This is a genomic window from Rhodococcus sp. 14C212, from assembly GCF_011058195.1.
GTDB classification, from domain to species: domain Bacteria; phylum Actinomycetota; class Actinomycetes; order Mycobacteriales; family Mycobacteriaceae; genus Rhodococcus; species Rhodococcus aetherivorans.
On the sequence record NZ_JAALEH010000040.1, the window covers coordinates 1 to 49,011 of the forward strand.

The 49,011-nt window shown below is 70.3% G+C and carries 48 protein-coding genes, 4 pseudogenes and 1 riboswitch; of the genes and pseudogenes, 22 read left to right on the plus strand and 30 right to left on the minus strand.

Features of this window, described 5'->3' with window-relative positions; genetic code table 11:
• Positions 1–684, minus strand: a pseudogene (locus G6038_RS17770) (DNA-binding protein); the annotation flags it as partial.
• A gap of 59 nt (positions 685–743) precedes the next feature.
• Here G6038_RS17770 and G6038_RS17775 point away from each other — a divergent pair.
• On the plus strand, positions 744–932 hold the full coding sequence (locus G6038_RS17775; RefSeq protein WP_165039134.1) for a hypothetical protein: 189 nt from the start codon (positions 744–746) through the stop codon (positions 930–932).
• A 65-nt stretch (positions 933–997) separates the two neighbouring features.
• On the opposite strand, the gene G6038_RS17780 is transcribed toward G6038_RS17775, so the two are convergent.
• From G6038_RS17780 to G6038_RS17790, 3 genes are all read right to left on the minus strand, one after another.
• The gene (locus G6038_RS17780) at positions 998–1,582 is read right to left on the minus strand and encodes a transglycosylase family protein (RefSeq protein WP_165039135.1); all 585 of its coding nucleotides are present in this window, start codon (positions 1,580–1,582) and stop codon (positions 998–1,000) included.
• 9 nt (positions 1,583–1,591) lie between these two features.
• Positions 1,592–1,816, minus strand: a riboswitch (cyclic di-AMP (ydaO/yuaA leader).
• 211 nt (positions 1,817–2,027) lie between these two features.
• On the minus strand, positions 2,028–2,420 hold the full coding sequence (locus G6038_RS17785; RefSeq protein WP_165039136.1) for a YccF domain-containing protein: 393 nt from the start codon (positions 2,418–2,420) through the stop codon (positions 2,028–2,030).
• On the minus strand, positions 2,417–2,659 hold the full coding sequence (locus tag G6038_RS17790) for a hypothetical protein (RefSeq protein WP_165039137.1): 243 nt from the start codon (positions 2,657–2,659) through the stop codon (positions 2,417–2,419). The genes G6038_RS17785 and G6038_RS17790 overlap by 4 nt, the downstream gene beginning before the upstream one ends.
• A gap of 192 nt (positions 2,660–2,851) precedes the next feature.
• Here G6038_RS17790 and G6038_RS17795 point away from each other — a divergent pair, with 192 nt between their 5' ends.
• Entirely contained in the window at positions 2,852–3,262 is a 411-nt protein-coding gene (locus tag G6038_RS17795; RefSeq protein WP_346772847.1) for a cold-shock protein, read from the plus strand.
• Between the two features lie 82 nt (positions 3,263–3,344).
• On the opposite strand, the gene G6038_RS17800 is transcribed toward G6038_RS17795, so the two are convergent.
• The 3 genes from G6038_RS17800 to G6038_RS17810 form a co-directional block, all read right to left on the minus strand.
• Complete coding sequence (locus G6038_RS17800) at positions 3,345–3,812, minus strand: DUF2771 family protein (protein ID WP_165039139.1); 468 nt, start codon at positions 3,810–3,812, stop codon at positions 3,345–3,347.
• Positions 3,812–5,512, minus strand: coding sequence for an MFS transporter (locus tag G6038_RS17805; RefSeq protein WP_165039140.1), 1,701 nt, complete (start codon positions 5,510–5,512; stop codon positions 3,812–3,814). The genes G6038_RS17800 and G6038_RS17805 overlap by 1 nt, the downstream gene beginning before the upstream one ends.
• A gap of 61 nt (positions 5,513–5,573) precedes the next feature.
• Complete coding sequence (locus G6038_RS17810) at positions 5,574–6,368, minus strand: glutaminyl-peptide cyclotransferase (protein ID WP_165039141.1); 795 nt, start codon at positions 6,366–6,368, stop codon at positions 5,574–5,576.
• A gap of 49 nt (positions 6,369–6,417) precedes the next feature.
• Here G6038_RS17810 and G6038_RS17815 point away from each other — a divergent pair, with 49 nt between their 5' ends.
• Genes G6038_RS17815 through G6038_RS17825 form a run of 3 tightly spaced genes read left to right on the plus strand, consistent with a single transcriptional unit; the run spans position 6,418 to position 10,690 of the window.
• A complete protein-coding gene (locus tag G6038_RS17815; protein WP_206025001.1) occupies positions 6,418–7,383 on the plus strand; it encodes a DUF3027 domain-containing protein in 966 nt (321 codons plus the stop codon).
• A 2-nt stretch (positions 7,384–7,385) separates the two neighbouring features.
• Positions 7,386–10,154 carry an ATP-binding protein gene (locus G6038_RS17820; protein ID WP_165039143.1) on the plus strand — a complete coding sequence of 923 codons (2,769 nt, stop codon included), beginning with the start codon at positions 7,386–7,388 and terminating at the stop codon, positions 10,152–10,154.
• Entirely contained in the window at positions 10,151–10,690 is a 540-nt protein-coding gene (locus G6038_RS17825) for a phosphatase PAP2 family protein (RefSeq protein WP_206025003.1), read from the plus strand. The genes G6038_RS17820 and G6038_RS17825 overlap by 4 nt, the downstream gene beginning before the upstream one ends.
• Positions 10,691–10,727: 37 nt before the next feature.
• On the opposite strand, the gene G6038_RS17830 is transcribed toward G6038_RS17825, so the two are convergent.
• Positions 10,728–10,976, minus strand: coding sequence for a DUF2530 domain-containing protein (locus tag G6038_RS17830; protein ID WP_165039145.1), 249 nt, complete (start codon positions 10,974–10,976; stop codon positions 10,728–10,730).
• 75 nt (positions 10,977–11,051) lie between these two features.
• Between G6038_RS17830 and G6038_RS17835 the strand changes: the two genes are divergently transcribed.
• The 4 genes from G6038_RS17835 (at position 11,052) to G6038_RS17850 (ending at position 14,201) form a co-directional block, all read left to right on the plus strand.
• Positions 11,052–12,536 carry an NCS2 family permease gene (locus tag G6038_RS17835; RefSeq protein ID WP_165039146.1) on the plus strand — a complete coding sequence of 495 codons (1,485 nt, stop codon included), beginning with the start codon at positions 11,052–11,054 and terminating at the stop codon, positions 12,534–12,536.
• A 43-nt stretch (positions 12,537–12,579) separates the two neighbouring features.
• On the plus strand, positions 12,580–13,011 hold the full coding sequence (locus G6038_RS17840) for a MarR family transcriptional regulator (protein ID WP_029541818.1): 432 nt from the start codon (positions 12,580–12,582) through the stop codon (positions 13,009–13,011).
• A gap of 105 nt (positions 13,012–13,116) precedes the next feature.
• Positions 13,117–13,923 carry an RNA methyltransferase gene (locus G6038_RS17845; RefSeq protein ID WP_165039147.1) on the plus strand — a complete coding sequence of 269 codons (807 nt, stop codon included), beginning with the start codon at positions 13,117–13,119 and terminating at the stop codon, positions 13,921–13,923.
• Positions 13,920–14,201: a DUF2537 domain-containing protein gene (locus tag G6038_RS17850; protein ID WP_165039148.1), complete on the plus strand. Its 282-nt coding sequence runs from the start codon at positions 13,920–13,922 to the stop codon at positions 14,199–14,201. Before G6038_RS17845 ends, G6038_RS17850 begins: the two co-directional genes overlap by 4 nt.
• A 40-nt stretch (positions 14,202–14,241) precedes the next feature.
• Here the strand turns inward: G6038_RS17850 and G6038_RS17855 are convergent, their stop codons facing one another.
• The 4 genes from G6038_RS17855 to G6038_RS17870 all read right to left on the minus strand — a co-directional run bounded on the left by G6038_RS17855 (position 14,242) and on the right by G6038_RS17870 (position 18,507).
• On the minus strand, positions 14,242–14,976 hold the full coding sequence (locus tag G6038_RS17855) for a hypothetical protein (RefSeq protein WP_346772846.1): 735 nt from the start codon (positions 14,974–14,976) through the stop codon (positions 14,242–14,244).
• A 30-nt stretch (positions 14,977–15,006) separates the two neighbouring features.
• The gene (sepH, locus tag G6038_RS17860; protein WP_346772848.1) at positions 15,007–15,894 is read right to left on the minus strand and encodes a septation protein SepH; all 888 of its coding nucleotides are present in this window, start codon (positions 15,892–15,894) and stop codon (positions 15,007–15,009) included.
• A 246-nt stretch (positions 15,895–16,140) separates the two neighbouring features.
• Positions 16,141–17,262: a phosphoserine transaminase gene (gene serC / locus G6038_RS17865; protein WP_165039150.1), complete on the minus strand. Its 1,122-nt coding sequence runs from the start codon at positions 17,260–17,262 to the stop codon at positions 16,141–16,143.
• A gap of 117 nt (positions 17,263–17,379) precedes the next feature.
• The gene (locus G6038_RS17870; RefSeq protein WP_165039151.1) at positions 17,380–18,507 is read right to left on the minus strand and encodes a citrate synthase 2; all 1,128 of its coding nucleotides are present in this window, start codon (positions 18,505–18,507) and stop codon (positions 17,380–17,382) included.
• Positions 18,508–18,753: 246 nt separating this feature from the next.
• Between G6038_RS17870 and pdxH the strand changes: the two genes are divergently transcribed.
• On the plus strand, positions 18,754–19,407 hold the full coding sequence (pdxH, locus tag G6038_RS17875; RefSeq protein WP_165039173.1) for a pyridoxamine 5'-phosphate oxidase: 654 nt from the start codon (positions 18,754–18,756) through the stop codon (positions 19,405–19,407).
• Complete coding sequence (locus G6038_RS17880; protein ID WP_006936119.1) at positions 19,404–20,672, plus strand: MFS transporter; 1,269 nt, start codon at positions 19,404–19,406, stop codon at positions 20,670–20,672. Before pdxH ends, G6038_RS17880 begins: the two co-directional genes overlap by 4 nt.
• Positions 20,673–20,676: 4 nt before the next feature.
• On the opposite strand, the gene G6038_RS17885 is transcribed toward G6038_RS17880, so the two are convergent.
• Positions 20,677–21,594, minus strand: a complete 918-nt coding sequence (locus tag G6038_RS17885) for an MBL fold metallo-hydrolase (protein ID WP_165039152.1) — start codon at positions 21,592–21,594, stop codon at positions 20,677–20,679.
• Positions 21,595–21,726: 132 nt separating this feature from the next.
• On the opposite strand from G6038_RS17885, the gene G6038_RS17890 reads away from it, so the two are divergent.
• From G6038_RS17890 to G6038_RS31420, 4 genes and pseudogenes are all read left to right on the plus strand, one after another.
• On the plus strand, positions 21,727–22,665 hold the full coding sequence (locus tag G6038_RS17890; protein WP_165039153.1) for an aldose 1-epimerase family protein: 939 nt from the start codon (positions 21,727–21,729) through the stop codon (positions 22,663–22,665).
• A 262-nt stretch (positions 22,666–22,927) separates the two neighbouring features.
• Positions 22,928–24,226, plus strand: coding sequence for a citrate synthase (locus tag G6038_RS17895; protein WP_165039154.1), 1,299 nt, complete (start codon positions 22,928–22,930; stop codon positions 24,224–24,226).
• A 26-nt stretch (positions 24,227–24,252) separates the two neighbouring features.
• Positions 24,253–24,603: pseudogene (locus G6038_RS31415) on the plus strand (FKBP-type peptidyl-prolyl cis-trans isomerase); the annotation flags it as partial.
• A gap of 3 nt (positions 24,604–24,606) precedes the next feature.
• Positions 24,607–24,978, plus strand: coding sequence for an FKBP-type peptidyl-prolyl cis-trans isomerase (locus tag G6038_RS31420; protein ID WP_230304611.1), 372 nt, complete (start codon positions 24,607–24,609; stop codon positions 24,976–24,978).
• Between the two features lie 77 nt (positions 24,979–25,055).
• On the opposite strand, the gene G6038_RS17905 is transcribed toward G6038_RS31420, so the two are convergent.
• The 4 genes from G6038_RS17905 to G6038_RS17920 form a co-directional block, all read right to left on the minus strand.
• Positions 25,056–25,343: a hypothetical protein gene (locus G6038_RS17905; RefSeq protein ID WP_165039156.1), complete on the minus strand. Its 288-nt coding sequence runs from the start codon at positions 25,341–25,343 to the stop codon at positions 25,056–25,058.
• Between the two features lie 88 nt (positions 25,344–25,431).
• Positions 25,432–26,760 (minus strand): HAMP domain-containing sensor histidine kinase, encoded by a 1,329-nt coding sequence (locus G6038_RS17910; RefSeq protein WP_165039157.1) that lies wholly within the window; start codon positions 26,758–26,760, stop codon positions 25,432–25,434.
• Positions 26,757–27,452, minus strand: a complete 696-nt coding sequence (locus G6038_RS17915; protein WP_165039158.1) for a response regulator transcription factor — start codon at positions 27,450–27,452, stop codon at positions 26,757–26,759. Before G6038_RS17915 ends, G6038_RS17910 begins: the two co-directional genes overlap by 4 nt.
• A complete protein-coding gene (locus G6038_RS17920; protein ID WP_206025009.1) occupies positions 27,449–28,084 on the minus strand; it encodes a TetR/AcrR family transcriptional regulator in 636 nt (211 codons plus the stop codon). The genes G6038_RS17915 and G6038_RS17920 overlap by 4 nt, the downstream gene beginning before the upstream one ends.
• A gap of 104 nt (positions 28,085–28,188) precedes the next feature.
• Here G6038_RS17920 and G6038_RS17925 point away from each other — a divergent pair, with 104 nt between their 5' ends.
• Together G6038_RS17925 and G6038_RS17930 are read left to right on the plus strand one after the other, a co-directional pair.
• Entirely contained in the window at positions 28,189–29,988 is a 1,800-nt protein-coding gene (locus tag G6038_RS17925) for an acyl-CoA dehydrogenase (protein WP_165039160.1), read from the plus strand.
• Between the two features lie 607 nt (positions 29,989–30,595).
• The gene (locus G6038_RS17930; protein WP_206025011.1) at positions 30,596–30,754 is read left to right on the plus strand and encodes a DoxX family protein; all 159 of its coding nucleotides are present in this window, start codon (positions 30,596–30,598) and stop codon (positions 30,752–30,754) included.
• 236 nt (positions 30,755–30,990) lie between these two features.
• On the opposite strand, the gene G6038_RS31425 is transcribed toward G6038_RS17930, so the two are convergent.
• From G6038_RS31425 to G6038_RS17940, 3 genes are all read right to left on the minus strand, one after another.
• Positions 30,991–31,344 (minus strand): hypothetical protein, encoded by a 354-nt coding sequence (locus G6038_RS31425; protein WP_240918560.1) that lies wholly within the window; start codon positions 31,342–31,344, stop codon positions 30,991–30,993.
• Positions 31,345–31,481: 137 nt separating this feature from the next.
• On the minus strand, positions 31,482–32,021 hold the full coding sequence (locus tag G6038_RS31430; RefSeq protein WP_240918561.1) for a hypothetical protein: 540 nt from the start codon (positions 32,019–32,021) through the stop codon (positions 31,482–31,484).
• A 3-nt stretch (positions 32,022–32,024) separates the two neighbouring features.
• A complete protein-coding gene (locus tag G6038_RS17940) occupies positions 32,025–32,369 on the minus strand; it encodes a hypothetical protein (RefSeq protein ID WP_165039161.1) in 345 nt (114 codons plus the stop codon).
• Positions 32,370–32,971: 602 nt separating this feature from the next.
• Here G6038_RS17940 and G6038_RS17945 point away from each other — a divergent pair.
• The gene (locus G6038_RS17945) at positions 32,972–33,871 is read left to right on the plus strand and encodes an alpha/beta hydrolase (RefSeq protein WP_165039174.1); all 900 of its coding nucleotides are present in this window, start codon (positions 32,972–32,974) and stop codon (positions 33,869–33,871) included.
• 568 nt (positions 33,872–34,439) lie between these two features.
• Here the strand turns inward: G6038_RS17945 and G6038_RS31435 are convergent.
• The 8 genes from G6038_RS31435 to G6038_RS17985 all read right to left on the minus strand — a co-directional run bounded on the left by G6038_RS31435 (position 34,440) and on the right by G6038_RS17985 (position 43,991).
• Entirely contained in the window at positions 34,440–34,583 is a 144-nt protein-coding gene (locus G6038_RS31435) for a hypothetical protein (RefSeq protein ID WP_240918562.1), read from the minus strand.
• A 750-nt stretch (positions 34,584–35,333) separates the two neighbouring features.
• Positions 35,334–37,529 carry an MMPL family transporter gene (locus tag G6038_RS17955; RefSeq protein WP_165039162.1) on the minus strand — a complete coding sequence of 732 codons (2,196 nt, stop codon included), beginning with the start codon at positions 37,527–37,529 and terminating at the stop codon, positions 35,334–35,336.
• Positions 37,523–37,765: a hypothetical protein gene (locus G6038_RS17960; RefSeq protein WP_165039163.1), complete on the minus strand. Its 243-nt coding sequence runs from the start codon at positions 37,763–37,765 to the stop codon at positions 37,523–37,525. Before G6038_RS17960 ends, G6038_RS17955 begins: the two co-directional genes overlap by 7 nt.
• Positions 37,766–38,151: 386 nt before the next feature.
• Positions 38,152–39,543 (minus strand): cytochrome P450, encoded by a 1,392-nt coding sequence (locus G6038_RS17965; RefSeq protein ID WP_240918563.1) that lies wholly within the window; start codon positions 39,541–39,543, stop codon positions 38,152–38,154.
• 18 nt (positions 39,544–39,561) lie between these two features.
• On the minus strand, positions 39,562–40,593 hold the full coding sequence (locus tag G6038_RS17970) for an aminotransferase class I/II-fold pyridoxal phosphate-dependent enzyme (RefSeq protein WP_165039165.1): 1,032 nt from the start codon (positions 40,591–40,593) through the stop codon (positions 39,562–39,564).
• On the minus strand, positions 40,590–41,645 hold the full coding sequence (locus G6038_RS17975) for a ketoacyl-ACP synthase III family protein (RefSeq protein ID WP_206025013.1): 1,056 nt from the start codon (positions 41,643–41,645) through the stop codon (positions 40,590–40,592). Before G6038_RS17975 ends, G6038_RS17970 begins: the two co-directional genes overlap by 4 nt.
• Positions 41,646–41,647: 2 nt before the next feature.
• Positions 41,648–42,304, minus strand: coding sequence for an SRPBCC family protein (locus G6038_RS17980; RefSeq protein ID WP_165039166.1), 657 nt, complete (start codon positions 42,302–42,304; stop codon positions 41,648–41,650).
• 16 nt (positions 42,305–42,320) lie between these two features.
• A complete protein-coding gene (locus G6038_RS17985) occupies positions 42,321–43,991 on the minus strand; it encodes a thiamine pyrophosphate-binding protein (protein ID WP_165039167.1) in 1,671 nt (556 codons plus the stop codon).
• A 1,345-nt stretch (positions 43,992–45,336) separates the two neighbouring features.
• Between G6038_RS17985 and G6038_RS17990 the strand changes: the two are divergent.
• Positions 45,337–45,480 (plus strand): annotated as a pseudogene (locus tag G6038_RS17990) (DUF1214 domain-containing protein); the annotation flags it as partial.
• Positions 45,481–46,073: 593 nt separating this feature from the next.
• Here the strand turns inward: G6038_RS17990 and G6038_RS17995 are convergent.
• Positions 46,074–46,676 carry a TetR/AcrR family transcriptional regulator gene (locus G6038_RS17995; RefSeq protein WP_165039168.1) on the minus strand — a complete coding sequence of 201 codons (603 nt, stop codon included), beginning with the start codon at positions 46,674–46,676 and terminating at the stop codon, positions 46,074–46,076.
• Between the two features lie 89 nt (positions 46,677–46,765).
• Here G6038_RS17995 and G6038_RS18000 point away from each other — a divergent pair, with 89 nt between their 5' ends.
• From G6038_RS18000 to G6038_RS18010, 3 genes are all read left to right on the plus strand, one after another.
• Positions 46,766–47,221 carry a nuclear transport factor 2 family protein gene (locus tag G6038_RS18000; RefSeq protein ID WP_165039169.1) on the plus strand — a complete coding sequence of 152 codons (456 nt, stop codon included), beginning with the start codon at positions 46,766–46,768 and terminating at the stop codon, positions 47,219–47,221.
• Positions 47,218–47,433: a heavy-metal-associated domain-containing protein gene (locus G6038_RS18005; RefSeq protein ID WP_165039170.1), complete on the plus strand. Its 216-nt coding sequence runs from the start codon at positions 47,218–47,220 to the stop codon at positions 47,431–47,433. The genes G6038_RS18000 and G6038_RS18005 overlap by 4 nt, the downstream gene beginning before the upstream one ends.
• A 157-nt stretch (positions 47,434–47,590) precedes the next feature.
• A complete protein-coding gene (locus G6038_RS18010) occupies positions 47,591–47,956 on the plus strand; it encodes a hypothetical protein (protein ID WP_165039171.1) in 366 nt (121 codons plus the stop codon).
• Positions 47,957–48,560: 604 nt separating this feature from the next.
• Here the strand turns inward: G6038_RS18010 and G6038_RS18015 are convergent.
• Positions 48,561–49,011: pseudogene (locus tag G6038_RS18015) on the minus strand (protein kinase); the annotation flags it as partial.

Here is a 49,011-nt window from a genome sequence, read left to right on the forward strand (position 1 = left end):
GTCGAAGGGGGCCTCGCCGCGCAGCGCCTGACCGACCCGGTGCGGCAGCTCGACGGTCTCGTCGTCGAGCCGGATCAGCAGCCCGGCGGTGAGCAGGCGCTGCACGGGCCGGTCGGCGGGTGTGCCCGCCGCGGCGTCGCGGGTACGCCCGACGGGAGAGGTGCGCGCGAGGGTGTCGAGCAGGCTGCGCTGCGCCGGATCGAGGTCGGCGAGCAGGGCGCCGAGCTCGGACGGGGCCGGCAGCTGCTCGGGGTCGGGGCTGCGGCCGATTCGCCACGGCACCGCCTCGGACGCGGCCTTGACCAGCCGCAGCCCGTCGGCGGGACCCCACACGAGCGACAGCCGGCGCAGGCGGTCGAGGGACCGGTCGACGTTCTTGGCGGTGACGCGGCCGGACACGGAGTCGAGCAGCGCCCGGCGGGTCACCGGCTCCCGGTCGGCACCCAGCCGGGTCAGCGCGTCGATCACGCCGAAGTCGAGGACGGTGAGCTCGTCGGCGGCGCGGAACACCGAGGCACGCTGCTGCGCGCGGCCGGCCAGGACGGCCATCGTCGCGGGTGGCGGGACCACCAGGTCGGGGCGGGCGCGCAACAGCTCGGCGAGGTCGGCGTCGCGGCGGTCGCTCAGCCAGCGCGCGAGCGGCTCCGGGCCGGCCTCCGGCGCGGCGGGGTCGGTGGCGGTCATCGAGACCAGATTAGAGACCTGAAGTGGCTGTCCGTGAACCTGCCTGCCAAAATGAGCGCATGGCTGACAATTCGAAGAAGCAGTATGTCGATCCGGGGTGGCCCGAGGTGGCGGACGGGGACCACGCCGTCACCGAGTTGTCCTCGACTCGTTCCGGCCCGTTGTCCCCGTACGGCGAGGAGATGGAGTTCCCGTTGCCGGTCGACGCCCTGCCGTACACCCACCCCCGCACCGTCATCAACCGCTGATCGAAGCACGAAAGAGCCCCGCACCGGAAACGGTGCGGGGCTCTTTCGTGCGTCTGTGCCGGGTGTCAGTTCGGCAGAGCGGCGTTGACCGCGTCGACGAGGTTCTGGTCGACGGCGATCCCGGCCTGGCGCAGGGCGTCGAGACCCTGCTCGAAGCCGGCCCGCAGGCCCTGGGCCTCCGCGGGCAGAGCGGGAAGCTCGGGCACCTCGGGGGCGGCCTCGACGACCGGGGTGTTCTGGACGGTGCCGGCGCTCGTGGACGGGGCGCTGCGCTCCGTCGGGCTGCTGCTCAGGCCGAGGCTCGAGGAGCAGGACGGCCACGCGCCCCAGCCCTGGCCGGCGAGCACGCGCTCGGCGACGGTGATCTGCTGCTCGCGGGTGGCCTGGTTGGCGGTCGCCGCGTACTCGCCGCCGCCGTAGGCGTTCCACGTGCTGGGGGAGAACTGCAGGCCACCCTGGTAGCCGTTGCCGGTGTTGATGCCCCAGTTGCCGCCGGACTCGCACTGCGCGAGGCGGTCCCAGTCGGAGTCGGGAGCGGCGTTGGCGGTGCCGCTGAAGGCGACGCCCGTGACGCCGAGAACCGCGCTGGTCAGCGCGAACTTGGCGACGGTGCGGCCGGTGTTGGTGGGTTTGCGATGGCGTCCGCTCATGTCGGTTCCGGTTCCTCTCCGTACGCGCCTACGAGGTCAGCTGTCGGGTTCGGGCTGAAGAGGTAGCCCGGCCTCCTCGCCGGTGGGCGATTCGGCTTCACCCCTAGGACCGTCGCCGTGGCGGCGATCCGGGTGCCTCCTGGGAATCGGTGTTCCCTGGGAGACCGTTGGGTCCCCCGCTTCCTGCTCCCGTGGATCGTTTGTCGGGACACCCGGAATCCGCGGAGCAGGATTTGGCGCGACGGACCCGGGGTGGCCGAACCAACCGGCCGGACACGACGGTAACGGCTCGGGGCGGGGATTGTCACCAATTGATAACGCCGAGCGTGGCGAGGGCAGCGTGCGAGTGGCGCGTGGGGCGGGATGAAGTCGCAGGTAGGGACCAAAGTCCATTGCCGGGGCCGGTTCGCGACCTCGCCGTTATGCCGGTGTTATGTGAGGAACGTCACATGTAACTCGGGCGGTTGTCCACCGGGACGATGTCCTTCCCGAGCGGCAGCAGCGAGATCGGGACCATCTTCAGGTTCGCGAGCGCCAGGGGGATGCCGATGATCGTGATCGCCATCGCGATCGCCGTCACGACATGACCGAGGGCCAGCCAGATGCCGGCGACGACGATCCAGATCACGTTGCCGATCAGCGACCCGGCCCCCGCCGTGGGCTTGTCCACTACCGTCTTGCCGAACGGCCACAGCGCGTACATGCCGATGCGGAACGCGGCGATGCCGAACGGGATCGTGATGATCAGCACGAAGCAGATCAGGCCGGCCAGGAAGTACCCCAGCGCCAGCCACAGGCCGCCGAAGACCAGCCAGATGATGTTGAGCAGAATCCTCACGTGCGGTCCCTTCCGCGGGCGCGCCGGCCGGAGCGCAGCGCGAAGGTCATTGCCAGCACGAAACCGAGCGGCCAGGCGAGAGTCAGCAGATACAGCACCAGGCCCGGCCGGCCGTCGGTGACGACGGGGGTCAGGAAGATCGCCACCACGGCGACGATCCCGACCAGGAAACATGCCAGCGCGGCCTTGAGCAGGCCGTTGCCCGGTGCGGAAGAACTGGAGGTGCCCACGCGTTCCACCGTAGTGCTTCCCCGGCCGCCCGCGCCGCCGCCGGACTTTCGAAGGTGGACCCCGCCGGACTTTCGAAGGCGGACCCCGCCGCAGGTACACTGACGCATGTCTGCGCGTCCCGCACTCGAAGCGGGGCGCGTTGTTTTGCATATCCACTCGTGCCCCACCGGGGCACGGCTGTCGAGGAGCGGGTGAACGCAGTGCCTACCGGCAAGGTGAAGTGGTACGACATGGAGAAGGGCTTCGGCTTCCTGTCCCAGGAGGAGGGCGAGGACGTCTATGTGCGTGCCTCCGCGCTCCCGGCCGGGATCGAGGGCCTCAAGCCGGGTCAGCGGGTCGAGTTCGGCATGGCCGCGGGCCGTCGCGGACCGCAGGCGCTCAGCCTGAAACTGCTCGATCCGCTGCCGTCGGTGCGCCAGGGCGGGCGGCGTGAGGCGGCTCCCCAGAAGCGGCACTCGCCCGACGAACTGCACGGCATGGTCGAGGACATGATCAAGCTGCTCGAGGCCACCGTGCAGCCGGAGCTCCGCAAGGGCCGCCATCCCGAGCGCAAGACCGCCCAGCGCATCTCCGACGTGATGCGGGCCGTCGCGCGCGAGCTCGACTCCTGACGCCCGGCGTCGGTCCGATACGACGCGAGAGGGGCCTTCCGGGACAGCACCCGGAAGGCCCCTCTCGCATGCCGGACGGGGATCAGAACGTCTGGATCGCCCACACCGGTGCCTGCTCCCCGGTGGCGGGAAGCTGCAGCACCACATTCAGCAACTGTGCGCCGGGATCGGACGGCACCGTCACGGCCCGGGCCTGACCGGGCGTGTAGTCGCGGAACCCCTCGAAGATCTCGCCGGTGCGCGGATCTCCGTAGGTGACGTTCAGCCGCCAGTCCGAGTCGGTGATCTCCGACGGCAACGACAGCTGCAGCGGCCGGCCCGCCGGGACCTCGAGCATCACGGCCTCGAGGCCGGCGCACGTGCCGTCGGCGCTGCACAGGCCGGGCTCGACCGTGACCGTACGGCCCTGCGCGTACGCCGTCACCGTGGGCAGGCTCGGCGGTGCGGAACGGACGAGGGAGACCACGACCGCGGTGAGCCCGCCGATCGCGACCAGCGCCACGATCACCAGGATCGCGATCGTCTTCTTCGTCCGGGGCTGCAGTCTCATCACGTTCCGTTTCTCGTCGTACGTCCGCCTGGCCGCGGGATGCGACCGGTGGTCTCCTGGGTGGCGTGTTCCGGGCGTTTGCCACCGAAGCCCGGAACGACGGTGCCTCCACGGTAGGTGAGGATCGTCTGCGTCAGACCGAGGACCAGCACGACGGTGACCACGGTGAACCCGAGCCAGTACTCGGTCGGCAGGAGGACCCCCAGGGCCCCGCCGAAGACCCAGCTCAGCTGCAGCACCGTCTCCGAGCGACCGAACCCGGACGCGATGGACTCCTCCGGCAGGTCCTGCTGCAGCGACGCGTCCAGCGACACCTTCGCCAGCGCGCTCGCGCACGATCCCACCAGCGCCACGAGGGCCGCCGTGATCAGGTTGCCGGTCGCGGCGGCCAGCGCCGCCATCACCGTCACGGCCGCGGTGCACCGCACCACGATCAACGCGGGACGGCCCAGTGTGAGCCGCGCACCGGTCGCGTTGCCGGTGAAGTTGCCGATGGCCGCGGCCGCGCCGACCAGACCCAGCATCCCCGCCTGGACCAGGGGCTCGTGCTCGGTCTTCGACTTGGCGACGAACGCGATGAACAAGGTCAGGAAGCCGGTGAGCACGCGGATCGTGCCGTTGCCCCACAAACCGGTGAGCACGGCCCGCCCCAGCGGCTGCCGGCGGCTCTTCGCGCCGCCGGTGGCGCGCGCGGGCGTCGCGATCACTTCGGTGCGGTTCCCGACGACCTCGGTGCGGGCCTCGGCGCCGTGATACGAGAGCGTGGCCGGCACCTCGCCCTCGGTGACCTCGACCCACGACGGGATCCGCATGCTCAGGTACGCGCCGAACGCCGTGATGACGGCGCACAGCCACAGTGCGCCGGACGATCCGAACATCCAGGCCGCGGCGGCTGCGACGGCTCCGGCGCCCATCGTGCCGCCCACCAGGCCGAACACCGTCAGCCGGGAGTTCACCCGGACCAGATCTATCTCGGGCGGCAGCACCCGCGGCGTCACCGCCGATTTGAGCACCGCGAACGATTTGGACAGCACCATCATCGCCAGCGCGGCGGGGTACAGCCCCCAGCTGTCGAAGTTGAACACCAGCACCACGGCGAGCACGGTGCGCGCGGCGAACGACGTTGCCAGCGCCAGCCGGCGGCCGTGCTGCAACCGATCGAGCAACGGACCTATCAGCGGGGCGATCACCGCGAACGGGGCGATCGTGATGAGCAGATACAGCGCGACCTTGGTCTTGTCCTCGCCCGTGGCCGCCGAGAAGAACAGGGTGTTGGCCAGGGCCACGGCGACCGCCGCGTCGCTCGCGAAGTTCGCCATCGTCGCGTAGGTCAGGGCCGTCAGGCCCGAGCGGTCCGCACCGTCCGCGGTGGCGGCCCGGCGGAACGTCGCGATGCCCTTGCTCGTGAGTTCACGGCTGCGCAGCGCCGCGACGCGGGTGACCGTGAGCTTCCGTGGCATCCGCGGGGCCCGCGGAGCGCCGGCGCGCGCCCCGCGGGAGGCGTCGTCGCCCCGGTGCTTGCGGGCGTCCTCGACCGGGTGCAGCGGCGGCAGGGGGGTGCGTCGCGCAGACGTACGCCGCGGCGGCGGATAGCTGCCGTTGCCGGGGTGCGGGGCCCGGGCCGACGGGCGGGGACGACCGCCGACGTCGGCGCGACGGCCCGCGTCGTCGTGCGCGCGCTCCTCGTCCGAATCGGTCACGGCACAATTCTGTCGCACCGGGCGGATCGGTGTTCGGTGGCGTGCCCCACCTGCGGCGCGGTCACGGCACGAACCGCACCTCGAACACCGACGGCCAGTACTTGCCGGTGACGAGGAAACGATCGGTACCGGGCAGGTGTGCGATTCCGTTGAGCACGTCGATGCGCTCGCGCTGCCCGTCGGTGAACCGCTCGCGCAGCGCCCCGGCGTCCACCACGGCGGTCACCCGGCCCTCGTCCGGGTCGATGCGCAGGATCTCGTCGGTCTTCCACACATTGGCGTACACGGCGCCGTCGTCGGTGCATTCGAGTTCGTTGAGACGCGTGACGGCACGGCCCTCGCGCAGCACCGTCACCCGGCCCGTCTCCGCGAAGGTCCCGGGGTGCCGGAACGTCAGCTGCGCGGTGCCGTCGCTCATCACCAGCCGGTCGTCCTGGGCGCACAGCCCCCAGCCCTCCCCGTCGTAATCGGCGCGGCCGCGTTCGGTCAGGGTGTCCCGGTCGCGGGCGACCGCGACCCCGTCACGCCACGTCAGCTGCCACACCGTGGAGCCGGCGACGGTGATGCCCTCGCCGAACATGTCGTCCGGCACCGGCACCCGGACCCGTTCGGCCCCGGTGGCCAGCGACCGCGCCGCGATCCACGACCGGCCGGACAGGCCGGTGCCCTCGAGCAGCTCGTCGCCGGACACCTCGAGGCCCTGCGTGAACGCGGTGGGATCGTGCGGGTGCACGGCCACGACCTCGGCCCGCAGGCGCTCGGGCGGCGGACCCGGATCCGCCGGGGCGGAGTCGCACGCGGCCGCCGCGACGCAGGCGGCGACCGCGGCCGCGACGGAGAGAGGACGGCGGCGCATGCCCACATGATGGCAGCCGAGGGTCGCGGCGGCGGTTCCGTGCGGCAGAATGGGGTCCGTGAGTGGTGTGCCTTCCTCAGTTGCGTCCGGCTCCGCGTCCGCCTCTACCGAACAGCTCGTGCAGCCTCTGCTGGCCGACGCCGTCGACGTCGCGCGGGCCGCGCTGCTGGACGCGGGAGAGACCGGCGTCGGCGCGTACCTCGGCGTCGCGGCCGAGGACGACTGCGCCGCCACCCACCGGTTCGCCGCGGAACTGCCCGGGTACCGGGGCTGGCAATGGGCCGTCGTCGTCGCCGCCGCACCCGGCTCGGACCGGGTGACGGTGAGCGAGCTGGCGCTGCTGCCCGGCCCGGACGCGCTCGTCGCGCCGCGGTGGGTGCCGTGGAACGAGCGGATCCGGCCCGGCGACCTCGGTCCCGGCGACCTGCTCGCGCCCCCGGCGGGCGATCCGCGCCTCGTGCCCGGCTACGTCGCCACCGGCGACCCCGAGATCGACGACACGGCCCTCGAGATCGGCTTCGGCCGCACGCAGGTCATGAGCCTCGAGGGCCGCGTCGAGGCGGCCCAGCGCTGGTACGACGGCGACTACGGCCCCGACTCGGAGATGGCCAAGGCCGCGCCCTCGACGTGCCGGCTGTGCGGGTTCTACCTTCCCCTCGCGGGTTCCCTGCGGGCAGCGTTCGGGGTGTGCGGCAACGAGTTCGCCGCCGACGGCCACGTGGTGCACTCGGCGTACGGGTGCGGCGCCCACTCGGACACCACCCTGCCGACCGGCGCGGGCTCCCCGGTCCACGAGGCGTACGACGACTCCGCCGTCGAGGTCGTCGCCCTGCCGCCGGCCGGTGCGAGTGCGGAGGCGCACGTCCCGGAGGCCTCGGCGGAGACCGGGTCCGGGAGCGCCGAGAACACGGAGAGCGCCGAGAATACGGAGAGCGCCGAGAACACAGAGAGCGCCGAGAACGCAGAGAGCGCCGACGACACGGCCGCGGCCGCACCGCCGGAACAGACCGACTGAGGATGCCGCGCCCCGACCCCGCCGACCCCTTCGGGACCGCGGCGCTGCGCGAGGGCACCCTGCTGGCCTGGGCGTCGTCCCCGACGCGGCTGCGGGAGGATGCTGCCACCGAGGCCGATCTCGTCCGGGCCGGCTACCGGGACCGGGTGCTCACCGAACTCGCGCAGAACGCCGCCGACGCGGCCGCGCGCGTAGGCGTGCCGGGCGCGCTGTGCCTGTGGCGCGACGGCGACGACCTGCACGTCGCGAATACCGGCGCGCCGCTCGACGAAGCCGGCGTGCAGGCCCTGACGGCGCTGCGGGCGTCGAGCAAGACCGGCGGGGTCGGCCGGTTCGGGGTCGGCTTCACCGCCGCGGCCGCGGTGAGCGAGGACATCGAGATCCGTTCGCGGTCCGGATCGATCCGCTTCTCCGCCGCGCGCACCCGGGACGCGCTGGCCGACCGCGGCCTGCCCGCCCCGGAGTCCGGCATCCCGGTGCTGCGCCTCGCGTGGCCGGCGTCCACGCCGCCGGCGCCCGGCTGGGACACCGAGGTGGTGCTGCGGCTGCGTCCCGGGATCGACGCGGAGACGCTGCTCGAGGGGTTCGCCGCGGAGGCCGTGGATCTGCTCCTCGAGCTGCCCGCACTGGCCGCCGTCACGGTGGGCGGCCGCGAGCTCACCCGCACCTGCACCGAAGCCGAGTCCGGACTGCGCGTGGTCGCCGTCGGGGAGCGGACCTGGTGGGAGTATGCCGGGCCCGACGCCCGCTGGCTCGTTCCCGTCGTGGACGGGGTGGTGGTGCCGGTGCCGCAGGACGTGCTGCGCGCTCCCACCCGCTCCGACGAGGAACTCTCGTTGCCCGCGCTGGTGGTCGCCGACGTGCCGATGCAGCCCGACCGGCGCCGCCTGCTCCCCGGCGCCCCGGTGGCCGGACTGGCGCGCGGCTACGCCGGCTTCGTCGCGGCGCTACCGCCGCGGCAGCGGCCGTCGATGGTTCCGGTTCCCGGCTTCGCGCGCAGCGAGGTCGACGCGCTGCTGCGTGAGGCCGTGCTGCAGGAGTTGCGCGCGCATCCGTGGCTGCCCCCGGCCGCCGGCGGCGACGATCTGGTCCCGGACCGGGCCACCGCGCTGACCGGTCTCACCGACGAACTCGCCGCCGTCCTCGCCGACGTCGTGCCCGGCCTGATCCGGCCCGATCTGTGCGGGCCGCGGTACGCTGCGGCGCTCGGCGCCGTCGACGTGCACCGCCTCGGGCCGGCGCGGATCGCCGAGCTGCTCGCGGGGGTCGAGCGCGAGCCTGCGTGGTGGTACCGGCTGTACGAGGCGCTCACCCCGCTGGTCGTCGACTCGGTGGTGGCCGAGGAACTCGCCGCGATCCCGGTGCCGCTGTCGGACGGCCGCACCGTCACGGGGCCGCGGACCGTCGTGCTGGGCACGGACGTCGGGCACCTGCGCATGCCGTGGGTGCGTCTCGTGCACCCCGACGCTGCGCATCCCCTGCTCGCCCGGCTCGGCGCGGGCACGGTCACGGCGGCGGATCTGCTCGCGGACCCGGCGCTGCTCGCGGCGGTCGAGGACGCCGACGTCGACGACCACGAGGCGACGGCCGAGCTGGCCGACGTCGTGCTCCGGCTGGCGGCGCAGGTGCCGGCCGAGGCGGTGCCCCGGGAGCTGGGGGCGTTGCTGCTGCCCGATGTCGACGGCGAACTCGTGCCCGCCGACGAGCTGTTGCTGCCGGGGGCGCCCCTCGCGGATGTGCTGGTCGACGACGCGCCCTTCGCCACCCTCGATCCGCAGGTGGCGGAGCGGTACGACGCGGAGGCGCTGCGGGCCGTCGGCGTCGGATGGGGTTTCACCGTGCTGCGTGCCGAGCTGCCCACCGGTCCCGATCACGACCTGCCCGACGAGGAGCAGTGGTGGGGAACCCTCGACGAGGACCCCGAGTCGCTCGTGGCGGTGCGCGACCTCGACCTCGTCGACGACGCCCGCTGGGACCGGGCCCTGTCGCTCCTCGTCGCCGAACCCGGCACGGCCGCGGCCCTCGGCGACCGGCGCGGCTACACCGCCTGGTGGCTGCGCACCTACGCGTCGCTGGGCGGCCGGACGCTCGGGCACCTGCGCGCGCCCGACGACGAGGCGTTCGCCGGCCTGCTCGACCCCTGCCCGCACCCGGACGCGGACCGCCTGCGGCCGTGCCTGGCCGCGACGGATGTCGAGAGCACGGAGACGGCCGCGCTGCTTCTCGACCGCCTCGCCGATCCCGACCGCGCCCCCGCCCCGGCCGTCACCGCCCATGCCCACGCCGCCCTGGCCGCGGCGAGCGCCGCCGGCATGCTCGACCTCGACGCCCTGCACCTGCCCGACGCCGTCCGCAGCCTCGCCGGGTCGATCGTCGACGCGGCGGACGCGCTGGTGCTGGACCGGCCGTGGCTCGCCGCCGTGGTGCCCGCCGACCGGCTCGTGCTCGGCACCCTGCCGACCGCACCGGTCCTCGCCGACCTCCTCGACGTCCCCCTCGCCTCAGCCGAGGTGTCCGGACACGTCACCGGCCCGGGCCGCGCGGCCGGATGGCGGGACGAGCCCGCCGCGGTGCTCGCGGCGGCCGTCGCGCAGCGGCCGTTGCCGCGTGGACCCCTCGTCGTGCACGAGCGGCTGACCGTGCGCTGCTCCGGCGCGGTCACCGGCGAGCGCGACGTCTCGTGGTGGGTCGACGGGAGCGGTACGACGCACTGCACCGGCCCGGGGCTGGCCGCCGCCGTCGCGGCGCTCTCGCCGCCGGAGCCCCGATGAGCATCGACACGACGACCCTCGACGGCGTGGTGGAGCTCCGCGAACCCACGCTGACCACCCTCGTCACCGCCGTCACCCACACCGGCGGTACCGTCGCCGTCGCCGTCGTCACGACGGTGCTGACGATGCTCATGCTGCGTGCGGGCCGTCGCGACGATGCGCTGCTCCTGTCCGCGACGATCCTGACGGGCTGGCCGTTGATGAGCCTGCTCAAGCTGCAGTTCGGGCGGGAGCGGCCGCCGCAGCCCGTGCGCCTCGTCGAGCTGACCACGCACTCGTTCCCGTCCGGGCACGCCATGATGACCGCGATGCTGGCGACGGTGCTCGCCGTCGTGATCGCCTGGCAGTCGCCGCCCGGCAGCCGCCGGGCGCTCGTGGCGTACTGCGCCCTGGGCGCCTACACGCTCGCGGTCGGGCTCTCGCGGGTCTACCTCGCGGCCCACTGGCTGACCGATGTCGTCGCCGGGTGGCTGCTGGGGTCGTTGTGGGCGCTGCTGTGGGTGGGGTTGATCACGCGGGTGCGGGCCCGGCTGTGACCGCGGCCGTGGGGCCGGGCCGCGTGGGACCCGCTCGTCAGTCCAGTCCGACCTGTGCGCCGCGCCGACCCAGCCGAGCCGCCCGGCGCTGTACGAGGTACACGGCGAATCCCAAGAGCCCCACGATGATTCCCGCAACACACACGGGCAGGGCGGCCGGCCACCGGTCGCCCGCGGCGAGCACGACGATCGTCGCCACCGTCCACAGTGCCGTGCCGATCGCCAGCGCGGGACGGGGATCGGCGAGGCGCCGTGTCCGCTCGGCCACCGTTTGCGCGTCGTTCACGATTTCAGGCTAGTCCAGCCCGATTGCAATAATCTCCCGTTGCGACGCAGCCCCCATCCCAGAGCGGAAGTCGATATGGCCCAATCCTCAGAGCGGAAGTCCGGCACGGCGGTCGGCACCTCGTTCCTCGACACCTACTTCAAGATCACCGAACGGGGATCGACGGTCTCGCGGGAGGTGCGTGGCGGCGTCGTCACGTTCGTCGCGATGGCCTATATCGTGGTGCTCAACCCGCTGATCCTGGGCAGCTTCTCCCCGGACGACGCCTCGGCCAAGGTCGACGTGCTCGGCAACATTCTGCCGATCAACCAGGTCGCCGCCGTCACCGCGCTGGTGGCCGGACTGATGAGCATCGTCTTCGGCGTCGTGGCCAACTATCCGTTCGCCATCGCGGCCGGCCTGGGTATCAACACCCTGCTGGCGGTCACCATCGCACCCCAGGTCACGTGGCCCGAAGCGATGGGCCTCGTGGTGATCGACGGCATCATCATCGTGGTCCTCGCCCTCACCGGCTTCCGCACCGCCGTGTTCAACGCGATCCCGCCCGAGCTCAAGGCGGCCATCGCGGCCGGCATCGGCGCGTTCATCGCCCTGATCGGCATGGTCGACGCCGGATTCGTGCGCCGCCTGCCGGACGCGGCCGGCACCACCGTCCCCGTCGGGCTGGGCATCGACGGCTCGATCGCGTCGTGGCCGACCGCCGTGTTCGTGTTCGGCGTGCTGCTCATGGGGGTGCTCATCGTGCGCCGGGTGCCCGGCGGGCTGCTGATCGGCATCGTCGTGACCACGGTGGTCGCCGCGATCGTCGAGGCGGTCGCCGCGGTCGGGCCGTCGCAGGGCACCAACCCGAAGGGCTGGAATCTGAGCACGCCGGAGGTGCCGGACACGGTGGTCGGCGTGCCGGACCTGAGCCTGGTGGGCAACGTCGACCTCTTCGGCGCGTTCACCCGGATCGGCGTGATCGCCGCGACGCTGCTGGTGTTCACGCTCGTCCTCGCCAACTTCTTCGACGCGATGGGCACGATGACCGGTCTCGGCAAGGAGGCCGGTCTCGCCGACAAGGACGGCAACCTGCCCGGTATCGGCCGTGCCCTCGTCGTCGAGGGCACCGGGGCCGTCGCCGGCGGCGTGGGATCTGCGTCGTCGAACACGGTGTTCGTCGAGTCCGCCTCCGGCATCGCCGAGGGTGCGCGCACCGGCCTGGCGAACGTGGTGACCGGCGTGCTGTTCCTCGCCGCGATGTTCCTCACCCCGCTCTACGAGATGGTGCCCGTCGAGGCCGCCGCCCCGGCCCTCGTGGTGGTGGGTGCCCTGATGATCGGGCAGGTCCGCGACATCGACTTCACGCAGTTCGCCATCGCGTTGCCGGCGTTCCTCACGATCGTCGTCATGCCGTTCACGTACTCGATCGCCAACGGCATCGGCGTCGGCTTCATCACGTGGGTGGTCCTGCACGCGGCGGCCGGGAAGGCGCGGACGGTGCACCCGCTGCTGTGGGTGGTGGCGGGCTTGTTCGTCGCCTACTTCGCGGTGGACCCGATCACCGAACTGCTCACCTGATACGCGGCGCGATGTGTCCGGTCGGTCCCGTATTGTGCACGCCATGACATCGGAACATCGCACGCTCGCCGGCGACCTCTCGTTGGCAGTTGTGCGCCTGACGCGCCATTTGCGGGGGCGGCGCTCCGATTCCCGGGTTTCCCTGACTCAGCTGTCGGCAATGACCACGCTGAGGCAGGAGGGAGCGATGACCCCCGGCGCGCTGGCCGCGCGCGAGAAGGTTCAGCCGCCGTCCATGACGCGCGTGATCGCCTCGCTCGACGAGCTCGGGCTCGTCGAGCGGACCCCGCATCCCACGGACGGACGACAGGTCATCGTCTCGCTCTCGGATGCGGGCCTGGCACTGCTCGTCGACGAGCAGCAGGCCCGCGAGGCCTGGCTGACCGAACGTCTGGCCACGCTGGACGAGGACCACCTCGCCACCCTGCAGGACGCCGTGGGCATCATCAACAAGCTGGTCAGCGAGGCGGAGTGAGCCGGTCCCGGCCCGCAGGGCCGAGTCTGCGCCCGGACGGCACGGGGTAGCGCGGAGCGCGAACCCGCCGACGGGACGCCGGTGCCACCTGGGAGAATCGACGGCGTGGTTCACGTCATCGACATCGAGGATCCCGCCGACCCCCGGCTGGACTACTTCCGAGACCTCAACTCGTCGGATCGCCGGCCGGACCTGCCCGCCGGCAAAGGCCTGGTGATCGCGGAGGGCGTGCTCGTCGTCCAGCGGATGCTCGACTCGCGGTTCGCTCCGGGCAGCCTGCTCGGGGTGGATCGCCGTCTCGGTGAACTCGCCGACGACCTGCGCGACGTCGACGTGCCGTTCTACCGCACCTCGGCCGAGGTAATGGCCGAGGTCGTCGGCTTCCACCTCAACCGCGGGGTGCTCGCCGCGGCGCACCGGCCGCCGGCGCTCGACCTCGACGACGTCCTCGAGAAGGCCACCACCGTCGCGGTGCTCGAGGGCGTGAACGACCACGAGAACCTCGGCTCGATGTTCCGCAACGCCGCCGGTCTGGGCGTCGATGCCGTCCTGTTCGGCAAGGGCTGCGCCGACCCGCTGTACCGGCGGGCGGTGCGGGTGTCGATGGGGCACGTGCTGCGGGTGCCGTTCGCGCACGTCGAGCGGTGGCCGCACGACCTGAACCGGTTGCGGGCGCGGGGCTTCCAGCTCATCTCGCTCACGCCGAACCCCGAGGCCGTGCCGCTGGCCGAGGCCATGACGGGGGAGAAGGTCGCCCTGCTCCTCGGTGCCGAGGGCCCGGGGCTGACCGAGCAGGCGATGCGCGCGACGGACGTGCGGGCACGCATTCCGATGGCTCCGGGCACCGACTCGCTCAACGTCGCCACGGCTGCGGCGATGGCGTTCTACGAGCGGGTACGGCTCCCGCGGTGATCGCACCCTTGCGCGCCCCGTCGACACCGTGGTCGACGGGGTTGACGCTGACGGGCTTCGCCCTCGTCGTCACCGTCGTCACGATCGTCGCGTTCGGGCTCGAACTCGGGCGCGTGCACCCCTTGCTCGCGGTGATCGTCAACCTCGTCGCCGCGGCCGGGATCACCCCGACCCTGTGGTGGTGGCGGCGGGTGCCGGTGTGGCGGTGGATCGTCGCCGGCGTCGCGGCCGGAGTTCCGGTCGGCTGGATCGTGCTGCTCGGCGCGACGACGTTCTGAGCGGCTCCGCAGCCGCGCGCGAATCGGACAGCGGCGCCGGTTATTCGGCGTGTGGGTGACCGGACAGCGCGCGACCGCGTGCGGAGGTTCGTCGCGGCCACCACCACCGTCGCGCGGGCGGGCGGGCCGGCTCGTCGCGTGCGGTGGGCGGTCGCTCGCCCTCGCGGTACAGCTCGAAGCCCCACACCTCGATCTCGTGGGGGTCGAGTTCGCCGCCGGCGCGGCCCGTGTAGCGGAACCCGAGCCACGCGGCGTTGGCGGCCTCGGCGAACCGGCGGGGGTGGAACGGCAGCGCCTGCGGATCGGGCAACACGTCCAGCGGCCAGCGGATGGGGAACTCCCCACCCCAGAACGGCCGCTCCCACACGAACGGCAGGCCGTCGTCCTCGACGATGTCGACGGGCGTGGCGTCGAACGCCCGTCGCAGCGTGCCGCGCCGCCAGGCCCCGACAGCGCCCCGCGCCCCGGTGGGGTCCGACACGACGAGGTAGGTGTTCTCGGAAGCGACGGTGCGGCTCCAGCTTTCGGGCAGCTGCGACGGACGCGTGGCCGCGAGGTCCGGGCTGCACACCACCGTCACCCCGGGGAAGCTGCCCACGTAGACCCGGCCGGGGCCACCGGCCGCGGCCTGCGCGAGCGGCACCCGGTCCAGCGGTTCGGACGACATCCCGGGGTGCAACCGCCCGACGAGCGCGTGGGCCGTCTTCCGGTCGGCCCGCGCGGCGCGCAGCACCTCGCCGGGGTCGGGGGCGTCGACGTACCAGATGGTCGACACGGCCGCCGCCACCATCGGTGGACCCGAGCCTCAGACGCGCCCGTTGCTGCGCACGCCGAGCAGCACGTCGTCCCACGAGGGGAGGGCGGGCTTGCCCCGCTTGTCCTTGCCCGGGCTCTGCTGCGGCGCCAGCTTCGGCCGGTCCTCCTCCGCGTCGGGCTCGGGCAGGCTCGCCGCCATGGGCCGGACCTCCTCGACCTCCGCGTCGATCACGGCGGGCGGCGGATCGAGGGTGATCGCCTCGGCGACGACGTCCTCCCGGTCGGGCCCGTCGTTGTCCCCGCTGTCGTCGACGTCGCGCGCCGTGTACACCGGTGTGAGGCAGCGCAGCGGCCGCCCGCAGTCCGGGTCGATCAGCTCGGTGGCGGTGTCGTCGAGCGGGAGGATCGTGCCGCCGTGCGCATCGGGCTGGTAGCGCCAGTGCCCGGTGTTGATGGACCGGCCGGCGGCCCACTGCAACTGAGCCACCCAGTGGCCCTCGTCGTCGCGCCACGCGTCCCACGTGGCGGCGTCGATGCTGTGCCCTCGTGCCCGGAACGCCTGGGCGACGATCTCGGCGAGCGTGTGCACGGCCGGGCCGTCCGGGCGCACCGGATGCCCCTGCTGGGCCATCTCGGCCGCGCGGGAGCGCTCGAGCAGCACGGGGTAGGCGAACCGCTCCACCTTCGCGAGCGGGATCCCGGCCTCCTCGGCGACCTGCTCGACGGACGCGCCGGAGCGGATGCGGGCCTGGATCTCGCGGGGGCGCAGCTGGCTGGTGGTCTCGATCTGAATCTGCCCGAGGCGGGCGAGGTCGCCGCGGGAGGCGGCGCGGAGCGTGTCGTCGATCGGGATGCGGAATCTGTCGCCGTTTTCGGGATCGGCAAGCACGACGTGCGTTCCGTCGGGCTCGAGGCCGACCACTCGAAGCTCTCGCACCATGACCTCCTCGCGGGCAATCGCGATTGACCCGCCCGACTGTAACGGACTCGTGACCCCTGCGGAGCAGGACACGCCGACACGCCGGGGGACCCTGTGGCACGAATCCGTCGACGTGGCGCTATTGTCCAAGGTTTCCCCGAAAGTCTCTACTACTCGTCGAGGGTTTGGGGGCGCGCGCGAGACGGCAAGCGGGGCCGGACCCGATCCGGATCCGACCCCGCCCCGAACGGTTGTGCTACTGCCCTACATCTGGGAGACCACCCAGTCGACGCACTTGGTCAGCTGGGTGACGTCCTCGGGGTCGATGGCCGGGAACATGCCGATGCGCAGCTGGTTGCGGCCCAGCTTGCGGTACGGCTCGGTGTCGACGATCCCGTTGGCGCGCAGGATCTTTGCGACCTGTGCGGCATCCACCGAGTCGGCGAAGTCGACGGTGCCCACCACCTGCGAGCGCAGCGCCGGATCGGCGACGAACGGGGTGGCGTACTCGGAGGCCTCGGCCCAGTCGTACAGCCGCGACGACGAGTCCTTGGTGCGGGCGGTGGTCCACTCCAGGCCGCCGTTGCCGTTCATCCACTCGATCTGGTCGGCCAGCAGCAGCAGCGTGCCCACCGCCGGGGTGTTGTACGTCTGATCCTTGGTGCTGTTGTCGACGGCGATCGGCAGCGACAGGAACTCGGGGGTGAAGCGGCCCGAGGCCTTGATTTCGTCCACCCGCTCGAGCGCGGCCGGGCTCATCAGCGCGATCCACAGGCCGCCGTCGGCAGCGAAGCACTTCTGCGGCGCGAAGTAGTAGACGTCGAAGTCCTCCGCGGCGACGGGCAGGCCGCCGGCACCGGACGTCGCGTCGATGGCGACGAGGGCGTTCTCGGAGCCGGCCGGACGGGTGACAGGCACCGCGACACCGGTCGAGGTCTCGTTGTGGGCCCAGCCGATGAGATCGGCCGATCCGTCGGCGACGATCTCCGGTGCGGTGCCCGGCGCGCTGTCCACGACGATCGGGTCACCGATCAGCGGATTCTTCTTGGCGACCGTGGCGAACTTCGACGAGAACTCGCCGTAGGTGAAGTGCTGCGACTTCTCGCGGATCAGGCCGAACGCGGCCGCGTCCCAGAACGCGGTGGTGCCACCGTTGCCCAGCACCACCTCGTAGCCGTCGGGCAGGGAGAACAGCTCGCGCAGACCCGAGCGGATGCGGGCGACGACGTCCTTGACGGGCTTCTGCCGGTGGCTGGTACCGAACACCGAGGCACCGACCTCGACCAGGGACTGCAGCTGCTCGGGGCGAACCTTGGAGGGGCCGCAGCCGAAGCGGCCGTCTGCGGGCTTGAGGTCGGCGGGAATGATCGGTGTAGCGTCAGCCATCGGTATGCGTGTCCTAAACGTCGAGGAACGAGTGCACCGGTAGTCTAGACGGCCCCCGCCGGGCGGCCGGACGGACGGGCACCCGGCGAAGAGGGGCCGTCCGCCCGGTTGGGCGGGTCAGTTGTGGGTGATGGCGTCCCAGCCCTCGACGCTCTCGGGGCTGCGCGGGTCCGGGCCGGTGTAGATCGCGGCCGGGCGTACCAGCTTGCCCAGGCGCTTCTGCTCGAGGATGTGCGCGCACCAGCCGGCGGTGCGGCCGCAGGTGAACATCGCCGGCATCATCGCGGCCGGGACCTCGGCGAAGTCGAGGATCACCGCGGCCCAGAACTCGACGTTGGTCTCGATGGCGCGATCGGGGCGACGCTCGCGCAGCTCGGCGAGGGCGGCCTGTTCGAGCGCCGCGGCGACCTCGTAGCGCGGGGCGTTGAGGCGCTTGGCGGTGTCGCGCAGCACCCGCGCCCGCGGGTCCTCGGCGCGGTAGACGCGGTGGCCGAAGCCCATCAGCTTGTCCTTGCGGTCGAGGATGCCCTTGACCAGCGCGCGGGCGTCGCCGGTGCGTTCGGTCTCCTCGATCATCGGCAGCACGCGCGCCGGGGCGCCGCCGTGCAGCGGGCCGGACATCGCGCCGACCGCACCGGACAGCGCGGCGGCGACGTCGGCGCCGGTGGAGGCGATGACGCGGGCGGTGAAGGTGGAGGCGTTCATGCCGTGCTCGGCCGCCGAGACCCAGTACGCGTCGATCGCGGCGACGTGCGCCGGGTCGGGCTCACCCTTCCATCGCACCATGAACCGCTCGGTGACGGTCGCGGCCTCGTCGATGCGCTTCTGCGGCACGGCGGGCTGATAGATGCCGCGCGCGGACTGCGCGACGTAGGACAGTGCCATCACGGCGGCGCGGGCGAGGTTCTCGCGGGCGGTGGCGTCGTCGATGTCGAGGAGCGGCTCGAAGCCCCAGATCGGGGCGAGCATCGCCAGGCCGGCCTGGACGTCGACGCGGACGTCGCCGGTGTGGATCGGCAGCGGGAACGGCTCGGCGGGGGGCAGGCCCTGGCCGAACTTCCCGTCGACCAGCAGCGCCCACACGTCCCCGAATGTCACCCCGCGCGTGACGAGGTCCTCGATGTCGACGCCGCGGTAGCGCAGCGAGCCGCCGTCCTTGTCGGGTTCGGCGATATCACTGGTGAAGGCGACCACGCCTTCGAGGCCGGCGACGAAATCCTCGGGTACAGACGCGCGCGATGCCATGACGGTTGGGCTCTCCTCGTTCGGTGCAACCCGGTCCGGGCAGCACTGCCGGTGAAGCGGGACTCGGCGGATGTGATCGGCGCCCCACTCCGTTCGTCGGTGCGACTGTAGTCCCCCCGGACTGGACGCTGAGCGATGGGATACCCAGGAGTAGCGTCGATCATCGTGTCCACCGATCCACAGCCCGGCGCCGAGAACGCCGAGGGACTGCCTCCGGGTGCGGCCGAGCACGCCGACCTGGCCTCGATGCGTGTCGACTACACCCCCGTCGGCCCGCAGGGCGCCACCGCCGCCGACGAGGATCTCGAGCCCGAGTGGCTCGCCGACGGGTGGCTGCCGCTGCTGCGCCGCTGGCTCGGCGACGCCGCCGCGGCGGGGCTGCCCGAGCCGAACGCGATGGTGCTCGGCACCGTCGACGAGCACGGGCGGCCCGTCACCCGCACCGTGCTGTGCAAGGGCGTCGACGCGGACGGGGTCACCTTCTTCACCAACTACGACTCCGACAAGGGCCGGCAACTCGCCGCGACGCCCTACGCGTCGGCCACGTTCACCTGGATCCCGATCTTCCGCCAGGTCACCGTGCGCGGACCCGTCGAGCGGGTCGGCGAGGCGGAGACCACCGAGTACTGGCACTCCCGGCCCCGCGGCTCCCGTCTCGGGGCGTGGGCGTCGCAGCAGTCCCGGCCGATCGAGTCGCGGGCCGCGCTCGAGCACGCCCTCGTCGAGGTCGCGGAGCGCTACGGCATGGACGCCGAGATCCCGGTGCCGCCGCACTGGGGTGGGCTGCGGATCCGCCCCGAGTCGGCCGAGTTCTGGCAGGGCCGGCCCAACCGCCTGCACAACCGGGTGCGGACCCGGCTGGTCGACGGGCGGTGGATCACCGAGCGTCTGCAGCCGTGAGGCGACTGCTCGCCGACACCACACCGCTCGAGAATCGCGACTACCGCCGGTTGTGGACCGCCGGCATCGTCACGGTCATCGGCGCCCAGCTCAGCGTGGTCGCCGTGCCGCAACAGATCTACGAGATCACCCGCAACTCCGCCTACGTGGGCCTGACCGGCGTGTTCGCCCTCGTGCCGCTCGTGGTGTTCGGGCTGTGGGGCGGGGCCCTGGCCGACGTGATGGACCGCCGCCGGTTGCTCACGCTCACCACCGTGGGCATGGGTGTGACGTCCCTGCTGCTGTGGGCGCAGGCCGCCGCGGGTCTCGGGAACGTGTGGCTGGTGCTGGTGCTGCTGTCGCTGCAGCAGGCTTGCTTCGCGGTCAACCAGCCGACGCGCGGCGCCGTGATCCCGCGGCTCATCCCGAAAGGCCAACTGGCGGCCGCGAATTCGTTGAACATGACGGTGATGCAGTTCGGGGCCATCGCGGGGCCGCTGCTGGCCGGCGCCCTGATCCCCGTGCTCGGCCTGCCCACCCTGTACCTGATCGACACCGTCGCGCTGCTCGCGACGCTGTGGGCGGTGCTCGCGCTGCCGCCGATCCCGCCGACGGGGCAGGCCCGGCGGGCGGGCCTGCGCGAGGTGCTCGACGGGTTCCGCTACCTGTCCACGCAGAAGATCCTGCTCGCCTCGTTCGTCGTCGACATCGTCGCGATGGTGTTCGGCATGCCGCGGGCACTGTTCCCGCAGATCGCCCACGATTCGTTCGGTGATCCCGCGCAGGGCGGGCTCGCGCTCGGCCTGCTGTTCGCGGCGATGTCGGTCGGTGCGGTGCTCGGCGGGGTGTTCTCCGGGTGGTTGCCGCGGGTGCGCCGGCAGGGCCTGGCGGTGATCGTGTGCATCGTCGCCTGGGGCCTGGCGATGATCGGCTTCGGCGTCGCGGTGGGCGCGGCCGAACCGGGTGGCACCGCGGTGTGGCTGTGGATCGCGCTGGCGTTCCTGGCGTTCGGCGGCGCGGTCGACATGGTCTCGGCGGCGTTCCGCTCGACGATGCTGCAGTCCGTCGCCACCGACGAGATGCGGGGCCGGCTGCAGGGCGTGTTCATCGTCGTCGTCGCCGGCGGACCCCGCATCGGCGACGTCCTGCACGGCGGGGCGGCCGCGCTCGTGGGCACCGCGATCGCCGCGGCGGGCGGCGGAGTGCTCGTCGTGGTCGGCGTGCTGGTGTGCGTGCTCGCCTTCCCCGCGTTCGTGCGGTACCGGGTCGACCGCACGATCCGCTGATCCGTCACCCCCAGGGATCCTCACGCCGCCACACCTGCGGCAGGTGCAGGCGTACGCCGTCGCGCTCGGCGAGCTCGCCGAGGACCCGCATGGTGACGTCCAGATCGTCGCCGGCGTAGGGCAGGGCGCGCAGCGGCCGGTCGAGCGGGCGGAAGAAGTCGTCCCAGTGCACGAGCACCGCCCGCCGCGCGCCGACCGTGCGGACGGTCTCCGCCCAGTAGGTGCGGATGTACTCCTCGCTCTGCACGCCGAGTTGGCCGACGCCGAGATAGACGACCTCGGCGCGCCGACCGGCCAGCGCCCCGGGCCGGAATCCGGCGCTGCCCTGGATCAGCAGGGTACGGCCGTCGGCATGCGCGACGAACGTCGACCACGCCTCGCCGCACCGGTACGCCGCGGCCCGCGCGGGCGGGACCACGGGCGCGTCGATCGTGCCCGGGTATCGGTCCGGCGGACAGTGCTCCGACGCGACGAGCGTGACGGTGAACCCGCCGAACCGCAGCGGCTCACCGGGGGTGGCGACGACGATCCGCTCCGGGGGAAGGCCGTGCCCGCGACCGACGTTCGCGGTGGACTCGCCGCCGACGAGCGCCGCACCCGTCCGCTCGGCGACGACCGCGGAATCGAGCACATGATCGAAGTGGCTGTGGACGGGCAGCACGGCCGCGAGCCGGGTCGCGCCGGCGCGGGCCAGGCACGCGTCGATCCGGGCCGCGTCGGGTGCGAGCCGGCCCAGCGCGACGGCGCCGAGACCGGGCCGGGTGAAGAAGCCGTCGGTGAGCAGCGCGTCGGTGCCGTCGTCGACGAGCAGGGTGGACACGCCGAGGAACGTCACCGCCGGGCGGGACGCCGATGTCGCGGCGGGGACGTCGAACCGGTCGGCGTAGGCGGCGAGGTCCGGGCGGCCGAGGCGCAGTCGCATCCGGTCATCGTAGGCGCGGGACTCACTCGTGCGGCGCCGGACATCGTGGAGAACTCGCCCGCGATCGCCGAGGCCACAGCCGTGATCGTCGAATCCCTGACCCGCTGAGTCCGTCCGCGGGACACTGGGCGCATGTCCGATCCGACGAACTACCGGATCCGAGGGGGCGGGTACCGCGCGGAGGTCTCCAGCTCGGGGGCGGCCCTGCGGGTGCTCGAGCACGAATCGGCGACCGGGCCGTACCGGCTGACGGAGAGCTGGCCGGAGAACGAGCGCCCCCCGCTGCGCTCCGGCACGGTGCTCGCCCCGTGGCCGAACCGCATCCGGGACGGGCACTTCTACTTCGACGGCATCGAGCATCAGCTCGCGCTCACCGAGCCCGAACGCGGCAACGCGGTGCACGGGTTCGCCTGGCATCGAGACTGGGTTCTGGTTTCCCACAACGATTCTCGCGTCGAGCAGGCGCTGGATGTGGGGCTGCACAAGGGGTGGCCGTACCAGCTGCGGCTCACCGCGGCCCACGAGGTGGGCGACGACGGGCTCACCGTCACGCACACCGCCACCAACGTCGGCGGCTACCACTCGCCGTTCGGGCTCGGTGTGCATCCGTACGTGCGTGCGGGCGACGCACCGCTCGACGAGTGCACGCTGCGCCTGGCCGCCGGCACCCGGCTTCCGCTCGATCCCGGGCGCGGCCTGCCGAACGCGTACTCCCAGCCGGTCGAGGGCACCGACTTCGACTTCACCGCGCCGCGGCCGCTGCGGGGGGTCGAGCTCGACACCCCCTACAGCGCGCTGGACGTGGACGTGGACGGCCGGGCCCGGCACGAGCTGCGTGGCCCGGACGGCAGGGGAGTGCAACTGTGGGCCGGGCGCGAGTTCGCCTGGCTGCAGGTGTTCACCGCCGGCGCCGTCCCCGAGCTCGAGTATCCGGGGCGGAGGCGGGCCCTGGCGCTCGAGCCGATGACGTGTCCGCCGGACGCCTTCAATCTCGGCATCGATCTCGTCGTGCTGCAGCCCGGGGAGACCTGGACGGGCCGGTGGGGCCTGACCGCCCTGCCGGCCGCGTGACCGGTTCCCGCACCGCCGGTGCGGACACGCCGACGGGCGCTCACCGCGACGGCGCCGGGAACGTGATATGCGATATCGACGCAGGTGAGCGCCGTTCCGGGGGTCGCGACCGACGGTTCCGGTGCCCTCGTGGCACACCTCCGATCCGGCGCGATCCGGGACCTTCGACGGACCCTCCCTGGGCACATGGCCTGCGCAAGGGCTAGGTTCTACGTGAATGTTCGGAAGAATCGCGTTGATCTGAGCTTGAGAGGGATCCTTCGTGCCCGCTGAGAATGACACCCGACCCACCCTCAGCTACCCCGGTGGCGAGCACACAATGTCTATCGCCAAGGCGACGGAAGGCAACGACGGCATCGAGCTGGGCAAGCTCCTTGCGGAGACCGGGTACACCACCCTTGACCCCGGTTTCGTCAACACCGCCTCCACCACGTCGGCCATCACCTTCATCGACGGGGAGAAGGGCATCCTGCGGTACCGCGGATACCCCATCGAGCAGCTGGCGGAGAAGTCCACGTTCATCGAGGTCAGCTACCTGCTGATCTACGGTGAGCTGCCCACCGCGGAGCAGCTCGAGGTCTTCACCGACAAGATCCGCCGGCACACGCTGCTGCACGAGGACCTCAAGCGCTTCTTCGACGGTTTCCCGCGCAACGCGCACCCGATGCCCGTCGTCTCCAGCGCCGTCAACGCCCTGTCGGCGTACTACCAGGACGCGCTCGATCCCGACGACCCGGAGCAGGTGGAGCTGTCCACCATCCGGCTGATGGCCAAGCTGCCGACCATCGCGGCCTACGCCTACAAGAAGTCCGTCGGTCAGCCGTTCCTGTACCCGGACAACTCGCTGAACCTGGTCGAGAACTTCCTGCGCATGACGTTCGGCTTCCCGGCCGAGCCGTACCAGGTCGATCCCGAGATCGCCCAGGCCCTCGACATGCTGCTGATCCTGCATGCCGACCACGAGCAGAACTGCTCGACCTCCACGGTGCGGCTCGTCGGTTCCTCCGACGCCAACCTGTTCACCTCGATCTCCGGCGGCATCAACGCGCTGTGGGGCCCGCTGCACGGTGGCGCCAACCAGGCCGTGCTCGAGATGCTCAACGAGATCAAGACCAGCGGGGGCGACGTCAAGGAGTTCGTCCGCAAGGTCAAGAACAAGGAAGACGGCGTCAAGCTCATGGGCTTCGGACACCGCGTCTACCGCAACTACGATCCGCGTGCGGCGATCGTGAAGAAGACCGCCGACAGCCTGCTCGCCAAGCTGGGCGGCGACGACGACCTGCTGCAGATCGCGCAGGCCCTCGAGGATGCCGCGCTCACCGACGATTACTTCATCGAGCGCAAGCTGTACCCGAACGTCGACTTCTACACCGGTCTGATCTACCGGGCGATGGGCTTCCCGACCCGCATGTTCACGGTGCTGTTCGCGCTCGGCCGCCTGCCGGGCTGGATCGCGCACTGGCGCGAGATGCACTCCGACCCGACGCTGAAGATCGGCCGCCCGCGGCAGATCTACACCGGTTACACCGAGCGCGACTACAACAGCATCGAAGCACGCTGACCCGTCCCCTACCGGAAGACCGATACATGAGCAGCAAGCCCGAGATCGAGTTCCAGGAGGGTCCCGCCCCGACCGGCCTGGTCGTCAAGGACCTCACCGTCGGCGAGGGCGCCGAGGCGACGCCCGGAGCCAAGGTCGAGGTCCACTACGTCGGCGTCGAGTTCGACTCCGGCGAGGAGTTCGACTCGTCGTGGAGCCGCGGAGAATCCATCACCTTCCCGCTCAGCGGCCTGATCGCCGGCTGGCAGGAGGGCATCCCCGGCATGTGCGTCGGTGGCCGCCGTCAGCTGACGATCCCGCCGGAGATGGCGTACGGCCCGGCCGGCTCGGGTCACCGCCTCGCCGGCAAGACCCTGGTCTTCGTCATCGATCTGCTCGGGGTGGAAGCCAAGCCCGAGGTGCCGGAGATCGAGCCGGCCACCGGCCCGGCTCCCGCCGAGCTCGTGATCGAGGACATCACCGTCGGTGACGGAACCGAGGCGCAGCCCGGGTCGGTCGTCGACGTGCACTACCACGGCGTCGAGTACGACACGAACGAGGTGTTCGACTCCTCGTTCGCCCGCGGCGAGTCCGTCAAGTTCCCGCTCGGCCGGCTCATCCCCGGCTGGCAGGAGGGCATCCCCGGCATGAAGATCGGCGGTCGCCGCAAGCTCACGGTGCCCCCGCAGCTCGCCTACGGTCCGGCCGGCTCCGGGCACCCGCTCGGCGGCAAGACCCTGGTCTTCGTCATCGACCTCCTCGGCACCGAGTAGGTCCCGCCCACGGCCGGAGCCCCGCCTCGCCTTACGCGATGCGGGGCTCCGTCGCATGCGGGGGATTCCCGCAGGAGTCAGTGCCGGACGAAGGGGGTGGGGGCGATGTCGCCGCTGTCGAGGAAGTGCCACTGGTCGTCGCTGCGGCAGATCCGCCCGTCGAACCGGGAGCCGTGGTTGCGGAACTCGCTGCGCAGGAAGTTGCCGTTCCTGTCGAAATGCGTGATGGCGCAACCGCGGTCGTGACGGTCACGGCGGTCGTGGTCGTCGCGGTGGTCCGAGGACGCGGCTGCGGTCCCGGCACCGCCGAGGACCGGCAGGACGATCAGGGCGGCGGTGACGATCAGCTTGCGGCTCTTCGACATTCGGGTCTCCTGGGATCGGTGGAGGGGCTGCCTACGATCCTGCGCCCGCCCCGTCCCGCGTCGTAGTGACCCGAGGGGTGGAAAACGTTCACCCCGCCGATCCGGCGAGCCGCACCGTCAGTCGGGCCCCGCCGAGCGGGCTCGCCTCCAGTCGCGCCGCGCCGCCGTGCAGCGCCGCCTGCTGCGCCACCAGCGCCAGCCCCAGCCCGGAACCGCCCCTGGCGGCGCCGCTGCCCCGGCGGAACCGCTCGAACACCATGCCGCGTTCGTCGGCGGGCACCCCGCGCCCGTCGTCGTCGACGGTGAGCACGGTGTCGGAGCCCTCGCCGGTGACCGCCAGCCGGATCCGGCGGGCGTGGCCGTGCCGCACCGAGTTGGCCACGGCGTTGTCGACGACGAGCCGCAGCCCGCTCGGCAGCGCCCGGATCTCGCGTCCCGTCTCGCCGACCACCTCGATCTGCACGCCGGGATGCCGGCTCGTCGCATCGGCGGCCGCGGCGTCACAGATCTCCACCGGGTCGGTGGGCACGAAGTCCCGAGAGGTGGACAGATCGCCGCGGGCGAGCCGCTCGAGGTCGTCGAGAGTGGACTCGACGCGACTCTGCGTCCGGGTCAGGTCGGCGAGGATCTGGGTGCGCTCCTCGACGCTCAGGACGTCGCCGGTCGCGTCGAGGGTGGAGAGCACCTCGAGGTCGGTGCGCATCGCCGTGAGCGGGGTGCGCAGCTCGTGGGCGGCGGCAGCCGCGAAGTCCCGCGCCGTGGCGAGGGCGGCGTCGGTGGCGGCCTGGGCGCGGGCGACGTCGCTGAGCATGTCGCCGGCCGCGGCGGCGAGCTCGTCGGCCTCGCGGATGCCGGAGCGCCGCGGCTCGAGCGTCGGTTCGCGGGCCACGATCCGGCGCGTGAGGTCCACCAGGGGGCGCACGGCCCGCCCGCCGAACACCCAGCCGAGGGCCGTGGCGACCGCGACGGCGATCGCACCGGCGACGGCGAGCTGCCGGTGCTGCTCGGTCGTGATGTCCTGCGCCTCGGCGTAGGGCACCGCGACGGACAGGAGTGAGGGCAGCCGGTCGGTCGGCGCGGTGTACGTCCGGTAGGCGGTGCCGCCGAGGTCGACGGTGTGCGCGCCGGGGGAGAGGGCGGGCAGTTCGGTCGGGGTGCTGCTGAGCAACCGCCCGGATTCGGTGCGGATGGTGACGGCGAAGGCGCCGGCGTCGCCCAGGGCGGGCAGGAACAGACCGGCGGTGCCGGCGTTGGCGACCAGCACCTGGGTGGCCGTCTCGAGGCGGCGGTCGAGCTGCGCGAGGTTGTTCCGGGTGATCGCCAGCGCGACGAGCACCCCCAGGACCGCGACGACGAGCGTGGTGCCGAGCGCCGTGGCCGCGGCGACCCGCGCGCGCAGCGAGAAGCGGTGTGTCACGCCTGATCCCGCAACACGAAGCCCACCCCGCGCACGGTGTGCAGCAACCGTGGCCGCCCGCCGGCCTCGAGCTTGCGGCGCAGGTAGCCGACGAACACATCGACGACGTTGGTGTCCGCGTCGAAGTCGTAGCCCCACACGAGGGCCAGCAGGCGGTCGCGGCTCAGGACGATGCCCGCGTTGCGGGCGAGCACCTCGAGCAGTTCGAACTCGCGCTTGGTCAGCTCCACCTCGGTGCCGTCGATGCGCACCCGGCGGCCCGCGGTGTCGAGTTCGAGCCCGCCGACCCGGACGACGGAGCCGGCGCCGGGAGCGCCCGGAGCGCTACGCCGCAGCATCGCCCGGATCCGCGCGACGAGTTCGGCGAGCACGAACGGCTTCGTCAGGTAGTCGTCGGCGCCGGACTCGAGCCCCGCGATGCGGTCGCCGACGGTGCTGCGGGCGCTGAGCACGCAGATCGGGATGTCGTTGCCGTTCGAGCGCAGGGCGTTGACCACGCCGGTGCCGTCGAGGACCGGCATGTTCATGTCGAGCACCATCGCGTCCGGCCGGTGCCGGGCGACGACGGCGAGCGCCTGCGTGCCGCTCGCGGCGGTGAGCACGTCGAACCCCGACAGGCGCAGCCCGCGCTGCAGGGAGGCGAGGACGTCGTCGTCGTCGTCGACGACCAGGACGGTGGCTGGCTCGGTCACCCCTGCATTCTGCCCGCGCCGAGCATGCCGAGGACGAGCTCGACGTAGTTGCCGGCGAGCGTGTCGACGTCGATGCGGCCCGGCTGGTACCAGCGGGCGACGTCGATGCCGAGGGACAGGATCGCCAGGGCGGTGGTCGGCACGTCCCGGACCGTGAACACCCCGGCCGCGATGCCGTGCTCGATCTCGGCGCGGATCACGGCGTCGGTGTCGCGACGGATCGCGGCGATCGTCCGGTAGTGCTCCGGGGTGAGGGCGTGCAGTTCGTACTGCGCCACCCGGCAGACGGTGTGGTGCACGGCGTGGGTGCGCACGAAGCCGTCCACGATCGCGCGCATCCGGTCGGCCGGCTCGGTGGCGGAGGCGGCCGCGGCGACGACGGCGTCGAGGACGTGCTGGTGCCCGATCCGGCTGGCCTCGAACAGCACCTCCTCCTTGGACTTGAAGTGCACGTACAGTGCGGCCGGGCTCAGGCCGGCGCCGACGGAGATGTCACGCGTGGTGGTGGCGTGGTAGCCGCGACGGGCGAAGGACTCCACGGCCGAGCCGATGAGACGACGCGCGACGTCGGACTCGACCTCGGTGAAGATGCCGGTGAGGTCGTCCCGGTCGGTGATGGGCGTGTCGATCATGCTGGGTTCTCTCCGTCGCCGTGCTGGTCCGTTGACATCATGCACCGTCGTTGCTGTACTAAGTGAGCGCTTAGTGAAACCGTGGCACTGTGAAAGGAAACTCCATGCCCGCTCCCGTCCTGTCCCGGCGTGACCTCGACTTCCTGCTCTACGAGTGGCTGAACGTCGAGTCCCTCACCGCGCGGACGCGGTTCGCCGAGCACTCGCGGGAGACGTTCGACGCCGTCCTCGACCTCAGTGCGGACTTGGCTACCAAGCACTTCGCGCCCCACAACAAGAAGGCGGACGCTCAGGAGCCGCGGATCGGCGACGACGGCAAGGTCGAGATCATCCCCGAGGTCAAGGCGGCGCTGGAGCTGTTCGCCAAGGCCGGGCTCATCGGCTCCTCGTTCGACGAGGAACTCGGCGGCATGCAGCTGCCGGTCACCGTGCTGCGGGCGGCGATGGCCTGGTTCCAGGCCGCGAACGCCGGCACCTCGTCCTACCCGTTCCTCACCGTCGGCAACGCCAACCTCATCGCCACCCACGGCAGCGAGGAGCAGATCGCCACGTACGTGCCGTCCCTGCTCGAGGGCCGGTTCTTCGGCACCATGTGCCTGTCCGAGCCGCAGGCCGGATCGTCGCTGGCGGACATCACCACCAAGGCCGTGCCGCAGGACGACGGCAGCTACCGGCTCACCGGCACCAAGATGTGGATCTCCGGCGGCGACCACGAGCTGTCCGAGAACATCGTCCATCTCGTGCTTGCGAAGATTCCCGGTGGTCCGGCGGGGGTCAAGGGGATCTCGCTGTTCATCGTCCCGAAGATCCTCGTCGGCGGGGACGGGCAACTCGGCGAGCGCAACGACGTCGCCCTCGTCGGCCTCAACCACAAGATGGGCAACCGCGGCACCACCAACACGCTGCTGAACTTCGGCGACGGCACCTTCACCCCCGCTGGTCGCGCCGGCGCCGTCGGCTACCTGCTCGGCGAGCCCCACAAGGGCCTGGCGTACATGTTCCACATGATGAACGAGGCCCGCATCGGCGTCGGGTTCCTCGCCACGGCGCTCGGCTGCGCCGGCTACCTGCAGTCCCTCGAGTACGCCCGCACCCGCACACAGGGCCGCCCGCTCGGCGACAAGGACCCCTCGTCGCCGCCCGTGCCGCTGATCGAGCATGCCGACGTGCGGCGGATGCTGCTCGCGCAGAAGGCCTACGTCGAGGGCGCGCTGGCGCTGGGGCTGTACTGCTCGAAGCTCGTCGACGAGCAGCAGACCGCCGAGGACGAGGACGCCCGCACCCGCGCCGGGCTGCTGCTCGACATGCTCACCCCCGTCGCGAAGTCCTGGCCGTCGCAGTGGTGCCTCGAGGCGAACAGCCTGGCGATCCAGGTGCACGGGGGCTACGGCTACACCCGCGAATTCGACGTCGAGCAGTTCTACCGGGACAACCGCCTCAACCCCATTCACGAGGGTACGCACGGTATCCAGGGGCTGGACCTGCTCGGGCGCAAGGTGGTCATGCAGGGTGGGGCGGGGCTGGCGCTGCTCGGCGAGACGATCGGCGGGACCGTCGCGAGGGCCGTCGACGCCGGGGGCGACGCGGCCCGCTACGCCGGGCAGCTGCAGGCCGCGGTGACACGTGTCGCGGCGACCACCGCACGTCTGTGGTCGACCGGTGATCCTGAAGTGGCGCTGGCGAATTCGTCGGTGTACCTGGAGGCCGTCGGGCATGTGATCGTCGCGTGGATGTGGCTCGAGCAGATCCTCGCGGCCGGGGCCCGGGAGGGCGACTTCTACGAGGGCAAGCGTGCCGCGGCCCGGTACTTCTTCGCGTTCGAACTGCCGAAGACCGGCCCGCAGTTCGACCTGCTCGACAGCCTGGACCGGACCACGCTCGACGCGCAGCCGGCCTGGTTCTAGTCGACTGCAAGAGAGGACGAGTCTCGTCTTCGGGATGCCCGGTGCGTGGTCGTGTCGGACGAGGAACCGAACACGCACCGGGAGGTGGTCAGCTAGCGCGCAGGGCGATGGTGAGGCCGTCCTTGTGGCAGGCGGTGGGAGCACCGGGGTTGGGTTCGGCTTGGCAATTCCAGCCGTCGCTGGTGACGGTGTCGGTGAGGGCGTCGGTGCAGCCGACTCGTCCGGCTGCGGTGCCGACGGCGATGAGGTGTTGGCGCCGGCGGCGTCGGTGACCGAGTCTCGATGACTGTCACTCGGCGGTGTATGCGGCGGCGACGTCGAGGATCCCGGTCACTCCGAAGCTGTCGGTGAGCATCCCGAAGCCGGGGCTCCCAACATCCTCGTCCAGCAGCTCTCACCCGCTTCACGGTTTCCGTCACCCCCAGTCAGACGACTCGAGGGATACCACGGATCGGTGACGGTCGGCACCGACCTGACGACCGTGCCCGTCGCCCAGACCTGATGGGAACGGATACAAGCACCCGGACCGACAGACAAGACCCGTCATGAACACTGTGCTATGGATCCTCGCCGGACTCCTCGCACCGATCTTCCTCGCAGCGGGGTCATGAAGCTGATTGAGCCCAAGGACAAGTTGGCTGTCACGCCCAACCTGTCCTGGGCCGAGGACTTCTCCGACGGGACAGTCAAGGCGATCGGAATCCTGGAAGTTCTGGCCGCGATCGGTCTGAGACTCCCGCCTATTGTGGTCTTCTCAGTAAGTTGATCTTGATTGGATGGCGTCAGGCCGGATCCCGAAGGACGCAGAGCTCCTGGTAGGACTGGATTTGCGAGGATCGAATCCGAGCCAGAGGCGATCCACGTGATCACCTATCGTGCCATCTCGACGTCGCTCGACCGCTCGCCCAGTACCTTGGCCGACTGTGTACGTCGGCGCCGGCGCAGGCCGCCGGTGAACAGGGCCTCCCGCGGCGGTGCGCCTCACACGGTCATCGGCGGGATTCACACACCCGCCCGGTCGAGGCGTTCGATGAGGCGTGGTTTGCGCGCATGTCTGTGACGTAGTGCCAGGATGCGCTGGGTGAAGGCGTCACGTCGGCCCTCGCGTTCGGCGAGTGCCTGCATATCGGTGAGCAGCGTGACGGCAGCCTCGTATTCGCTGGGTTTTCGGGTGGCGATCATTGCGTCGATGCGAGACCACGCGGCTTCCTCGTCGCGGACCGGTTCATCCAACCGTCTCTCGCGGGCGAGTGCGTGGTCTTTGTCGCGGCGGACTTTGTCCTCGGCACGCCGGGCGGCCGCCCGGCGCTCACGGTCGCCGCGACGACGCGCCGCGGCGTCGAGGAGATCGGCCACGGTCCGAGGAGGCGACGCTGGAATGTGCGGGGTGTGCTCGTCGTGGAAGCGGCGCAGCATCTCCGTCCGGACCGCCGCGGGGTGATCATTCACCACGCGCATCAGGAGTCGGTTCTTCTCGGCGAGGGGCAGTGTTGTCACCCAGGCTGCGAGTGCGTCGGAGATGCCGGTGGTCTCCTCGAGCGGGGGGCTGGTCCGGGCTGCGACGGCAAGTAGGTCGTCGTCGAGGCGAGGAAGTCGGCCAGCGCTCGCTGCGCGGCGGTGAGCGTGGCTGATCCGGGCGGCACGGGTGGCTCGAGGTCGTTGTCGGGGTTGCGGCCCCAGGAGTAATCGTCCTCGCTGCTCAGGTCGAGCACGAGGAATTCGCCTGTGGTCCAGTCGGTTACCAGATCTCCGACGCAATAGTCGCGGGCGACGTCGATATCGAGCAGGCCGCGCGGGAGGCGGAGCATGATCCGGTGTGTTCCCCAGTTCGCCAGATAGAGGTGCGCGTCGTAGTAGCGCTCCATCATCATCATCTGCCTCGGATCGCCCCGGAAGTTGCCCCAGTGGTACTCGTTGACGAAGCTGGTGGCCGTAACGCTCGCCCGGGTGGACAGCGAGCGAACCTCGGCCAGCTGACGATCGTTCAACGGCCGGTCGACGGCGAGGAATTCGTAGTACTGGTATTCGCTCATCGCCTACCCCTGCCGGTTGGCACGGACAATAGGGTCCGCCCGGAAACCCGAGTCGTCTCCCATGTGGAAGAACAGGTGCCCGGCGAGCGTGCCGTCCTCGTGCAGAGCTGCCCAGCCGCGTCCGCTGACCTCGTCGCCTTCGTCGTCGCCGATCCAGCTGAACTCCACTACCGGGTGGCCGTTGCGTTCGGTGGTCCGGCAGTCCATCGAGCCGCGGACGGCGATGAAGCCGAACTGCCCGGTCCCGTCGCGGGTGAACTCGATGAAGCCGGGTTCGACGAGATCGATGGCGTCGCGGTCCCACAGGTCCATCTCCACGATCCGCCATCGGCCGGTCAGACGCCTCACCGGTAGGTCCTCCCTTGTTTGTCGCGATGTGCGGTGGTGAGGGTAGCCGCCTCGGAGGCCGGTGCGGTGAGTCGGGCTGCACGGGTGCTCTGTCCGGTTGTGACGAATGTGGCCCGGTCCTGGGCCTCGAGAAGTGGGTTCGATCGCTGGCTGTGGATGGGCACGGGCGGGCGCGGTACCGGCACGGGTCGTTCCCGTTCACGACCAGTCTCTTGCGAGCGGTGGACCGCTTCGGGGAACGCGCCGCGCCGCGTCGAGAGAGCGTCGAGGGTGCTGTCCGCGCATCTTCTTCGTTCGGTGCACCTGCGTGCTTTCCCCGGTGCGGCACCGCGATCTTGGCGGGCACGATTTCGTCTGTCGAAGGTCCTGGTGTCCCGTGCTGTCTGCGGCGAGCGTCTGCGACCGGCTGCGGATGCGTCCTGGTCCGCTTGCGCGACGGTTTCCTCGGGCCGCGTGTCGGTGAGAAGGGCCCTGGGGTGGGTAAGGGAAGTCCATCCGACCTCCGTGGGCAGGTCGTGAAATGGGTGCGGGTGAATCAGCGTTCACCTCGTAGTGCACCATGAGGGAGAATGCTCAACTCGATGATGTTGGTGAGGTACTTCATGGATCCGATAGCCACACAGTGCGAATTCCGCGGTGACGGTGTCACGCTTGCCGCCGACCGGTGGGATCCACCGGCACCGGCTGCCGACGGGGCGGGCGTCGACAGGAAAGGCGTGGTGCTGTTGCTGCACGGCGGCGGGCAGACCCGGCATTCCTGGCGCAACACCGGTCGCAGCCTCGCGGCAGACGGCTGGTCCGCCGTCGCGGTGGATGCACGGGGCCATGGCGACAGTCAGTGGGCGCCGGACGGGGACTACGGCATCGATGCGTTGGTCGCCGACCTGACGTCGATCATCGGCGAGCTGGGGGAGAAGCCGGTACTCGTCGGTGCCTCGATGGGCGGGATGACGTCGTTGATCGGGCAGGGGGAGAATCCCGCACTCGCGCGTGGTCTGGTCTTGGTCGATATCGCACCGAGGGTCGAAACCGGCGGCACCGCGGAGATCATGGCCTTCATGCGCAGTGGTCTCGACGGTTTCGCGAGTCTGGACGACGCGGCGGCGGCGATCGCGGCGTATACCCCGAACCGTGTCCGCAAACCCAACCCGGCAGGGTTGCACAAAAACCTCCGCCTGCGTGAGGGGCGCTGGTACTGGCACTGGGATCCGGCGTTTCTTCGCCAGGGTGACGAGCCCACGCGTCAGGCCGACTCGATCGTGCGCTACGAACGTGCCCGGGCTGCCGCGGCCGCGATCACCGTTCCGACGATGCTCGTGCGGGGCGCGCAGTCCCATGTGGTCAGCGAAGCAGGCGCCCAGGAACTGCGCGAGCTGATCCCGACCGCGACAGTGATCGATGTCCCCGGGGCCGGCCATATGGTCGCCGGGGACGACAACGATGTCTTCAGTGGTGGATTGAAGGGATTTCTCGACGACGACGTGGTCGCCGCGCGTCGCTGACGCCCTCGCAGGTAGCCGGCCGGGGGCTTGTCTCGGGTCTGCCTCGTGTCGGTGGCCGCGGGGGTCCGGTGCGTCTCGAGACCGTGGCCCCCGTCGTCCACAACCAGACCTCGCCGAACCCCACGACCGACCCCGCCATCGTGGTCTCCAGCCGGCCATCAGCGAAGTTGACAGTGCCGGCGCGAACTATGGGATGGCGGTCACGATTGGGCCGATGTAGTAGTACGGGGCGCCCGTGCCGATGCACTGGATGAACGCTCGGGTGCCGGGTGTGTATCGGAAGAACATAGGGTTCGGTCCGGTCTCGAATTTGTAGAAGTCCGGTACCACCTGCAGGTACGGTGGCTCGAGACTCCATCCCTCGCATTCCCACGTTTCCCCTGGGGCGAGGTCCATGCGGATGACCCCGCCGGGTTCGGGTGTGGCGACCGGCGGGGTCGCGGACGCAGTGCCGACTGCCAGCAGACCAAGCGCCGCTGCTGCAGTTACCGACCCGGCACGTCGGATGTATCTGAGTCGGATGTTTCTCATCGGAAGTCCTCCTTTGGTCGGGTTGGGGGTGGCAAGTTCAGCGGTGGTTGCGCGGATGCGCCAGCCGGATCAGCAGGCTGCCGAGCGAGTGGCCTTCCTTACCGAGCACTCCGAAGCGGTGGATCACCGCGAGGTCGCGCTTGTACTGGGTGCCGGTGACGCCCCAGGCCCGCTCGACCACGGCAACTCTCCGAGAGAGTTCCGTGCGCCGGACGACCGCCGCGAGGATTCCGTGTCGATGTGGTCGATCTCGTTGTGCAGCTCGTCGAATTCGATTGTGATCGATCGCTCGTCCGATTCGGGGAACGCAAGTGGGTTCATCTCCAGCTCCTGGTAACTATCGCGTATCAGGTCCGTGGTTGTCGGCGGTTCACCGTGGAACCGAGACCGACACTGTGGATTCCACGAAATACCGACCGGTGCACATCTCCACGCCGAGGGAAAGGGTCACGGGTGGGGACGGGACGGACCGTGCAGTCGGCGGCCGGACCGGGCGATGGCGGGCACGTTGCCGGGCGAGCCTGTTCGGCGGCGAGCCGGGGGTGAACCGTCTCGTGGCTTCGGTGATCGCTGCGCGAAACACTTTCTTGTTCAAGGTGTTCTTCTCGTGGTGTGTTTCGGCGGGGTGTTGCACCCGGCACGAGTGGTGGACGTGGAAAACATCATTCGGCATGGGCACGGTGACCGGCGACGGGGAAAACCCTGGACCGCGATGTTTGGGCCGAGCGCCTGTTCGCCGCGGTGCAGGACACCGTGGTCGAACACCAGTCGGCACCGCGCTGTCCTCCCGGCTCGCGTGCCCGGACTGCGAAATGCCGCGGCGGCACAAGGACAGCCTGGACCATTGGGATGGGGACGCTGTTCGGCACGCTGCCGCTGGACAGTCCCCGCTGGTGGCACTGCCCGTGCACGCCGCAGCCGACCCGAACGTTCAGCTGACTGGCCGCGACCCTGCGGGAGCGGACGACCTCGGGGACTCGCGCACCCCGATCCGCGCGTGCAGTCGGCGCAGCGGTGCCGGTGCCCACCAGTTGAACTCGCCGGCCACCCGCATGAACGCCGGCACCAGCACACCGCGCACCAGTGTGGCGTCCATCAGCACGGCGAGCGCGGTGCCGATCCCGAACATTTGCATGAACGACAGCCCGGTCGAGAAGGACAGCAAGGTCACGGTGAGCAGGGCGGCGGCGCTGCTCACGATCCGCCCGACGCGACCCAGGCCCTCGATGGTCGCCTCGGTGGTGCCCGCCCCGCCGTCGCGCGCCTCCTTGATCCGGCTGAGCAGGAAGATCTCGTAATCCACCGACAGGCTGAACGCGATGCAGCACAGCAGCACCACCATGCCGATGTTCAGCGGTGCGGGCGTCACGCCGGTGATCGCGGCCAGGTGCCCGTCCTGGAACAGCCACACCATCGCGCCGATCACCGCGATGAGCACGAACACGTTGAGCAGCAGCGCCTTGATCGGCACGATCATGCTTCCGGTGAATAGGAACAACAGCACGAAGGTCGACACGGCCAGCAGTGCGAGCGCCGACGGCAGACGGCCGGCGATCGCGGAATTGCTGTCGATCAGCGTTGCCGTCGGGCCGCCGACGGCAACGCGGTTCTCGGCCACCGCCGGCAGCGCCCGGATCTCGTGCACCAGGTCCTGGGCCGGCTCCGATTGCGCGTCCACCGTCGGTTCGACCAGTACGTACCCGGCATCGTCGGCGGTGAAGCGCGCGCTCTGCGGTCCCGGACCGGCCACCAGCATCCCGTGTTGGTAGCGGCCGAAGGCGCCGTCCACCCGGGCCACCTCGTCGAGCGCGGACACCTCGCGGGCCACCCGATCGAGCGCCGCCGCGTCGTTGCGCGCCACCAAGATCGCCGCGTCCGAGCTGTCGGCGGCATAGTCGTCCCGGATCGCGGTGGTGACCTGACGCGCGGCCGAATCGACCGGCAGCGCTCGCTCGTCCGGGGTCGCGAACTGGGCGTGCAGGACCGGAATGCCCATCAGCAGCAACAGCATCAGCACCGGCAGCGCGGCGCGCACCGGTCGGCGCGTCACCGCTGCCGCGGTGCGACGCCAGAACGGCGAATCCGCCGCCAGCCGGTCGCGTCGGCGCCGCACCGCCAACGAGTCGATTCGCCCACCGAGCAGTGCCAGAATCGCAGGCAGCACCACCACTGCGCTCACCGCCGCCGTCACCACCACCGCCATCGCCGCGAACCCGACTGACCGCAGGAAGTAGATGGGGAACACGAGCATCCCGCCCATCGCCACCGTTACGGTGGCCGCGCTGAACAAGATGGTGCGGCCGGCCGTCGCGACCGACTCGATCACCGCGTCCCGCGGCGGGTGCCCGTTGGCCCGCTCCTCGCGGAATCGGGACACCAGCAGCAACCCGAAGTCGATGGCCAGGCCGAGTCCGAACGCCGTGGCCACGGTCAGCGCGTAAACGGACACGTCGGTGACCTTCGCCAGCACGAACAGCACCAGCATCGTTGCCAGAATCGAAGCCACGCCCAGGCTCAGCGGCAGCAGCGCCGCCACCACGCTGCCGAACGCGACGATCAGCAGCAGCAGCGTCGCGGGCAGCGCGATCGATTCGGCCAGCTTCAGGTCCTGAGCCACGTGGGTCTCGAGGGCGTCGGTCAGCCCCAGCTTGCCCCCGGCCGCCACCCGCACCGCCGGGTCCTCGGGCAGCTCCGCGAGGATCGTCGTGGTGTGCCGGGCGGCCTGTTCCGCGGTGCCGCCGACGTGCAGCAGCACCAGCCCGGACCGGCCGTCGGTGCTGCGCAGATCCGGCAGCCGCGTGGTCCAGTAGGAGCCGACCTCGGTCACCTCCGGCTCCGCCGCGATCCGCCGCTCGAGCCGCTGCGCCGCGGCCGTCACCTCGGGGCTGTTCACATCGCCGGCGCGGGCGGTGACCTGCAACACCAGGTTGGGTGTGGAGCCGCCGAAGCGCTCGTCGAGGAAGGCCTCGGCCAGAGACGATTCCGAGCCGGGGTCGTCGAAACCGCCGACCTTCAGCTCGGCGGAGACACCCGTGCCGAGCACACCGGCGAGCACCAGGAAGGCCAGGGCGCCGGCGAGAACCCGGCGGGGACGGTCGACGATGAGGGTGGCGAGCCGTGTCAGCATGACGTCGTCGCTCCTTCGCGATCGTTCGCCGCGGCCTCGGCGTAGCCGCGCAGCGGGGGGCGCAACCGATGGAACAGCCGTTCACCGGCGGTGTCGAGGTGGAAGGGGTCGCCAGGCCGCGGGATGATCTCACCCAGCAGCCGGATCAGCGTGTCGTCGTCCACCCCGTTGAGCGGCGGAAACGGCGCTGGCGGATGCGGTGCCGCATAGGCCGACGACAGCGGTGTGAGCGGCATTTCCGTGCGTGGCGCAGCCAACACCGACGTCGCATCGGTGGGGTGATGCCGCCGCCGCAGGCGACGGTTTCCGGGTGCTGGGCCGTGGGCGGCGGCGGGTCCGGGCCGGCCGCACCTGCCCTCGGAGCTACTCCACCGTCTGGGCCCAGCGGTCCTTCGATCCACCCCACGCGGCGGTGAGCTGTGGTTCCGATGCCGTGGGCCGCGCATCGTCATCGTGTGTGAAGGCGTCCGCCGTGAGCGCCGCAGTCTGCACCATGCCCAGTGGGGCGTTGCGACCTGGGCTCGGCCGGGTAGCGGGCGGTGGTGTTCATCCCGCTCCCGCTTTCGGTCGTCGACGGCCGGATTCCTCCCGCCCGGGACGACGAGCGCCGACGTGCACGACATCACCGCGGACCGTGCGGGACCAGTTGCCCGCCCGAACGGTCCTGCTGGTGCCGCGGACCCAATACTTCGAACATGATCGGCCGACGCGGTCCGGTTGCGATGTTGTGCGGGACCGACAACGGAGGTGGTCGGCGTCGGTCCCGCTCCGGCAGAGCCAGCCGGACCCTTGACAGGATGGTCGCCAGCACGATTGACATCTCGTACTCCGCCAGGGCGAACCCGATGCACCGTCGATGCGCACCGCCGAACGGTGCGAACTCGAACGGGCTGTAGCGCCGCCCGACGAATCGTTCCGGATCGAACTGGTCGGGCCGCTCCCAGACATCCGGATGCGAATGCAGGAGTGGCAAGGCGATACCGACCGTTGCGCCCGTGGCTACTGGGACGCTGCGCACGTGCAACGGCCCGGTCAGCCGGCGCAGCACGATCGGCACCGGTGGGTGCAGTCGCAGCGTCTCCTTGCACACCGCGTCCAGGTATGGCAACCGAGCGAGTTCCTCGGGCGCTGCCGTCGGGCCCAGGTTCCGCACTTCGTCCATCACCCGCTCGCGGACGTCGGGGTGGCGGTGTAGATGGAACAACGCCCAGCACACCGATGTCGCGGTGGTCTCGTGCCCGGCGACCAGCAATGTGCGGAGCTCCTCGCGCAGCTCGGTGTCGTTGATCCGCGACCCGTCTTCATAGGTTGCGGCGAGCAACATGCTGAGGATGTCCAACCGGTTGTCCTCGGGGCCGGCGCGCCGGCGCTCGATGTCTTCGATCAGCAGCGCATCGAATTCGTCGCGTGCGCGGACGAACCGATCCCAGGGCGCGCGTCCGAATACGCCGCGCCGTAGCAGCGGAACAAGCATCAGTGGGCCGGTGTAGGCAGCGAGGAAGTCGGCGACCACCCGGACGTATTCGGCGGGGCGGTCGGTGCCGGAGAGTCCGAACACTGCCTCCAGGATCACGCGCAGAGTGATGGCCCGCAGGGCGGCCCGCGAGTCGATGATGCGTCCCGGAATCCAGTTGGCAATCTCATCCAGCGTCGAATCGCGGATGATCTCGCCGTATGCCCGCATCCGCTGCCCGTGGAACGGTGGTGTCAGCAATTTCCGTTCCCGGTGGTGCCGCTCTCCGGATATCAGGATCAGCGACGCGTCCCCGACCAGCGGCGCGATCGGATTCGGCGTCGGGGGTTCGACCAGGTCGACGGGCGCACGGAAGATGTCGCGGGCACCCTCGGGATGTCCGGTGAACAGGATCGGGGTGAAGCCGGGAAACCGTACCTCGAATGGGTCGCCGTCGCGGTCGCGCCGCCACCGGAAATAGCGTTCGAGATCGGTTCCGGCGGTGAGGGTGCGAACAGCACCGCGTCCGGCGGCACGCAAGTGGGAAGCGCGTGGCAGCATCGTCGACATGCTCGGGCCTCACATCGTCCGCAGTGCCCACAGCACCGCACGGCCGGCGGCGGGGTCGCCCACCGCGATGCGGGCGCTGCCGTCGGTGTAGAATTTGGCCACGATGCCGGCGCGTTGCAGCGCCGGTGCGATGTGCGGCCCCCTCAGGTAGAGGAAGTTGGCGTGGCTACGGGGAACGTGTACCCCGTTCTGCCGCAACGCCACCCGCAGGAGCTCGCGTTCGGCGGTGATCCGCGCGACCCGGGCTTGCAGTTCGTCCTCCGCCGCGTAGGAGGCGGTCACCGCCGCCACCGCCGCACAACTCATCCCGAACGGCAGCTGTCGGCGCCGCACCCGCGCCACCAACTCCTGTCCTCCGAATGCGTACCCGATGCGGAGTCCGGCCAGCCCGAACGCCTTCGAAAACGTCCTCAGTACAATTACATTGGGGTAGCGTCGAATGAGGTCGAGCACGTCGACCGCGTCGGCGGCGTCGATGAACTCGACGTAGGCCTCGTCGAGGATCACCACCACTCGCGGCGGAATCGAGGACAGGAACACCTCCAAGTCGGCCGCGGAGACCAAGGTGCCGGTGGGATTGTGCGGCCGGCACACTACTACCAGCCCGGTCCGGTCGTCGACGACCTCGCCCAGGTTCCCCAGGTCTTGCCGGCCCGCCCGGTCCAGTGGCACCGTCACCGCTTCCACACCCATCATGTCGGCCATGATTGGGTAGCCGTCGAACGTGGGCGTCGCGAACGCCATGGTTTCGCCGTCGCCCAGCACGGCCTGCATGATCTGCATCGCGACCCCTGTCGCGCCCGAGCCGACCACCACTTGCGCCGGGTCGACACCGACCCGGTCGGCGATGATCCGCGGTAGCCGCTGCGGCAGAAACTCCGGATACCGGTTCGCCCGGGCCATCTGTTCGTGCAGCGCCGCCAGTACCGACGGTAACGGTGGGAACGGGTTTTCGCTCAGTCCGAGCTCGAAGTGGCGCGCTGGTCGGGTCCGGTTGCCCACCGCCGACGGTGTCGTCGCCTCCGTGATCTCGCCGGTCATGGCGTCGGCCCCGCTCCCCATCGGACGGCCGCGGCACCGGCGAAGTCGCCGGCGTGCGCGAATCCGGCCAGCAGTACCAGCGATCCGTTGCCGATGTGCCCGTCCCGATTGGCGGTGTCCAGCGTCACCGGGATCCCGGCGCCGAACAGGTTTCCGCACTCGTCGAAGGTGTCCGGATGGTGCTCCGGGGTCAGCTGCATGGCCTCGCGCCAGTTCCGCAGGAACAGCCGGTTGGGTTGGTTGGTGACGAAGGTGTCGACGTCGACGGACTGCACCCCGATCCGATCGCAGACTGCCAGCGCCACCTCGGGAACGAGCCGGTTGCCGCGGGCGAACACCTTGGTGATCTTGGACTCGGTGAACCCCACGCAGACCTGGCCGAGTCCTGGCTCCCAGTATTTGCGATCGGAGATCGGAATTCCTTCGAAGGTCATGTCCCCGCCGAACTCCGGATAGGTGCGGCATTCGATGCCCAGGATCGGCGCGTCGTCGGATTTGGTCAGCAGGCCGACGCCGCAGCCGTCGCCGGGGACCGAGGCATGCGCCAACCCGCGGATCTCGGTCTGGGTGAAGACCTGTCCCGCACTGTTCTGAGTCGTGGCGATCAATGCCGTGGTTGCGTCGGTGCTGTGCAGGATGGTCCGGGCGAGCGCCATCATGTGCACGAACGACGCGCAGCCGCCGTTGTGCACGTCGATCACCCAGTCCGGGCGCAGCCCCAATCGTCGGGCGACCTCCGGGCCGCAGCCGAGCACCGGGTTATCGGGCAGTTGGGTGTGCGTGAGCAGCACATCCACGTTCGAAATCGTGTCCGGGCCGTGCCTGTCGATCAGCGGCGCGACCGCCCGCTCCACCATGTCCACCGCGGTCTCGTCACGGGCCACGTGGTGCCGATACCTCGGCGCGCGGAACATGACGTTCTTCGCCATCCGGTCCGAGCGGGAGAACTGGGTGAAATACTCGGTGGGAACCCGGTTCTCCGGCAGATAGCTGGCGACGTCGATCAGGCTGACCGCGGGCAGGGACGCTGTCATCGGTGCGTGCGCTGTCATGCTCATTTCATCCACTCCGGCTTGATCGGTAGACCGTGTGTGGCGCGGTACTCGCAGATGGCCTTGAGGTTGTCCATCTCCAACTGATGTCCGGCGGAGAACATGTCCCAGAAGTCGCCGACCCACACCGGGCGGTTCGCCGGCGCCGTCTCCGGGTAGGGGTTCTCGTCGTAGAAGGGGTGGTGGCAGTTGGTCCACAGCACCACCGATCCGGGGATGTTCAGCACCACTTCCGCGTCGACCACCCGCATCAGATAGATCATCCATAGGTGTTGGCCCTGGTCCCACGCGCAGTGGTAGTCCACCGTCATCGCGTCGGGGTTCGCGACGGTGCGCACATAGCATTTCGTCTGGTCGCCGAGCCGGTCGTAAGAGAGCCACAGCCCGGGCTCGTCGGTCTCGGTGAACCCGCGCAGGCTGTAGGTCCATTCCTCCAGACACCGGGTGTCCGCAAGGTACTCGTACACCTCACGCGGCGGTGCCGCGATGTGGGCGCTGACCGGGCAGAATCGGCCGAACACCTGCTCGTGGGGGTACACCGACCGCAGCATGTCCACGATGATCGGTGTGGTGGCATCCTTGTCGGAATTCTCGATCCGCAGCACGCCTGGGATCTCATCCTCGGCGATGTCGCTCAGGGCGGGAAGGCTGATGGTCATGATTTGTCTCCTGTATTCAGGGTCGGGTCAGGAACGGCAGGAACGGTGGTATCTCGTCGGGATCGCAGTCCACCGAGACGAATGATGGGCCTTCGGTGTCCACGCTGCGTGCGAGCGCGTCGGTCAGCTCGTTGACATTTCGCGCGGCGAATGCTGGCAGCGTCGGGAACATCGCTGCGATCCCCTCGCCGAGCAGGGTCGGCCGGAATCGATTGAAGCTGTACCGGTCGCGGTAGAACAGTTGCTCGCGGGTCACGCACATCGCGTGCGCGTTGTTGTTGAACACGATGAAAGTCACCGGCAGGTCGTGCTCGATCGCGGTGTGCATCTCCAGGCCGTGCATGAAGAACGCGCCATCCCCGGCGATCACGAACGTCCTTCTGTTCCGCGCGAACGCCGAACCGATCCCCGCGCCGAAACTGTAGCCCATGCCGCCCATCCCGAGGGCGACCACGAACCGCCCGCCGCGGGGCACCGAAAGATGATGCACCACCGATGCGCCCGTGTTCCCGGCGTCGGCGAACACGTCCGCTCCCGCCGGCAGCATCGCCGCGATCGCCTCCACGGCCTCGCGGTAGCGCAGCCCCGGACCCGAGGAGTCGGGTACCTCCAGCGTCGTCAGGGCCTGCGGGCCTGCCGGTTCCGGTACGCCGTCGACGTCGAACAGCGCCGTGAGCTCGGCCAGTGTCGACCCGAGGTCCCTGCTCACCGCGTGCACCGTGGGCGGATAGGGTGGTTCGGCGCCGATGCTGGCCACCGGCACTCCGGCCAGCGCACCGTCGAGCCCGGCTCGTGCGGTCATCGGCATCCGTGTGCCCACCAGCAGGCACAACGCCGCCTGCTGCACGGCGTCGACGAGTTCGGCGTGGCCCATTATGCCTGCCACACCGCAGAATCCATGCTCTTCGGCGGCGTAGCAATCCTTCGCATCCGGTGTCACCCCGACCGCCGCGTCCAACGCGACGGCCAACGCCCGCACCTGCGCGCGGGCATCGTTGCGCGCCACCTGATCGCCGACGACGAGCACGATCTTGCCGGTCCGCCGGGCCGCGGCGACCATCTCGGCGACCCGGGCCAGCCCGACGTGATCGCGAACCACCCGGCGGGTCGGCGGGGTGAACCGGGGCCCCGTAACGGTGGCCTGCTGAACATCCTTGGGCAACAGCAATACCGCAGGCCCACCGCACAGCGCCGCGGACACCGCCCGCTCCAGGTGCTCGGCGATGTCCTCGGGCCGCTCGACCCGCGCGCAGTAGCGGGAGATCTCGACGAACAACCGCGCCGCGTCGATCGAACCCGCCCGGCCGCTGGAATCCTGGAATGCCCCCTCGCCCTCCAACGCGGTCGGTGGCTGACCGACCAGGGCCAGCACCGGCACCCGCGAGGTGTAGGACTCGGCCAGCCCGGCGACCAGGTTCATCGCGCCACCGCCCGAGGTGGCGGCGACAACGCCGAGCCCGCTCGTCGAGCGTGCGTACCCGTCAGCCATGGTGGCCGCGGAGAACTCGTGCTTGGCCACTACCCCAGTGACGTTCACGTCGGCATCGAAGACCGCGTCATAGAGGTCCTCGATGTTGGCGCCGTCCACCCCGAAGATGTTGCGCACGCCCAGCGCGGCCACGGCGTCGACCAGGTAGTCGACGACCCGCCGCTGTTCGCGTCCGTGACTTCGAGCGCTCGTTACCATGCCGTGCTCCTTCCGGGACTCCGGTCCCGACGCTTCTTGTCGCTTCCCGATGTGGTTACGTCGGACCCGATCGGGGGCGCCGTCGCGGGTGCCCTTGGGTGACCCCCACGTTCGGGTTTTAGGTCAGGTGCGGGAGCGCCGGCCTATCCGGAATCTCTGCATCGCCGCGCTCCGCCTGGTGCGCAGCTGATCGCCTACCACAATGTGCCGGTTCTGCTGCCCTCAGTAGGCACCCCGGGGTGTAAATCTCCACACCCTCGTATGTCAGCGCGTGGCGGTATCGGGAAGTCGACGACCTGACCTGTCGAGTCCCGAGCCGTGGGCGCTCGACGTGACAGTGCAGTGCCCGTGACCGGCACGCCGGGCAGCGGCGTGGATGCGGGAGCAAACGGGCCGAGCGCGACGGGGATGGTTCGCCTCGGGGGCGGCTGCCGCTGCGCGACACACGTTCTTGGTCACGGTGTTCTCCTCCCGGTGTGTCGGTGGGTGTAGCTCGCCGGCACGAGTGGTTGGCGTAAGAGAGCCTCCGGCGTCGGCGCGATGACCGGCGACGGGGAAAATCCTGGACCGCGATGTTGGGCCGACCACCTCGAGTTCGCGCGGGTTGTCCCCGGCTGGAGTGGGTGGCCGGCGAGTTCGAGGGATTCCGCTGTCGAGGAACCGAGATCGTCCACACAAGAGTGATCGCATGGCGATTGATCTGTGGAGTGCGGCCGACCGGCTCGCCACCGCGCTGCACGTGCCCGGTACGAGGAGATATGTGCCCTTCGGCGGCGGCGGCAGGCACGCGACCTGGTCCGAGCCATGGCCCCACCGTCGGATGCGGGCGGACTGCCTGTCCTGCTGGTCGGTGGCCTGCTCGACACTCCGTGGCTGCTCGAACCCCTCTCGGAGTGGTTTGGCCTCCTGCGCTGTCGCCTGACCGTGGCGCCGGTCGGCTTCGGTGTCGACTGTGGGGAGCGGACCACGGGTCGGGCGCTGCGGGCGTTGGAGGGTTTGGTCCTCGAAGCCGGTCGGCCCGCGCTGATCGTGGCGCACAGCCGTGGCGGCCAGTTCGCCCGCGTCGCCGCGATGCGGCACTGGGCACGTACGATGGCGCGCACAGCCGACTTCGTCCAGGCGGTGGTCTCTTCGATGCTTCACCGCCCGGACGGGAGGGTCGAGTCGAGGCGAGAGCCTGCGGTGTGGACGCTGGCCCACCGGGATACAGCGGGTCCGGTCGCCTCGACGTGTGGGTGTACCGCACGCAGGCCGATGCGCTTCGGGCTGGGGCGGTCCCGGCGATGGAGTGCGGTATGGACGACGAGCCGCGGTGCGCGGAACTGTCCGCGGCAGGCCGCTGGGCGGGCCCGAACCGCCCGCCGACGGCCACAACTGGATCCAGACCCTGCCCGGCAAGGGCTGGTTCGCGATGTTCCGTCTCTACGGGCCGTTGGAGCCGTGGCTCGACAAGACCTGGAGGCTTCCGGACATCGAACCGGTTGGGTAGCGTCGGCGGGAAGCGGGTCATCTCTACCCGGCTATATTGTCCCGCTCTCTCCATTCGAAAGAAGTGAAACACCCTTTCGAAACTTTCGAAGCGAAGCTGGGAAAAGGATTCCGCCCGAGCGGCAGGCATCGAACACGTCCGGGTCCGACAACAGCCGCGCCCCGTATGGTCCGACCCCGGCCCGCCCTGGAAGATATGTCAGGTCTGAACCGTGTTCATGTCATGTGAATCGACTGCGCCGCCTGGGCGAGCACCGCTCAGACCATCACAGGACGTGTCCACGACGCCGGACATGTAACGGCCACTTGGAACTGCAGATCCACACCCTCCATCGGAAACTGCAACTCGGCACCCGCAGCCTGCTCGACCGCGGTAGCCAGCTCCGCACGTGCCGCCCGCGATCACCTCCGGAAGTCCAATCTCCGTCATCGATGCCAGCGGTGAAGGTCTCTCCCTCCACTCGAACCCACTCGAATTACAGTGCCTCACGGCGCACACGGAAAGTCCGCCAGAGCCACGCCCTCCTGTCCCTGGACAGTTTGAGCACCCGCATCAGCAATGCTCCAAGTATCGGAGAAGTTCGGCCAATTCGGTTACGGGGTGTGATTGGTCGTGTCGGCACGGAGTACGCGTAGCAGGCTGGTGTGGAGTGCTTCCGAGGCTTCGTTGCCGGACATCCGGCCGGCGTCGACTTCTTCGCTGGCGGTGTGACCGAGTTTGATGGTGACGGCGACCAGCCAGTCGGGAGATAGCTGGTTGTCGAATTCACCGGTCTTCTGGCCGCGCTGAATAATTCGCTTCAGCCGGTCAGCGACCGGCGCGTGGCGTTGATGATTGGTGTGCGGGCTCACGGCCAGCGAACTGAGCTTCTGGAGCAGGACGGGATATCGCCCGAACGTCCGATTGCCCGCTTCGAGCAGGCGCAGCAGCGCGTCCATTGCTGGTCCGGTGTCGAGGTCGGCGGCGTCCATCGCGGCAACGGCTTCGTCGGTGAGGTAGTCGAGCACTGCAGCCAGTAACTGCTCCCGCGAGGGGAAGTGGGCATAGACCGTCTGGCGAGTCACGCCCGCGGTGGCGGCGACAGCTTCAACGCTGGCGTCGGGTTCGGTGTTGAGGACTTCGATTGCCGCATCCAGGATCGAGGCCCTGCTGCGTTGGGCGTCGGCGCGTCGCTTCCGGGCCTGGGAACGAGTCATCTCTTACACCTTGTCAAAGTTGCCTGGCGGTGGATATATTACAGCTTGTCAAAGATCGTGTGTGAGACCTAGAGCGTAGCGAGAGCACCATGAACACCCTCGACAGCACCGACCCGAAGCAGTTCATCGCCGACTTCTTCACCTCCTTCACTGACGAGTTGCTGCGCAGCGATGATGACCCGGCGCTGATCTTCGACCGTTATCACACCCCGGACATCGTCCAAGTCGCCGATGGACATCGAATGGACCGGGACAAGCTCATCGCGCATACCCGTCCGGTGCGCAAGAACCGCCCCACCAGCCGCATAGAGGTGCATGAAGCACTAGCAGATGGGGACGGGATCGCCGCCCGATACACCTTGTCCGTGCAGAACCGCAAGAGAGAGCTCGCCATCGAAGTCTACTTCTTCGGGCAGTTCACCCCTGAAGGGCGGATGCGCCAAGCACACATGCTCACGCGCGCGGTCCCCGCAGACGCCGACACCGACGCTGACCTGGCGGAGCAGACACCGCGGTTGGTCGAGGAGCAGGAGCCGTCGGCATGACCGAGTGCATATACACCGTCAGCGGGATGGCCTGCGGACATTGCGCGGGCTTCGTCACCGAGGAGATCGAACGCATCGCTGGTGTCCTCGCCGTGGCGGTAGACGTCGAGACCGGCACGGTCACAGTGACCAGCAACAGGGACCTCAATGTCGCGGACGTACGCGCCGCAGTTGAGGAAGCGGGCTACGAACTCACCACCGCGACCGGTTAATAGATTCCGCTCTATCCGGTGACCCCCACGGGCGACCACGCCCCGATCAATCGGTGCGCGTCTGCGAGGAGGACACGATGCTGGTGGAATCGCACGAGGAGGAACACATCATCGCCCGGGTCGCCGCCCTGGATATCGGCAAGGCCGAGGTGGTGTCGTGTGCCGGGATCGGGCCGGCGCGTACGCCGACGGCATCGGCACCGGCGCCCCGAAAGCTATCCAGGTCGCCGATCGGTGGCACCTGTGGCTGGGCCTGGTGGGGGCGGTGGAGAAGACCGTCATTCGCCACCGCGCCGACCTGCACACCCCCACCGAAACCACCGTCGTCGGACCGAACCGAATGACGCCGTCCCCGCGCATCGGCCCGGTCGAGGACCGTATCGTCACACGCACCATCGAACGCCACGCTGCCGTACACGAGTTGCTCATCCAGGGACGCACACTCTCCGACGTCTCGCGCATCCTGGTCTGGATCCCAAGAGGGTCCGCCGCTTCGCCCGCGCTTCCGACGCCCACGCTTTGATCTCCACTGCGCGACAGGGTCGCAGCATTCTCGACGAGTACGCGCCTTACCTGCGTGAACGCATCGACGCCGGGTGTCTCGACGCCGCACGGCTCACGCGGGAGATCACCGCACTCGGATATCGCGGCAGCGCCAAGACCGTCGCACGATTCGTGCATCCGCTGCGCGCTGCGGCCACCCCAGCGCCGCCGCGCCCCGCCGCGCCGAGCGTCCGGCAGGTCACCGGATGGCTCACCCGTCACCCCGATCGACTCACCGACGAGGACCGCACCGGCCGACAAGCCCTGCTCACGCGCAGCCCCGCGTTGGCCACCACCTGCCGGCTGGTGCGGGATGTCGCCGAGATCATGGTCGGCCGACACGGTCACGAGGTGCAGGAGTGGATCACCTGTGCCCGCCGCGACGGCGCGCCCGCGTTGCGGTCCTTCGCGGCAGGGGTGTCCGTCCGACTGCGCTGGCGGACCGCCCTATTGCTCACTCGAATGCCGAACCGACCCCTGTCCTTGCGCATTGGTTGGGGTGCTCATTGGGGGCGGGTGTGGGGCCCGTGTCGGTTTGTCGGTCACCGAGAGTCCGGTGCCGAGTCGGCGCATGGCGTCGGACGTCATGGTTCGGTCGGGGGGAGTGCGTTCCAGAATTGGTCGGGCACCGTGGGCCAGTCGTCTCGCCACCGCCCGGCCTCCCGGTCCATTCGCAGATCCTCGAGCAGCGCCATCAGGTGCGAGCCGCCGTCGAGCAGGTAGCGCACGATGCCGAGTGCGGCGCACTGGGCGGTGATGGTCGCGAGCAACTTCTTGGCCTCGACGGAGCGACCGGCCGCGGCGAGGGCGTTGACCAGCAGCCGTCGTGCCTGCAGTTGCGCCCGCGGCCGGTCGGTGTCTGCGAGCATGTCGACCCATTCCTGTGCCCAGGTGCAGGCCAGCTCGGTCGACGCCGGTGTGCCGTCGTCGAGCAGTGCCCAGATGGCGACGGCCTCGTCGAGTTGGGCGGTGATCGCCTCGATCCCGTGCACCGGCCGGTGCCGCTGGAGATAGGCGATCGGTGGGGGTGGGGGG

What these genes read in the sequence shown, in the direction of transcription:
- G6038_RS17775 (WP_165039134.1), top strand. Translation starts at nt 744, where the DNA reads ATGGCTGACAATTCGAAGAAGCAGTATGTCGATCCGGGGTGGCCCGAG.
- G6038_RS17780 (WP_165039135.1), bottom strand. Translation starts at nt 1,582, where the DNA reads ATGAGCGGACGCCATCGCAAACCCACCAACACCGGCCGCACCGTCGCC.
- G6038_RS17800 (WP_165039139.1), bottom strand. Translation starts at nt 3,812, where the DNA reads ATGAGACTGCAGCCCCGGACGAAGAAGACGATCGCGATCCTGGTGATC.
- G6038_RS17810 (WP_165039141.1), bottom strand. Translation starts at nt 6,368, where the DNA reads ATGCGCCGCCGTCCTCTCTCCGTCGCGGCCGCGGTCGCCGCCTGCGTC.
- G6038_RS17815 (WP_206025001.1), top strand. Translation starts at nt 6,418, where the DNA reads ATGGGGTCCGTGAGTGGTGTGCCTTCCTCAGTTGCGTCCGGCTCCGCG.
- G6038_RS17820 (WP_165039143.1), top strand. Translation starts at nt 7,386, where the DNA reads ATGCCGCGCCCCGACCCCGCCGACCCCTTCGGGACCGCGGCGCTGCGC.
- G6038_RS17825 (WP_206025003.1), top strand. Translation starts at nt 10,151, where the DNA reads ATGAGCATCGACACGACGACCCTCGACGGCGTGGTGGAGCTCCGCGAA.
- G6038_RS17835 (WP_165039146.1), top strand. Translation starts at nt 11,052, where the DNA reads ATGGCCCAATCCTCAGAGCGGAAGTCCGGCACGGCGGTCGGCACCTCG.
- G6038_RS17840 (WP_029541818.1), top strand. Translation starts at nt 12,580, where the DNA reads ATGACATCGGAACATCGCACGCTCGCCGGCGACCTCTCGTTGGCAGTT.
- serC (WP_165039150.1), bottom strand. Translation starts at nt 17,262, where the DNA reads ATGGCTGACGCTACACCGATCATTCCCGCCGACCTCAAGCCCGCAGAC.
- G6038_RS17870 (WP_165039151.1), bottom strand. Translation starts at nt 18,507, where the DNA reads ATGGCATCGCGCGCGTCTGTACCCGAGGATTTCGTCGCCGGCCTCGAA.
- pdxH (WP_165039173.1), top strand. Translation starts at nt 18,754, where the DNA reads ATGCGTGTCGACTACACCCCCGTCGGCCCGCAGGGCGCCACCGCCGCC.
- G6038_RS17885 (WP_165039152.1), bottom strand. Translation starts at nt 21,594, where the DNA reads ATGCGACTGCGCCTCGGCCGCCCGGACCTCGCCGCCTACGCCGACCGG.
- G6038_RS17890 (WP_165039153.1), top strand. Translation starts at nt 21,727, where the DNA reads ATGTCCGATCCGACGAACTACCGGATCCGAGGGGGCGGGTACCGCGCG.
- G6038_RS17905 (WP_165039156.1), bottom strand. Translation starts at nt 25,343, where the DNA reads ATGTCGAAGAGCCGCAAGCTGATCGTCACCGCCGCCCTGATCGTCCTG.
- G6038_RS17920 (WP_206025009.1), bottom strand. Translation starts at nt 28,084, where the DNA reads ATGATCGACACGCCCATCACCGACCGGGACGACCTCACCGGCATCTTC.
- G6038_RS17925 (WP_165039160.1), top strand. Translation starts at nt 28,189, where the DNA reads ATGCCCGCTCCCGTCCTGTCCCGGCGTGACCTCGACTTCCTGCTCTAC.
- G6038_RS17930 (WP_206025011.1), top strand. Translation starts at nt 30,596, where the DNA reads ATGAAGCTGATTGAGCCCAAGGACAAGTTGGCTGTCACGCCCAACCTG.
- G6038_RS31430 (WP_240918561.1), bottom strand. Translation starts at nt 32,021, where the DNA reads ATGAGCGAATACCAGTACTACGAATTCCTCGCCGTCGACCGGCCGTTG.
- G6038_RS17945 (WP_165039174.1), top strand. Translation starts at nt 32,972, where the DNA reads ATGGATCCGATAGCCACACAGTGCGAATTCCGCGGTGACGGTGTCACG.
- G6038_RS17955 (WP_165039162.1), bottom strand. Translation starts at nt 37,529, where the DNA reads ATGCTGACACGGCTCGCCACCCTCATCGTCGACCGTCCCCGCCGGGTT.
- G6038_RS17960 (WP_165039163.1), bottom strand. Translation starts at nt 37,765, where the DNA reads ATGCCGCTCACACCGCTGTCGTCGGCCTATGCGGCACCGCATCCGCCA.
- G6038_RS17965 (WP_240918563.1), bottom strand. Translation starts at nt 39,543, where the DNA reads ATGCTGCCACGCGCTTCCCACTTGCGTGCCGCCGGACGCGGTGCTGTT.
- G6038_RS17970 (WP_165039165.1), bottom strand. Translation starts at nt 40,593, where the DNA reads ATGACCGGCGAGATCACGGAGGCGACGACACCGTCGGCGGTGGGCAAC.
- G6038_RS17975 (WP_206025013.1), bottom strand. Translation starts at nt 41,645, where the DNA reads ATGACAGCGCACGCACCGATGACAGCGTCCCTGCCCGCGGTCAGCCTG.
- G6038_RS17980 (WP_165039166.1), bottom strand. Translation starts at nt 42,304, where the DNA reads ATGACCATCAGCCTTCCCGCCCTGAGCGACATCGCCGAGGATGAGATC.
- G6038_RS17985 (WP_165039167.1), bottom strand. Translation starts at nt 43,991, where the DNA reads ATGGTAACGAGCGCTCGAAGTCACGGACGCGAACAGCGGCGGGTCGTC.
- G6038_RS17995 (WP_165039168.1), bottom strand. Translation starts at nt 46,676, where the DNA reads ATGACTCGTTCCCAGGCCCGGAAGCGACGCGCCGACGCCCAACGCAGC.
- G6038_RS18000 (WP_165039169.1), top strand. Translation starts at nt 46,766, where the DNA reads ATGAACACCCTCGACAGCACCGACCCGAAGCAGTTCATCGCCGACTTC.
- G6038_RS18005 (WP_165039170.1), top strand. Translation starts at nt 47,218, where the DNA reads ATGACCGAGTGCATATACACCGTCAGCGGGATGGCCTGCGGACATTGC.